This is a genomic window from Haloarchaeobius sp. FL176, from assembly GCF_024609245.1.
GTDB lineage: Archaea > Halobacteriota > Halobacteria > Halobacteriales > Natrialbaceae > Haloarchaeobius.
The window spans coordinates 1-57,671 of record NZ_JANJYH010000016.1 but is presented as its reverse complement, the minus strand read 5'-3'; the positions used below and the strand labels follow the sequence as shown (position 1 = coordinate 57,671).

32 protein-coding genes and 1 pseudogene (1 of these 33 running past the window's edge) are annotated in these 57,671 nt (G+C 56.5%); 15 read left to right on the top strand and 18 right to left on the bottom strand.

The window, feature by feature from the left end; all coding sequences use genetic code 11:
* The 4 genes from NO978_RS18625 to NO978_RS18610 all read left to right on the top strand — a co-directional run.
* Positions 1 to 34, top strand: partial view of a site-specific DNA-methyltransferase gene (locus tag NO978_RS18625; RefSeq protein WP_257301038.1) — the final stretch only. Its footprint begins 1,205 nt before the window's first position; only the last 34 of its 1,239 coding nucleotides appear in the window; the start codon falls outside the window, past its left edge; its stop codon occupies positions 32 to 34.
* 524 nt (positions 35 to 558) lie between these two features.
* Entirely contained in the window at positions 559 to 2,880 is a 2,322-nt protein-coding gene (locus NO978_RS18620; protein ID WP_257301037.1) for a DrmE family protein, read from the top strand.
* 29 nt (positions 2,881 to 2,909) lie between these two features.
* The gene (locus NO978_RS18615) at positions 2,910 to 6,308 is read left to right on the top strand and encodes a DEAD/DEAH box helicase family protein (protein WP_257301036.1); all 3,399 of its coding nucleotides are present in this window, start codon (positions 2,910 to 2,912) and stop codon (positions 6,306 to 6,308) included.
* A gap of 2 nt (positions 6,309 to 6,310) precedes the next feature.
* The gene (locus NO978_RS18610) at positions 6,311 to 8,230 is read left to right on the top strand and encodes a hypothetical protein (protein WP_257301035.1); all 1,920 of its coding nucleotides are present in this window, start codon (positions 6,311 to 6,313) and stop codon (positions 8,228 to 8,230) included.
* 37 nt (positions 8,231 to 8,267) lie between these two features.
* Here NO978_RS18610 and NO978_RS18605 read toward each other — a convergent pair whose 3' ends face one another.
* The 8 genes from NO978_RS18605 to NO978_RS18570 all read right to left on the bottom strand — a co-directional run bounded on the left by NO978_RS18605 (position 8,268) and on the right by NO978_RS18570 (position 25,897).
* Positions 8,268 to 11,768 (bottom strand): ATP-dependent DNA helicase, encoded by a 3,501-nt coding sequence (locus tag NO978_RS18605; protein ID WP_257301034.1) that lies wholly within the window; start codon positions 11,766 to 11,768, stop codon positions 8,268 to 8,270.
* Positions 11,765 to 12,691 (bottom strand): PD-(D/E)XK nuclease family protein, encoded by a 927-nt coding sequence (locus NO978_RS18600; RefSeq protein WP_257301033.1) that lies wholly within the window; start codon positions 12,689 to 12,691, stop codon positions 11,765 to 11,767. Before NO978_RS18600 ends, NO978_RS18605 begins: the two co-directional genes overlap by 4 nt.
* Positions 12,684 to 14,804 carry a hypothetical protein gene (locus tag NO978_RS18595; RefSeq protein WP_257301032.1) on the bottom strand — a complete coding sequence of 707 codons (2,121 nt, stop codon included), beginning with the start codon at positions 14,802 to 14,804 and terminating at the stop codon, positions 12,684 to 12,686. The genes NO978_RS18600 and NO978_RS18595 overlap by 8 nt, the downstream gene beginning before the upstream one ends.
* 103 nt (positions 14,805 to 14,907) lie before the next feature.
* The gene (gene pglZ / locus NO978_RS18590; protein ID WP_257301031.1) at positions 14,908 to 17,016 is read right to left on the bottom strand and encodes a BREX-5 system phosphatase PglZ; all 2,109 of its coding nucleotides are present in this window, start codon (positions 17,014 to 17,016) and stop codon (positions 14,908 to 14,910) included.
* Complete coding sequence (locus tag NO978_RS18585; RefSeq protein ID WP_257301030.1) at positions 17,013 to 20,699, bottom strand: hypothetical protein; 3,687 nt, start codon at positions 20,697 to 20,699, stop codon at positions 17,013 to 17,015. The genes pglZ and NO978_RS18585 overlap by 4 nt, the downstream gene beginning before the upstream one ends.
* Positions 20,692 to 21,330, bottom strand: a complete 639-nt coding sequence (locus tag NO978_RS18580) for a DUF1788 domain-containing protein (protein ID WP_257301029.1) — start codon at positions 21,328 to 21,330, stop codon at positions 20,692 to 20,694. The genes NO978_RS18585 and NO978_RS18580 overlap by 8 nt, the downstream gene beginning before the upstream one ends.
* Positions 21,327 to 25,067 (bottom strand): hypothetical protein, encoded by a 3,741-nt coding sequence (locus NO978_RS18575; RefSeq protein ID WP_257301028.1) that lies wholly within the window; start codon positions 25,065 to 25,067, stop codon positions 21,327 to 21,329. Before NO978_RS18575 ends, NO978_RS18580 begins: the two co-directional genes overlap by 4 nt.
* The gene (locus NO978_RS18570) at positions 25,064 to 25,897 is read right to left on the bottom strand and encodes a DUF1819 family protein (RefSeq protein ID WP_257301027.1); all 834 of its coding nucleotides are present in this window, start codon (positions 25,895 to 25,897) and stop codon (positions 25,064 to 25,066) included. The genes NO978_RS18575 and NO978_RS18570 overlap by 4 nt, the downstream gene beginning before the upstream one ends.
* 124 nt (positions 25,898 to 26,021) lie before the next feature.
* Between NO978_RS18570 and pglX the strand changes: the two genes are divergently transcribed.
* From pglX to NO978_RS18555, 3 genes are all read left to right on the top strand, one after another.
* Positions 26,022 to 30,338, top strand: a complete 4,317-nt coding sequence (gene pglX, locus NO978_RS18565) for a BREX-5 system adenine-specific DNA-methyltransferase PglX (RefSeq protein WP_257301026.1) — start codon at positions 26,022 to 26,024, stop codon at positions 30,336 to 30,338.
* Between the two features lie 3 nt (positions 30,339 to 30,341).
* Positions 30,342 to 33,245 (top strand): DEAD/DEAH box helicase, encoded by a 2,904-nt coding sequence (locus NO978_RS18560; protein WP_257301025.1) that lies wholly within the window; start codon positions 30,342 to 30,344, stop codon positions 33,243 to 33,245.
* Positions 33,246 to 33,707: 462 nt separating this feature from the next.
* Positions 33,708 to 35,993: an ATP-binding protein gene (locus NO978_RS18555; RefSeq protein WP_257301024.1), complete on the top strand. Its 2,286-nt coding sequence runs from the start codon at positions 33,708 to 33,710 to the stop codon at positions 35,991 to 35,993.
* Between the two features lie 568 nt (positions 35,994 to 36,561).
* On the opposite strand, the gene NO978_RS18550 is transcribed toward NO978_RS18555, so the two are convergent.
* Positions 36,562 to 38,670, bottom strand: coding sequence for a VWA domain-containing protein (locus tag NO978_RS18550; protein ID WP_257301023.1), 2,109 nt, complete (start codon positions 38,668 to 38,670; stop codon positions 36,562 to 36,564).
* A 323-nt stretch (positions 38,671 to 38,993) separates the two neighbouring features.
* Here NO978_RS18550 and NO978_RS18545 point away from each other — a divergent pair, with 323 nt between their 5' ends.
* Entirely contained in the window at positions 38,994 to 40,556 is a 1,563-nt protein-coding gene (locus NO978_RS18545) for an ATP-binding protein (RefSeq protein ID WP_257301022.1), read from the top strand.
* A gap of 9 nt (positions 40,557 to 40,565) precedes the next feature.
* On the opposite strand, the gene NO978_RS18540 is transcribed toward NO978_RS18545, so the two are convergent.
* The 7 genes from NO978_RS18540 to NO978_RS18510 form a co-directional block, all read right to left on the bottom strand.
* Positions 40,566 to 41,603: a hypothetical protein gene (locus tag NO978_RS18540; protein ID WP_257301021.1), complete on the bottom strand. Its 1,038-nt coding sequence runs from the start codon at positions 41,601 to 41,603 to the stop codon at positions 40,566 to 40,568.
* Positions 41,603 to 41,947, bottom strand: a complete 345-nt coding sequence (locus NO978_RS18535) for a TM1812 family CRISPR-associated protein (RefSeq protein WP_257301020.1) — start codon at positions 41,945 to 41,947, stop codon at positions 41,603 to 41,605. Before NO978_RS18535 ends, NO978_RS18540 begins: the two co-directional genes overlap by 1 nt.
* A 668-nt stretch (positions 41,948 to 42,615) precedes the next feature.
* Positions 42,616 to 42,960, bottom strand: a complete 345-nt coding sequence (locus NO978_RS18530) for a hypothetical protein (protein WP_257301019.1) — start codon at positions 42,958 to 42,960, stop codon at positions 42,616 to 42,618.
* A gap of 132 nt (positions 42,961 to 43,092) precedes the next feature.
* Complete coding sequence (locus NO978_RS18525; protein WP_257301018.1) at positions 43,093 to 43,575, bottom strand: acyl-CoA dehydrogenase; 483 nt, start codon at positions 43,573 to 43,575, stop codon at positions 43,093 to 43,095.
* Positions 43,572 to 44,567, bottom strand: a complete 996-nt coding sequence (locus NO978_RS18520; protein ID WP_257301017.1) for a ParA family protein — start codon at positions 44,565 to 44,567, stop codon at positions 43,572 to 43,574. Before NO978_RS18520 ends, NO978_RS18525 begins: the two co-directional genes overlap by 4 nt.
* An 894-nt stretch (positions 44,568 to 45,461) precedes the next feature.
* Positions 45,462 to 46,019 carry a hypothetical protein gene (locus tag NO978_RS18515; RefSeq protein WP_010890435.1) on the bottom strand — a complete coding sequence of 186 codons (558 nt, stop codon included), beginning with the start codon at positions 46,017 to 46,019 and terminating at the stop codon, positions 45,462 to 45,464.
* A gap of 11 nt (positions 46,020 to 46,030) precedes the next feature.
* On the bottom strand, positions 46,031 to 46,684 hold the full coding sequence (locus tag NO978_RS18510; protein ID WP_010890434.1) for a helix-turn-helix domain-containing protein: 654 nt from the start codon (positions 46,682 to 46,684) through the stop codon (positions 46,031 to 46,033).
* A gap of 285 nt (positions 46,685 to 46,969) precedes the next feature.
* Between NO978_RS18510 and fni the strand changes: the two genes are divergently transcribed.
* From fni to NO978_RS18475, 7 genes and pseudogenes are all read left to right on the top strand, one after another.
* Complete coding sequence (fni, locus tag NO978_RS18505; RefSeq protein ID WP_010904022.1) at positions 46,970 to 48,052, top strand: type 2 isopentenyl-diphosphate Delta-isomerase; 1,083 nt, start codon at positions 46,970 to 46,972, stop codon at positions 48,050 to 48,052.
* Positions 48,053 to 48,568: 516 nt separating this feature from the next.
* Positions 48,569 to 50,242, top strand: a complete 1,674-nt coding sequence (locus NO978_RS18500; RefSeq protein ID WP_257301016.1) for a transposase — start codon at positions 48,569 to 48,571, stop codon at positions 50,240 to 50,242.
* Positions 50,243 to 50,767: 525 nt separating this feature from the next.
* A complete protein-coding gene (locus NO978_RS18495; RefSeq protein ID WP_257301015.1) occupies positions 50,768 to 51,307 on the top strand; it encodes a hypothetical protein in 540 nt (179 codons plus the stop codon).
* 100 nt (positions 51,308 to 51,407) lie between these two features.
* On the top strand, positions 51,408 to 52,103 hold the full coding sequence (locus NO978_RS18490) for a nucleotidyltransferase domain-containing protein (RefSeq protein ID WP_257301014.1): 696 nt from the start codon (positions 51,408 to 51,410) through the stop codon (positions 52,101 to 52,103).
* A complete protein-coding gene (locus NO978_RS18485; protein WP_257301013.1) occupies positions 52,096 to 52,605 on the top strand; it encodes a DNA-binding protein in 510 nt (169 codons plus the stop codon). The genes NO978_RS18490 and NO978_RS18485 overlap by 8 nt, the downstream gene beginning before the upstream one ends.
* 25 nt (positions 52,606 to 52,630) lie before the next feature.
* On the top strand, positions 52,631 to 53,881 hold the full coding sequence (locus NO978_RS18480; RefSeq protein ID WP_257301045.1) for a site-specific integrase: 1,251 nt from the start codon (positions 52,631 to 52,633) through the stop codon (positions 53,879 to 53,881).
* An 88-nt stretch (positions 53,882 to 53,969) separates the two neighbouring features.
* A pseudogene (locus NO978_RS18475) lies at positions 53,970 to 54,365 on the top strand (bifunctional oligoribonuclease/PAP phosphatase NrnA); the annotation flags it as partial.
* Positions 54,366 to 54,540: 175 nt separating this feature from the next.
* Here the strand turns inward: NO978_RS18475 and NO978_RS18470 are convergent.
* Together NO978_RS18470 and NO978_RS18465 are read right to left on the bottom strand one after the other, a co-directional pair.
* Positions 54,541 to 55,710, bottom strand: coding sequence for an ISH3 family transposase (locus tag NO978_RS18470; protein ID WP_257301011.1), 1,170 nt, complete (start codon positions 55,708 to 55,710; stop codon positions 54,541 to 54,543).
* 231 nt (positions 55,711 to 55,941) lie between these two features.
* Positions 55,942 to 57,414 (bottom strand): PGF-CTERM sorting domain-containing protein, encoded by a 1,473-nt coding sequence (locus tag NO978_RS18465; protein WP_257301010.1) that lies wholly within the window; start codon positions 57,412 to 57,414, stop codon positions 55,942 to 55,944.
* Positions 57,415 to 57,671 lie beyond the last annotated feature (257 nt).

Sequence of the window (57,671 nt, the reverse complement as noted above, 5' to 3'; positions counted from 1 at the left end):
CGACGACGTCACTGAGGATGCAGATAGTGAGTGAATCATCTATCAGCGATATTCGGGAGCTGATGAAGTAGCCGTGGTTGATTGACCACGTTTGGGCGGTACTATCCTCACAGCTGAAGCCGCTGGATTTCTCTGAGAAGACTGGTGCTAGGTACACGGCTTAAGCCAAACCTCCTTATCCCCAGTACGTGGAATCACGTGTTCCTCGTTTGGAATTGTTGAGTGAAAACGGGGTGTCTGCCAATGGGACATCACGATCGGCCACAGCATTCGTATAGTCTGATTGTATTAGTATCGACACTAGCATCTCGATACTATCAGGAGATGTCACACTCACCCTGTCATTGGGTCCCCATTCAATGTGGAAAACATATATGAGTCCGCTGATCGGCTATCGAAAGCATCCACCAAAATCAACGCCTGGGCTATTGTCCCTGCACAAAAGTATATGTAGTAACATCTTCTTGGAAACGTTTGGGAAAGGTTTAATCTATCAAGATACATTTATCCATCAACACAAACACTGTTTGTTGATTAATTTAGATTAATAAGATAACAATGACAATTGACTCCATCGCGGAACACGCGCAGAGTTGCCTTGACCGGCGATACCTCGATAGGTGGTTCCCAGCGAACATCACAACTGCTGATGGAGCATTCTCATTCGGTCAAACCGAGCTCGCCGTAGTTGAGGAGTCGCTTCGGAAGATTGAACTCGGGCATTCACTGTTAATTCATGACCCGATTCCTTCCAACCGCGTCCCCCTGGCCGTTTGCCTCGCGTACGTCCGGACCCAAGACCCCAGATTCCCCACTGATGGAATCATTGGCGGGAACAAATCACTCCTCTGTTTTCCCGCCCTTCATCATGGCTACGTGTCTCAACTCGACGAATTCCGACGTGATTCCATCGGAGACAGTCCTCGATTAATTTCCAGAGAGCCGATCGACCGGCTTTCCCAAATCGACCAAGAGGCGGATATTTACACCGCGAAAAATAGTTTTGAAATCGATACGGAACATCCCGGAGACTCTGTTGGTGCGGTCTTCGTCGATCTCCGGAAACCCGAATGGGGCTCCTTCGGACGCCGCTTCGATGAAATCATGGCCCTTTACGAGGCCACCAGCTGCCCGTTTATCTTCTATACAGATGAGATGACGGCCGAAGCAGAGGCGATCGACGAAAAATGGTTGACGGTTCAGATCACGAACGAACTACTCACGACAGCTGAACCGGACACTATCCCGGAGAACCCCAGCTTGACCACCCGTTTTGAACACCTCATCAACACTTCCGATGTAGTCGTTGAGCAGAGAACCATCGGCTATCCCGAACTCTATCAGATCGTCTCGGATCTGAGTGCAATGCAAAACGACATCCAGTCGATGCATCATGTACAAGGAGTGCTCAAAATGGAAGTCGGGTGGTTATTCAATCTCCTCACCCGCCTCCCAGTTAAGCCTGAATACTGGGATAGCGTCGTTGCCGATAATTACTACCAACAGGGCGTCCGCGAGCTATTAGAGAACCTCCGCGGCAAAGCCCAGCGCTTGGATGGTCGGGCGGCGGATGTGCTGATCAATTACTGTGAAGCAGCAGATGCTCTCCACGGACGGCTCAACAGGAGCCATCCACTTCAAGAGCATCTCTTTGAGCTGATCACCACCGGAGAGAGCAGTCAGGGGGGACCGCGAATCGTCGTCGTCCGAAACGACTTCGAACACAAAGCGATACTTCAAGCAATTACGCTGGAGGACCGCAAACTTGCGGATTCGGTCTCAATTAAGACCGTTGATGAGGTTGAGCCAACGCCGAACGGGGAAATCATCGTTGCCAGGCCGCTTGATGCGGATTCATATCTCTATGACTTTCCGACTGCTGAACGGATTGTATTCCTGCAGTTCGAGCCGTGGGCACCGATCGTAGAAGAACGACTTGCAGAGGGGATGGCTAACATCGGGGCGACAATCTCAACCCAGGACATCGGCCAGGTTGGTGGTCGATCCAAGCCACAGGAAGCGTCACCGGCTCGATCGGCAGCTCAGTCCCCACAGCAGTCCGGGTCCGTGGCTCAATCGGCATCTCAATCCCCACCGTCAGAGTCCGCGGAATCAATCGTGGACACGTACGAGCGCCCGGATAACTTAACCGATGTCGACCCAACTGAGGCCTTACGACAGGACTTCGAAGGTGGTGATTCATCTGGTATGTCCTCCACCTCTTCGACGTCGGACGGTCAGACTCGGGAGCCGGGCCTCGAAGTCGAGCTTTCGAATGGTGAGACGCGCAAACTTTCCTCACAAAGCCGTGTGAGTGTGCTTAAGGGGAACGGGGATATCGCACGAAAACGTTCCGAAGATCTCACTGCTGGTGAGACACTCCTCTTGCTGGATTCGGCCGCTGACGACATTTACGATTTGTTCGTCGAGTCTGCCCACGACCAGGAACAACTCCGGAAAGCCGAATCGGTTGTGGAGCGATGGCGAACGATCCTCGATGATGCACTGTCAGCGGACATGAGCCAGGACGAATTACTGTCCGAGCTGCAGGAACGCGGCTCTGATATCAGCGACGTTTCTACGGTCTCCAATTGGCGGACTGGGGATACGATTGGGCCACGAGACCCTGAGGATGTCAGACGTGTTCTTGCAGTGTGTGACCCCGAGATGGAACCAACAGCTGAAGCAACTGCTGGAGCGATGAAACGGATTCGGACAGAGCATCAGAAGATCGGACGGCAGGCTCGGGAAGCAATCGAGGCCCAAATGAGCAGTAGCATCGCTGGCGACCTCACGACTGATCTGCCAGCTGGGGTGGATCAGGCTTCGGAGAACGTTCAGAAGGCAACAATTGAAGCGGTTAAATCCATATCAGAATGAACAAAACACACCAAATCGGGCAGCATCTGATGGCGGAGACGATCAAGCGAGCACGGGGACGAGCATCTCCGTATTGCGTAGGTGACCTGCCAAGCGACAAGTACTACGTCGCAAACCTCTCCCCGGAGTTTGGGAGCGCTGATCGTGAGGAGTTCGATGCGAAAACCCGCCCAAGCAGCATCAGCCTCGAATGTAAGCCCGACTCCACGTCAAGTGTGTCGGTTGTCGTTGAGTTCGAGTTCTATGTTCCGAGTTTTCCCACCTATACAGAGTACCAAGAGATTCAGGAGAAACGGGTCAAAGCCGCAAAGCTCAGTGCCGCGGATAGGACCGAAACCTCCTCCGATTGGGCGGACATTCCTCTCGAGGAAATCGACCGTGACATTTTGTACACATTCGATGAGCCGTTCTTCCGGCGTGGATTCGTTTCACTCGAAGCTGACCTCGCGTTGGACGACCTCTCTGGTCAGGCTGAATCGATTACGAACCGAATCTCAGAAGCACTCTACGAGAACGTTGCTGAGCTGGGTGAAAACCATCGACTCACGACGGACTCTGTCGAAACTGGAGAGTATACCGCTGCTGAACTCGCGGACCTTCCGGAATCCGAGTTCCAAGAGTTCAACCAGTCAGAATCGACATTATCCCCGGAGGAATTGGAGTGGGATGTCCAGTTTAGCGCCGAGCTGTCGGACGATGAACTAGAACTCACTCTCTCGAATCACCCGCCTTCTCCGGGGGCTGAGGAGCCGAATGATGGCCCGGGTGAGCGGTACATATTCAATCCAAAAATCAATGTCACTGGCGAATTAGCACCCTACGAGTTCGATCTCATTCCTGAAGACTATCGATACGACCAGACAATGTGGGCGAAAGGACGGAATTGCTCCACTACGGTCGAAGAGGGTTCGAACCCACGCACGATCAAGACGACTGCAGTCCCGACTGCTCCAGTTTACGAATTCGAATTCAACACCTCCTATAACACCGATTTCGCGGAACTCAGTACTGGTGATACGATCGATATTCTCCGTGAGATCGCTGCTGGAATGAGTGACTATCATGACGCATGGACTGGTCCACGACGGACTGAAATCGCAGCTGAACTCGGTTTGAGCGAAGCGGAATTAGCTGAATTCGATGCCGATGCCGAGGACTTCATCACAGAACTCGAGCGCTTCGAACATGGAATCACCGTGCTGGAAGAGGTCCCCGAAGCCCTGCGTGCGTTCAAACTGATGAACGAAGTCAATAGCCGGCAGCATGACTTCCCTGGCTGGCGACTTTTCCAGTTGGTATTCATTGTCAGTAACCTCTCTGCGATCGTTCGCCGCGAACGGTCGGACTTGGAAACCGAGTATGATGATGATGCTGACGTCCTGTGGTTCCCGACGGGTGGTGGGAAAACTGAGGCGTATATTGGGCTCATCATATTCAATCTGTTCTACGACCGGCTCCGCGGCAAAAGTCAGGGAGTAACTGCTTGGATTCGCTTCCCACTTCGGTTACTCAGCCGCCAACAGAAGAGCCGATTCCTTGAAAGCCTCCTTCACGCTGAGCAGCTGCGACGGAGCGATTCGGACCGAGGGCTAGAGGGTGTTGGTGACCCGTTCTCTCTGGGGTTCTTCGCCGGTAGCAACGACACTCCCAACGCAATCGGGACTGACAGGGATACATTCCGTGAGATGTTCCAAGAGAGCCAGGAGCAACTGGAAGCACGCTGTCAAGTCATCGATGTCTGCCCGCTCTGTGAGAGTGATATCACCGTTGAGTACGATGTTGACGCTAACAGCGTTTTCCACACCTGTACGGCTGATGAGTGTCTGGGCAGGCTGCCTCTGTATGTTGTTGACCGGGACATCTATCGATATGTTCCGTCGGTTCTCCTCGGCTCTCTGGATAAGATCGCAATCACTGGACAGCAGCCCCGATTTGCGAACCTTCTCGGGAACTATACAACCAAATGTCCTGATCATGGGTACGGCTACTCTGGACGGTGCTCAGAATACCAGCTCTGTGACCGGGACGATCATGAGTTAGAATCGGTTGACCCGAGTGATGTCTACGATCCGGTTCCCACATTACACTTGGTGGACGAAATCCACCTCCTCAACGAGGAGCTCGGAACGTTTGCTGCTCATTACGAGACTCTCTATCAGACTCTCTGTGAGAAGATTCATGGGGAACAGCCGAAAGTGCTCGCGTCAACTGCCACCATCTCGGAATACGAGCGGCAGATCGAGCATCTCTTCCAGAAGGGAGCAACCCGATTCCCGACTGATGGCCCCACTCGAGGCGAGACGTTCTATGGCGAACTGACTGAGACCGTCGAACGAGAATACTTCGGGTTCAGGCCAGCGAACCGATCGCACCTCTATACTGTCGTTGACACAATCATGGACTACCACCAGCTGATTCAGGATGCATATGACACACCAGCTGCGGAGCTGGCCGACGATGCTGGTCTTGATGAACTCTCTGAGGATGAAAAGGCCGAAATTCTTGATCTCTATGAGACCAGCGTGGTCTATTTCACAAACAAACGACGAAAGGACCGCTACCGTGAGAACATCGCAAAATACGCTGCCCGCGAGATGATTCTCGACGGCTACGAGCATCCGATTCGCGAACGGCAGCTGACCGCCGACACTGAGAATCCAGAATTACTAGCGCAACTGGAGGAGCCTGGTGATGCACCGTTCGATGAGCGGATCGACACGGTCCCATCAACCAGCTTCATCGGCCACGGGATTGACGTGGACCGGTTCAACATGATGCTGTTTTTCGGATATCCCCGGCGGACGTTCCAGTATATCCAGGCAAGCAGCCGTGTGGGCAGACAATCCGGTGTTGTTGGGTTCGTGTTGGACATTTTCGATCCGTTGAGGGAGCGTGACGATCATCGGTACCGCTATTTCGAGAAACTCCACGAATACCTTGACCGGACTGTGGAACCGATCCCGATTGACAGGTGGGCCAAATTCGGTATCGACCGGACCTTCACCGGTGTCCTCCAGTCGCTGCTCATCCAGTACTACCGGCCGAAGATGCATCGTCAGTACGAACTCGCGCTCAATGACAAAGACCCAGAACCGGCGAACGTCCAGAAGGCAACTCACCTCTACGAGCTTATGACCAACGACGACTATCCAGAGCTCACCAAGGACACGCTTCAGTCGCTCGTCGAGCGCGCCTATCGACTTGACAATGACTACTACACGAATCCGTACTTCTACCAGGAAGTCCAACGGAAAATCAACCAGGTGTGGCAATACTGGATCGAGGAGCTACCCAGTATGTCGTACCCCCAATATCCTGGGGGAAGCGAGCCTATGATTAGCCTTCGAGACATTGGCGAGCAGGGTACGATCACTGCACAGTACAACAATCAGAATCTGGTCGATGCCCTGACCACGGAGCGTGAGTGACGATGCCAATGGAACGTCGGAAATCCAAGTTCCTCTTCGATTACCTGCCGGGGAATACCTTCAACCACGCTGAAAGCGACTTGAGCGGCTTGGTATCTCGAATTCACGAGGACCGGGATGAGGCCGGTCGTTCGAAAGCCTCCGAATTGCCCGACGCGTACATCCTGAAACGAATTAGTCGCCATGCTGCGGCCTGGCCGAACTGGGCCGACCTTTCCCTGTCGGCCGATGATGCCTCGATTGTCACTCCCGGTGCAGCTAACTTTGAGGTATTCCCACGAACGTTCGAATGTGGGCGATGTGGGACAGTCACCCAGCTCCGCTGGGAAGAGGCGAAAGACTTCCCTCGGGATGACGCCGTAACGTGTGGCCGCTGCAGCGCTCAACTTCGTGACCATCATCAAATGCAGTTTGTTTCGGTCTGCCATTGTGGGCAGATTCAGGAGATCTACGTTCCAGAGCACTGCGGTGCCGGGATGGCTCTTCGAAACCCAGGAACTGGGTTCGATAACGCATACTGGCGATGTACCGGAGCAAATTGTGAGGCGACGGTCGGTTTCCGACCAAGTGCCAAGTGCTTCAACCCTGACTGCGACTATGGCCAACAGGCGCGGAAAATGCTCCCACATTCGGCTTCGCAGACCTTTTATCCGCAAACGGAGCGGCTGATCAACGTCCGGAAAGATCTGGACACGCTTCTGAGCAATGATCAGTATCAGATCCAGATCGTCAGTGATTATCTCTTAGAACGATCTGGAAATACTGGTCCAAGTGAACAGGAGAAGCTCAGCAAGGCAATGGAACTGCTGGAGAATAATGAGGTGGATGGGCGTGACGAAGCACTTGAGCTAGCGGAAGAACGGTTAACCGTAGATATTCAGGCCCATCGCGATGAGACGAAGCATTTCCTGACCGAGCAACTGAGCGATGTCAATCAGATTCGATTGAGTGAGGAACTCTTCGAGTATCTCTCTGTAGTGAACCCTGAGTACGATGAGGGTGACCGGATCAGCTCATACACATTTGCGGATCTAGCCGAAGACGCTCAGGACACGCATCTGGAACCCGAGACAGTCGACCGATACTGTCGTTTACGGGACAAACTCAACTTGGAGGAGGTTCGCCTCATCAAGAACTTCCCGATTACGACGGTGTCATACGGGTATTCGCGGATCAAGCCATCGCCAACCGGACTTGAGAGGCAGCCATCCACGGAAGGCGGGACGAACGATTCGTCCGATCAGCCAGCGGAGACGGATGGAGGGACGACGCCTGTTGATGAGGATGGTGACCCGCCGGCGTTGTTGAATCTGTTCTCCAGCGGGCAGTGGGGCGACACCGAGGTCTTTGCACGGACGAACGATGCTGAAGCGGTAATGTTGACGTTGGATAAAGAAACCGTGGTGGAATGGCTTCGTGAGAACGATGTTATCGATGAGCCAGATATAGACGACTTGGACCGATGGTTCTTGGCGAATGTGGGGCACCCGTCTCGTTTTGAGGCTATCGACCCAGCTGGAGACCCCGTTTCACGGGCGGCCTACTCGCTCTTGCATAGCTTCTCCCACAGCGTCATTCAGTCCATTGGGAAACTGTCCGGATATGGGCGCGATAGCCTCGTCGAGCACCTCCTCCCACGGACGATGTCGGTTATCATCTACAAGCGTTCGGACACCGATTTCAACCTCGGATCGATATTCACGCTGTTCGAGGAACGCTTCCCTGACGTCATTGACCAACTTGACGAAACCGATTATTGTACGTACGACACTGTCTGCCGTCGGGATCATAATTGTGCGTGCGAAGATTGCCTCTTCGTATCGAGTGTCACCTGCCAGAATTCAAACCAGAACCTGAGCCGATCGGTCTACTTTGGTGGTCCATTCGATGGACCCGATATTGTCGGTTTCAATGGAATGTAGGGAGGTCAGCGCTGTGAGCGGTATGTTCTTCTGGCCGTCACTCTGAGTGGAGACTACTGCACGGCAGATCGTTGTGCGGGCACCACTGACAGTGGTCCCCTGCGGTATACTCACTATACGAGCTGGCTGCTGCTTTCGAAAGCCCCTCCTTGATTCGCTCTTGGGCTTCCTCGATCCGCGTGTCATCATAGGTTCGTAGGTCCACCTCGGGTCCAAGATCGCTTACGTACACGTACCCTGCGGTGGTAACTGGTTCATCGAACAACTCCTCACAGGCCAGGATGTAAAGTGGGAGCTGGCGGTTCTCGGTACCTTTCTTCGAGCCAGTCGCTTTGTAATCGAGAACCACTAACTCGCCGTCAGGACGCCGAGCAAGTAGGTCGATTTCACCGATGACATAGGAGCCCTCGATATCGATTCCGAAGGAATGTTCGGCACTCAGGAGATCCCATTCCGGGACTGGCGTTTCGAAGAAACGGTCGATGCACGCAGTCGCACCCGCCAGCGCATGCTTGAGACCCCGCTCAACTGCGACTTGCTCGCAGACTTCCTGCCACTCATCACGCCCGGTGCGATTTTGATTGATTGCCTCCTCAGCGGTTTCATGGAACAGAACCCCGATCTCGCGGTTTGACGCCCCCGAGGAGTCATACCCCGCTTGCTTTGATTTCGCTGAGGTCTCGGACGTGGTTGGAGTGAACTGGGACGGGAGTTCGTAAGCATAGACGACATGGTCAAGATAGTGTTTGCGTGTACAATCATCGACGGTGCCGAGTGAGGTGTAGCTGTGGCGGCGGCGAATCGACGGTGCAGGAATTGGCGAAAATGCATCAACAGCTATACCAACAGAGGCGGGTTCCACGTCTGGAAGCGACCCGTCGATCAGGCTGTCGGCACGCTCAAGCACCGTTGTGATTGCGTCTTCATATCCGAGCTCATCTCCATCGTATGTCGCAACTGTCTCACCACGAGGGGAGGCTTCATCAGTAACCATCTCAGTCCAGTCCAGAGCGGTAGAGGGGAGACTGTCCTGGATCTCCGTCCAGATCGGGAATGACGCTGCTGTGAGATCCCATTGAATCCCATCAGCAAGCCACTCCTGGGCATACTCAAGCGTAACACCATCGTCGCGTACCGAGCTCTCATCCCCCTGTCCACAGAGGACAAGGTGCTCTTCAGCCCGGGTGATGCCAACATGGAGGAGACGGCGTGCTTCCTGCTGATCGCGTTTGAGTTGGTCCCGCTGCCAGAACTGATCCGTATTGAGGGACTCAACTAATTCAGAGTACTCTCTGGTCCGTGGTGCCCATTCGTCAGCGGTCAAATTCGGGAGGAATACCACGGGGAAATCCAGCCCCTTCGCTTTGTGGATCGTCATAATCGAGACTGCATCGTCTGCAGACTCTGCTTGTTCTGTTGGCCCGGAATCGGTCGTTTCGGCGATCGACTCGTGACGCTCGAGGTACTCGATGAAGTCTGCTGTAATCGGGGGCTGAGATGCTGGTTCGTCGTAACCAGTTATCAGATCTTCCAAGCCCTGTAATTCACGACGTTCCCGTCGCGTTAGGAACCACTCGATATTGGTGGTACTCAACAATTCATGATACAACTGTTCGACCGAAAGGAGATGTCGACGTGCTACTAAGTGGTCAAAGTGGGACTGAGCAGTCCTCACTCGCTCTGGCTCGGATAATTCAGCCGGGTCAATGGACTGGAGCGCATCGATTAGATTATCTTCCGCCTGTGCCAGGTGTCTTAGATCCGTCTCACTGAATCGGTAGCGCATCAACAAGACGCGCCGTACACTGACGTCGTCCGTTGGGTCAGCCAGCGCTCTTAGATATGCGAGCACTGTCTCGACGCCGACCGATTCGGTCGCTAAATCTCCGACCAATTCGAAGGGGATTCCTGCTTCGTTGAATGCATCGATGATGGGACGTGCGTGGCGATTTTTACGGACCAATACTGCGATATCCCCTGGATCATACTCCTCGGCTACTTGTTCGAGCTCGCCACGAAGCATCCCTCCAACCGTTGTCGTAATCTGTGCGGCCTGGAACGCATCCGTATCTGAGTAGTCGCTGTTGTCTGGGACGGTGGTATCGATGTAGGCTACGCCAGATGTACTCTCTGCCTTGTCGCCAAACGCGGTCAATTCCTTCTCACTTCCGCGTCCTTCGAGGGATTGAATCGCGTTATTCGCCAAATCCAAAATCGGTTGCCTCGACCGGAAGTTAAGTTCCAACTCCATATCCTGTAACTCGGAGCCATACGTCGCATCCAGCTTCCGACCGATATTTTCGCTGTCTGCACCGCGCCACTCGTAGATCGCTTGGTCATCATCTCCCACGATGAAGAGGCGGTTCTGCTCGGCGAGAGTGGTAACGAGGTCGAACTGAATCGAGTCGGTATCCTGGAACTCATCGCAGAAGATATAGTCCCACTGTCCAGCGATTTCCGCAGCGATGTCCTCATCCTCGAGCAGGGAGACTGTATTGTTAATCAGATCATCGAAGTCGACTAACTGGTTTGCCTCCCGCTGCTGTTCGTACGCTCGGTATCCATGCACAAAGTCTGCGGCCTTTTTGCAGTCGCTGAGATACGACCTGAGCCGATCAAGGAGTGTGAATGGAAACTTCGGAATACCTGTCGGGAAGTCACTTTTCCGCGTCATCTCCCGTCCCTCACTCCCGTAGGCACTGAACAGTACTCCCGGTAATCGTGCAGCAGCCTGTTTGGAGCCGACGGTGACCTCTTCGGGTCTCGACCGAATTCGTGACTGGCAGGTCTCGATCGTCTCGATCAGGTGTTGTAGATATCTACTGATATCGTTCTCCAGCGGAGAGGACCCCAGACTCTGTTGTTCGAGCTGCAGTTCCATCTTGAACGTCTCGAGATCGTCACAGAACGACTCAATACTGCTCTCGCTTACTGACTGCCGCCGAATGTGCTTTCGCGCAGCGGTCTCAATCCGATCCGACATCTCGTCCAGTCCAACCAGCACGTCCGGAGCAGGGAGGTATGCTTCCAATTCTTGCGGGTGGACGCCCTCCTGTTTCATCGAGCTAATGAAGTTCAAGAGTACCTCCGCCGGTGTTTTTCGATATGTTCCGTCTGGGCTCACAAACTGGTAAGGGACCTCCGCGATCGCTTCTTCTGCCACAGACAGCTTGTCGGCGTCATCAGCGATCGTAAATCCAGATGGGAGATCGGCATAGTAGGGGTATTCCTGAAGGATGGAGTGGCAGATCGAATGATACGTGTACGCCTCGATGTCGTATCCCTGGGACCCGATCAACGCGTTGAGTTTGGAACGCATTGAGTCCGCAGCTTTATTTGTGAACGTCAACGCGAGTACATTCCCTGGCGCAGTCTGTTCGGTTTTGAGCAGTCGCTCAATTTTCCGAACCATCGTGAAGGTCTTCCCTGTCCCAGCCCCGGCTAAGACCCGCATCGGATACTCATCCGTTGAAATAATTGGGCCTTGGTTTCCTTTCGGCTCCTCCGTAACGTCGTCGTCCTCTTCGAAGAGGCTCATGAAAACTTCACCTCCTCAGCGATGTAGTCGCCGCAGGCGCTTTGATAATCACAGTCGCCGCACGCTTCCTCCTGGATAAGCTCCCACCGGTCTCCGGTTGGATCAAACGCCCCAGATTGAATACCGGTGGTACTTTCATCGATGAGGGTCCGGAAGGCCGACGTATTTTCCCGATACAGGTCTGTCATTTCCCACGCTTTCCCTCTGACATCAACGCTATAGCCCGTCTTAGTCGGGGTTCGTTCTTTAGATGCAATCAGACCGTAGAACATGAAACGAATCTCGTCGCCGGGTGAGTACAGCTCGTGCTGGGTGAGCCCTTCCCAATACATCCCGAGCTGAAGCCATTTCTTGAGCCGAGAGGGGTAGTGATTCGTCCCATTGAGTTGCTTTTCGAGGTCTGACCCGTTCTTATTGGGGAACCGACGCCCGCTATAGCTGGCTTTGTAGTCGATTATAAGGAGGCCATCGCGAGTCTCGACGATGTTGTCTGCATAGCCATGCATCGCCCCCAGTTCGTCGTCAGTCCATTCGAGATGCACTTCGGTCCCGACCGACCGTCGAAGATGAGCAAGTCCCTCACCGTCGGTCTCAGCCTCGAGATAGTCATCGATTGCCGCGGCCGAGATCCGTCGATCGAATTCATACGCAGCTGGTGACGGGTAGGTATCGGAATCCGTCTTTCTCTGCCAACATTCGGTGAAGTTCTCGCGAGCAAGGGATTGGACCGTTTCCGGGTCGGTATCTGTATCCACTTCCGTCGCCGTCAACTGGAGTGCTGTGTCGAGCACGTCGCCACGATTGAAATACCGTTCCAGGTCTGTTCTCTCACCCCCGTCGAGGTCGTGAATATACTTGAATTCAAACTGCCGTGGGCAGTTCAGGTAGGTCTGCAACCGGGACGGCGATACACGATCAGTCACGGCGAACCCTCCCCTGGCGGAAGTCGATGCGGGCTTCCAACGCTGCTTGCACCGTTTTGGCCTCCGGATGGTCTAATACCGATTCGATAGCTGCCAACTCACGTTCAAAGCGGTTGAGATCGACCGTCTCTCCTCCGACGCCAGCTCGTCGAACGGCGTCCAGCGTATCATCCACGTGTTCAACCACGACCTCACTTGCGCCGCCGTGACTCGTTTGTTCCGATTCGCCGTCTATCGTGAGTGGTGTAATCATCTCGAAATTCTCCACCAGCTCGGAAAGGAACCGAGAAGGCTGATTGTACGTTCCAAGCGCGTCGGCACTCTCCTGGGGAACACCAAAATACAGCCGTTCGGCGGCTGAAGCGATTCCAATCCCGAGCAAGCGCCGGCTCACTTGCGTAAAGTACGCATGGAAGGGCTTCTCGTGGGTCTCACTCGCCGGCTGGAACGTCTCTGTAATGTCTGTTACAGATTGAGAAGTCAGTAGTGGATACCCCTTTTCTTCCTCAAGACGCTTTGTCGGCAGGAGGGCAGTGAGATCTGGTGTGGATGGGTACTCTGAATCGGTGACATTCAACAGAAACACCGCCTTGTAGTTCTCGTGTTTCTGCCCATAGATTGTCCCAACCGGAACTCCCCCCTCGTGAGTCTCCGGCTCAATCGAATCGAGTCGGGACGAACTGTATTTGAACGCCCGTTCGAGTGCCGTTAGGAACCCTATCCATGACCCGTCAAGGTCTGGTTCTTCCTCGAGGAACTCGGCCAAACCAACGACCTCTCGGACACGCCGAAATTGGTCCCGGGCATCGAGTTCAGTCCAGTTTTCCGCAATCCGTTCTTTCAGATGAGTTGCAGCCAGCCAGTGCCAAAGGCCATCAATTGCAGTAGATGAAGCTTCTACTCCCGCAATGGGGTCCTCGGTTCCTCCCTCGACGGAAAGTATTCGCTCTCGGCTCGCGTCCTGGTCACTGTCTGAAAGGGCAGCACACGTCTTCGCCACGTCGTATAGTTCCCGGACTGCTGGGTCGTTTCCAAGCTGGGAGACTGCGACTGTAGTTGTTGGGATGCCATGCCGTCTCAGAAGCCGCAGTGTCTCTTCCACCGGTCCGCCCGAATCTTGAAACATGACAGCGATGTCTGTGTATGTATAGTCAGGGCGACGAACCAAGCGCTCGATTTCATTGGCCACCTGCGTCAGTTGTTCCCGGAAGGTCGCAGCCTCAATGACCTCGACTGATCCATTCGGACTGTGATTTTCGGGCTTGCTCCCGGTCACCAAGTATTCACCGACAGCTTCCGGAGCACTCACCGACTCCCGTTGTAATTCGTGAACGGCTGTGTCGAGTCCGGCAGCCAGTGATTCGATGCCCCCTGCTTCTCGCCAGCTGCTAAGAATACGGCTTTGCCGTGCGGCGATGGCAACGATTGGGGCGTCAGCAGCCTCACTGATCGCTTGGAGGAACTGTCGCTCTGTCGTTGCGAACTCTTCGTAATCAGCGACAAGGAGGACGTTCCATTGATCGACACGCCGTGGAATAGACTTCTCAGTGCGAGCCTTTTCGAGTGCCGCTGTTGCAGTCGGGAGAAGCGATGGTCTGTCCACAAAGCCTCTGTCAGCGAGATGGGATTGAAAATCTCGTCCAACGGTCGCGATTTCAGCTAAAACGGGAGAGGTGTAGTCGCTCGGTGAGAGTGCGTTCCGTGACTCCATTTCGATCAGAATCTCACCCACGTCCTGCTGGAACGAATCCTGTTGTGCAGCACGTGCGAGGTACTCGGTGTCCCACTCCTGCTCAGAAAGGAACGCAGCCAGCAATTCAATCCGCTCGTTATCAGACAGCGTTCGGACGCCTGGCTGAATTGTTGGGAGGACTTCTGCGGCGAAGTCGGTGAGCGACGTGGTTGTTGGCCGCGCGACCTCAGATAGCGTCTTCGCTATCTCATCGCTGAGCCGTTCCTCATTACACAATCGAGTGAGACACAGAATATCCTCTGTCCCATACTCACTCAGGAGTGTTTGGTAGTGTTGAGCGACAAGTTCCGATCGGTCTGGGCTGCGAAAGGGATAGATATGGAGATCCCCATGAAGGGATTGTCCAGCTGAATCTCCCATGATAGCTTGAATGCTGCTCGCCGACACTATAATGATACCGTCGAAGGATATCGAATCCTTCGGGCCGGATGGAGATCGATTTATCAATTTGCAAGCGTTTGTTTCACTTCTGAATCTCTAGGAACGAGAGCATACACTCCTGGGGAAGCAACCCACCGTGGTAGTAGCGATCGCCGCTGTAGCCCTGCTTGCTGAAGTGCTGGCGCGGGTATACGAGAACCTGAAGGCCCGTATCGAGGTAGTCGATTCCGGGTGTACTAGCGGAGACGTGTACACCGTTGCTCAGACCACTCAGATCATCTCCAGCCACACGCCGATACTTGACTTCGCTGTCCGGTGTATCTGACGGGACCGCTTCCGTCGTTGTTCCCTCGGGCAAGAGGACGAACCCGTGATCGGTGACGACGTAGATTCGGTCCCAACTCTCCTCGTCGAGCTTCTGGCGAATCATCGAGGCAAGCTCGGAAACGTAGTCGTGGAAATGGTGCACCATTTCGCCGATCTCGCCTTCCCCGACTTCGTCAATTTCCTTGTCGTAGTAGGCGATCTGGTGTTGGCCCCATCCGGACTCCCGGTCGTCGGGAACGGCCCAGCCTTCGTCGTCGAGGAAGCTGATCCGTTGTCCCTTGTTCGACAGCAAGCGATCCCCTTGGAAGGGCGTCAGCGTCCCATTGTGCATCCTGACCGAAAACCGGAAGGACCGCCCCGGCGTGAGCGCAGCCATCCCGAACTTGGTCTCCGAGGGGAACGTTGAGAGCCGTGTCTCACGCGTGACGTCGAAGGAATCGTTGAGTGCTTCGGCAAGTTGCTGTGCGAGGTCGAACCGTAGCGCGTCGATCAACAGGATGGCAACGGTACCGGCCTTTTTGAACTCGTCTTCGTGATCGTTCCACCATTCATGGGCTGGTGCCTTATCGAGGAGTGGGCTGTTGACCTGCATCGCCGCCTCGACGTCTCCTGCAAGTGTCTCGAGGTACTCTCGGTACCGGCTCGTAAGCATCTCGTCCCGAATATCGGGCAACGTCCCGGTTGCTGGATGGTCGGCAGGGACATCCGTCTCGGGTGTTCCAGTGAGCTGGAGATGCAGCACCTCATTGTCGATCTGCCAACTCCCGTCGTCGGGATCGGCATAGGCTGTGAAGGGGTCGGTTTGTCCATCCCGTGCCTCCCAAGCGTCGAACTGCTGTTGGAGTCGAGCGAGGTGCTCACACTGGACCCAGAGATCACGCCAGCCGGTCTGTTCAGGGTAGACTGTCAGTGCGGACTGCCTGATCTGTGCATGCTCGATACAGGTGGCGAGCTCCCCCGCCTCGAACAGCTCGTACCATGCCTCCCACAGCGCGTCATCGAGCGCTCGATCGACCGGACAGTCCGCATACTCCCACACGTCCTCGAGGTTGCGAATCACGTCGCCCCAGAACTCCACCCCCAGATATGTCTCGGCGCGGGCTCTGGTCCCGCCCATGTTGAGCAGCGTCGTCAGAGGGCTGTGACTGGACTCGCCATAGCCATCGGGGAACAGCGATCCATCGACGCCACTTTCATGCAGCGACTGGGCGACAGCCCAGCGGCGAACGGTCTCGGTGATTTCCTCGGGACCGGCGTCGTCCGCAATCGGAATCTCGTCATCGAGCTTCTTGCGGATGTCTGCGACCGTCTCTGTGTCTCGGCTGATCTCCGGCCATCCCTCTCGTAACAGGTGGTCGATGATTTTGCCGTCGCCGCGGGTGAGGATCTCCTCTCTGAGGCTGCGATACTGGGGAATCCCGGGCGTCTCGAATTCGGCTTTGATAATGCCTGCAATTTGGTCCCTGGTGGCAGCATCGTTCATTTCGACGTCGAAGATGTCCCAAGGGTTGACCTCATAGAGATCGGCAGTGAGCTCTTCGATGCTACAGGAGACCTCCCCACCGGTCTCACGGATGTCCCGGAACCAGTCCCGACCGGCTTTGGCTTCGCCGATGTACCACACGATCGGCCGGTCGGTCTCACGTTCTTCTGCGATCGCGTCGGTTCGAAGTGAAAGCGGAAAGCCCTCGGCGGCGCGGAAGCCGATCCCCAGATTGCTCGCGGCCTGCTGGACGGTCTCTTCGAGATGTCCACCGTCGTCCCACCACACCACCCGAACATCTGCGGTGTGGCTCTCGGGGAAGGTTTGCTGAAGTCGCTGTTCTGCTTCGTCAGTTAGGGAATGTCGAGGCTGGGGGATCATTGGTCATCCTCCGTGTCGATGACGACGATGGTCCCATCGTCGTAGGTCGAGAGCTGCTGCCAGAGTCCGTCATCATCCTTCTTTTTCCCACCGCCATTGTCACCCTCGAGGATGGCTCGTCCCTGCTTGAGGAGCTGTGCTGCGCGGTCGGGATCCGGAATCGTCGCCCCACTCACCGCCTTGGTGATTTGTTGGGCCACAAATCCGCTGGGACTGTCAGGGAGCTTCGTCGAGAGCTGCCGAAGCTGTTCGTAGAGTGACTCGCCGTCAGTGATTGGCCGGAGGAGTGTTCGCCCGTTCGCGAGCGTGTCAGCGTCAGTTCGCATCGCTTTTTCGGCGAAGGCCTCCTCTGCGAGGGGCTCGTCGGCGTCGTTCGCGTCATCGATAGTGGCTTGCAGCGTGTCAAGCTGGACCTTCGGGTAGGTCTCGACGACTCGCTCGATATCCGAAGTGAGGGCCGCACTCTGTAGGCTGACGGTCAGCTCAGCGCGGAGTGTTTCGAGATCATCTGTTGTTGTTGGCTCGCCGGTCAGGTCTTGAGACAGCTCCTGGAGGGTCTCAACTCGGAACTTCTGTGCCTCTGTGAGCTGTGACTCCAGGGTATCGACCCTCGGGATCTGATATCCCTGAGTGGTGGTGCTTACCTTCCCCGTGATCGCCGCTGTCGGATAGTGGTCCTTGAGCCACTCGTCGACCGCGGTGATCTGGTCCCAGAGTGGCTCCTCGTCGTCGCTTGCCGGAATGAACAGCGGAGCGGCGTCGGCATAGCGATGGGCTTGATCGACGACCTGCTCGTTCGTTAGGAGATTTGCGTCTAGCTCTTCGCCGGAGAAAGCTGGCTTGAGTGCGTCATTCAGCGTTGCAAGCGAGAGTTGCGTGTTGAACTTCAGATCTACTTGAGAGACGACCGTGTTGAACTCCTCTGCATGCTTCGTAGCCCAGGCTTCGATTCCCTCTAGCAGTTCCTGCGTATCGTCGGTTTCGGGCTCTTCGCCGACAAGAGCGGCATAGACGTCATTCAGGTCCTCCGGCGGGGGCGAGGGGTCGAACACGACGATCGCGTCCTCGAACTGGGTAATACTGGTGATGGTGCTGGCGATCGTCCGGGTGTCCGTCACTCGATCGCCATCACTTCGAATGGCGATTCGGTTGTCGGCGACGAGGACGAACAGGAGTGTCTGCAGTGCCTCGAGGGGCGTGCCGAGGAACTCCCCACCCCGGCTGTTGATCGTCCCCAGAATCCGCGCTCCACTGACTCGTTCATCGCCGTCAAATCGGTCCAGTTCCAGGAACTCCATCGCCCAGCCATCACTGATTGTCCCTGGAAGTTTGTTGACACCGAGGCGGTCGGCATCATCGTCGCTGAGGGGCCACGCTCCACCGTCCTGGAAGAAGTCGATGAGTGCTTCCAGGTCCTCAACCTGCAGGGTGTGATCGATATTTTTCCGGCTCGGGAATTTTTCGATGACAGCGTCTGTGACTGCTGTATCGAGGTCCTGTAGGTATGTCCCATAGGATGCTTCCCGCTGTGGCAGGTATACCGCCGCCTCGTTAAGCCGACCACGCAGATCATCTTCGATCTCTTCTTGCATCGACTGCTGTCGGAGTCGATGGTCCGGACTCGGGTCCGCCATCCCGCTCAACACCTGCTGCATACCAATCAATTCCCGAATCTGCTCCCGAGTGGTTTCCGTGATGTTGACGGTGACCAACACGTCTTCACGGCCAGCTGGCCCGCTGTGGGCCTCCTGCCACTGTGTGCGCTGGTCACTGATCGTCTCCTCGTCATGCACCAGCACCCGAATCACGATGGTGTCGTACTCTTCTGTGACTGAGTCCGGAATCGATCGGTCGATTGCATAACGGACAGTGTAGTTGATTCCATCCAGATCGCCGAATGTTCCCATTTTGGTCCCTTCGTGGGACGGCAATCGCGTCGGGTCGGCCTCCCGGATGAACTCCCGGATGTTGTTCTGGACCTGATGTTCCGGGAGTTCGGTCGCTTCTTGCTGGACTTGTTGCCAGAACTGGATTTCCCCTTCGGAAAGAATGGTGTAGGTCGGCTCTGCAGTCTCCGTGCTCTTTCTGATCAGATTCTTTTCGACCATCGCCTCAAGGTGACTCTCGACGGTGTCGCGCTGCACTTGGATATCCGTCCCGACATCATCAACTAAGAGCCGTGCTAGGTTGTCCGCTGTGCGGGGGACGGTCTCGACCTGACTGAGCAAGAACAGCGCCTTTGCCGTCTGGGCGGTCTCTGCATCGAATGTGTTTGCAACGCGACTGATGAGGTCCGACGCCCAGCCGGAGATTAGCTCGGTGTCAGCGTCGATGATGTCGAAGAGCTCGTTCCAGGGGACGACCACACCGGGGGTTCGGCTCGCCCAGCCGTGGTTGACGAACAGCGAGCGAACGCGGGCAAGCAGGGCTCGCCCCTGGATATACTCTCGGTCGGTGTTTCGCTCACCCTCGATAAGCCCTTGCATCGAGTCCCGAAGTAGCCAGAGATCCAGATCGCGGAACGGGTATGCCTCGACCGGATCGTTGTGTTCGGGTGGGCTGGCCTCGTCGTGCAGGGTCGGGTCGAGCGCCGTGGCGTCCTCAAGCAGATCCGACTGGATATAGTCGGCGCCGTCTTCGGATTTTTGGAGCCACCGTTTCCGGACAATGGTTTCGGTGTCGGCGCCTTCGAGTTTCACCTCTTGGGCGTACCACGCCTCATCGTCGGCGTCGCCGAAGAATCGCTGCTGCATGTCCCGCATTGGCCATTGGCCGGTTCCCAAGATCGGCGGATTGAGCCCCTCGATGAGGGCGGTAATCGTATCGACGACTTCTTCATAGCGTCGTTGCTGGTCGCCGACGTAGATCGCGATTTCGTCGAGCCCGATTAGGAACTCGTAGGTATCGCCGTCCTGCTCGAGATGGCGCTTGGTGCGATGGAGGCGTTCGACGAGATCGTCAGGGCCAAACGCCGTCGGATCGATTGCTGTCTCTGCGGCCTCGATAAGGTCATCAACGGCCGCTGCAGAATCAAGACCGGCCGCGGCCGCCCCTCCGAGCTGGGGGATTGCCTGTTGAAGCCACGGCCGCAGGGAGGCCGGCCGGTCGACGACGTCGGTTAGCTGCAGCTCCTCGTGTTCAAAAGTCGAGAGCTGCTCCCAGAGGTCATGCTCGATATCGAGTTGCCAGCAGAATTCGAGCAACCAGGGGAGGTCGGTGTGATAGCCACGACGACGACCGAGTTCTTCATACAGGATCAGCGGGAGTTTCGTGTCGTCCCGATCTCGGTCGAGCAGGTTCAGGAACAGGGGCTGGAGATGGTCGATATGAGAGTCAGTGATCGCATCCCGGAACTCCTTGAACCCTGTCGTGGTGTTTGCCAGATCGTGAGCGGAGGACTCCAGGCCTTCGATCTCGCCGGTCGCGACGCCGATGAGTTTCAGAAGGTGGGACTTCCCGGAGCCGAAGGTCGCATGGACGTATCGGAACCGGTGATCGACGCCCTCGTTTGCGACGATTGCGGCGGTTTCTCTGAGAACTCGCTTTGCACTCTCAGTTTCGTAGAACTCGTCGATGTCTTTCTCGATCTGGTCGGTCTTGTCGACCTTCTGAATTGGCTCGAGCTCGCGAGTTGGCTGGCGGTCCGGCGGAAACAGGTCGGCAAGTGTGTCGAATTCAGACATCAGTCATATACCCCGCAGTCACTTTTTGTCCGATCCGGTGGGCCGGGTAGTAGTGGCGTGCACGTTCATTGAAGAAACTTAGTCGACCGCCGGTTACTGAGCCCGGGAAGGGAATGCCGACGGTTGTGTTGACGTTTTTCCGATCGAGTTCATCAAGCAACTCGGAGGCCCGGGTAAACGGATAGAGGCTCCCGAGATTCAGGAGCACCAACACCGACGAGCGGTCGTTGTCAACGTGCCCGCTCTGGATGTACTCTGCGATGAGCCCCTCGACCAGCTCCGTCGAAAGATTCCCTTCAAGGGTGTCTTCGACGGCGGCTGTCTCGACGCGATCCAACGGTCCGAGGTCGATGCTGGTCCCGAAGGCCGTTGTCTCTGGCAAAAGTGCATCGAGCCGGACGCTCGTCACAGTCACTGCGGTGTCGTTGGTGTCGGTGACATCCTCCCAGTCGGCGAGATTGCCCTCGGGCGTACTCGCCCACGTTTCGAGACGCTTGGTAACCCGGTGTTCGATCTCCGGCTCGAGAGGGACCATGACGAAGGGGTTCCGGATTCCCCGCCGCTCCCCGCGAGCGAAGTCGACAAGTTCGTCGGTGAACTCGATGAGCGGGTTGCCGGTCGTGTGACTCATCGAACGATCACCCCCTCATCGACGTCAAAGAGCTCCAACTCTTCACTCTCGAGCGACTCGATTTGTGCGCGAAGCTCCTCGGCATCATCGTAGAGGACCCCAACCCCGCTCACCTCCTCCGGCGTTTTCTCGCCGAGGAGCCGGTCGACCCTCGAGAACTGCTCCCGGCGTTTGTCGACTGTTCCCGTTGAGAGGGCTGTCCAGTCGAGGTTCCTATCGAGATTACCCAAGATCGTCATCAGCGTGCTCCTATCCCGGGAGCCTGGCTCGCGGTCGGTCAGGCCCTCAAGCGTCGTCGTGATCTGCTCGACGGTATTGCGGAACGTCCGGAGCGGGTCGAGATATTCGGACATGAATCTGTCTTTGACCATGGTGAGTTCCGTGGGATTGCCCAGCCATGCAAGGCTCTCCAAGTCTCCCTGCAGTGACTCGATGGCCGTCTTTGCTTGCTGATCGCCCCATGCTTCTTCGAGGGTCTCGAGGGCTTGACTCCGTGCTTCAAGCTCGCCGACGAAGGTGGTCCAGCCATCATCGGTCCACCAGTCCGTTTGGGTCGTCGCTTCGACTTGCTCACTGAGGTTCTGGAGCTGCTTATCGACGTCTTGGCCGAGCCAGTTGACCTCCCGCAGTTCCGGTCGGGTGAGCCCTTCGAGCTGGAGGAGGAACGGGAGTCGTTCCTCCCACTGTGTCTCGGCCATGGACATGGTTTCAGCATCGGCCTCCGTCGCTTCGACCATCTCTTTGAGTTCTTCAGTGTCGACAGTTGTGGCTCGCTCCTGTCGGTCTGCGGCGGCCTCTTCGATTCCCTCGGCCTCCGTAGCAAGTCGCTGGACAAGCGTTTTGAGGCCCGCAGTCTCGAACGTTGTGTCTGCTTTGACGCCGGCGTTGCTTGCAAGGCTACTGGCTCGGGTTTCGAGGGTTTCGAGCTGGTCGACGAAGTTGATGTACCCCTGATTCTCGCTTTCAGTTGGCTCGATGATGTCGTGCTCGACGAAGACGTCTTTAGTGCGTTTCCCCGTCGGAACCGTCGAGAGGGTGAGAGTGGTGTGTCTGCGCGGCGTCAGCAGGGCGTCGAGCTCGACCGGTTCCTCCTCGACGGTCGTGACTCTGAACACGCCCGCTCGGCAGAGCCCCCAGACGACTGCGAGCATCGCCGGTGATGGGTTCCGACCGCTGGGTGTCTCAACGCCGAACAGCGGCTCCTCGTCGATCGATCGCTCCAGCAGCGTGGCGACATCAACGCCCTCTCCGCTCTCTTGGATCTGGGTACCGACGAGCCGTCGGACCTCGAACGCGATATCACTGAAGGTAGCGAAATCATTCGTCGACTGTTCCGGAACGCCGATGGTTTCGGCCCAACTCGGGAGGGATTCGTCGTCGCCGAGCTGACGGAGTTCATCCAGATGTGAGTCGGTGATCCGGGCGAGTTCGGGGTGGAAGTAATCCGGATAAGTCTCGGTGACGTACTCCGACACCGCACTGTCGAAGGTGGTGAGGTCGTCGGCTTGGACTGTGAACTTCCCCTTCGAGAGGGCCGAACGCAGTTTCTCCGTGACGCGGTTGGCTGCGTCGCTCCGGTCCCGAACGACCGATTCCGGCGGATTGCTTTTTCGAGTAGCTTTCTCAAGGGCCCACCACTCCGTCAGCTGTGATCGGAGTTCCTCGATGCCCTCCGTGTCAAGCAGCCAGTAGAGTTTGTCCTGGGCGATTCGATCCGTGTCGACGTCCGGTCGTAGCCCGCGGACGACGACGTCTACGTCGAAGACGGTGTCCTCACTCTCACTATAGCCGGTTTCTAGACTTGTTTCGTCGATCTGGAACGCATAGCCGACCGGGTAGGCAGTGTCGTCGCCGTCGGTTCCCCATTCATAGCTCGTTGGTAGGTCGAGCTCGGCGACGATATCTCCCCAGAGACGACGGTCCAGCGTCTCGATAATCTCGTCCCACGCGGGTTCGGTTTCGAACTCGTGGGCTTCGGAGATGAGTCGCTGCTCCTCTCGATCGGTGAGCCGGAGGTCGCCACCGTCCGTGCTGGTGTCGGGCCGAATGTACTTCTCGAGGTTCCCCTCCAAGGAGGACCGCACCCGTGTTTGAACGTTCGAGCGAATCTCCCCCTCGAGGTCGTCAATGACCGTAGTCGCGATGTTTGAGTCGGTCATTGGGATCATCTCCGGGACGTAGGACAGCAGCAGGACGGCTTTCGCGACCTTCAGGTCGAAGGCCGTCGTCTCAGGGTCATTCTCGATGTCGCCGATGACGGCTGTCTTGTCCGGGATGATGTCTTGGAGTTCGTACTGGACGAGGTCGTAGAAATCGACTAGACTGATGATCGGCATTTCGCCATCCTTCTCTGTCCACTCGGCACGGAGGCCTGCAACGAGTGACAGCACCGCCCGCGCCGTCCCCGAGAAAATGGACTTCGTAGCGTCGGGAAGCTGGTTCCGGAGGTTCGAGAGGATTTCCATGAACAGCGCTGGCTGGTAGGGAAGTAGCGGATAGTAGTCGCTGAACTCCTGGTCATCGATTGCATCAAGGGGCGGCGCCGTGTTCTGTTCCACCTCCCGATAGGTGAGCATTATATTCGGATCGACCCGTGCTGTGAGGGCGTTGTTTTCGATCCACTGTCGGCCCTGATCGGATTTTGCGAGCAGGCGCTGTTGGACGATTTCGCCGGCGTGGCGGCTCGGCAGTTCGTACTGTTGTGGGAACCGATCTTTGAGAATCCCGAAGTCGAGCTGTTTGACGGCAAGCCCGGGCTGGACGTCTTCGATTTCCGATTGGGCGGTGACGACCGAAATGATGTTGCCTTCGCCGACGTCCTTGATCCCCTCTGCCAGCGCGTTCAGTTCGGAAAGGCGCTGATAGTTCCCGCCGATGAACAGGGTCACCTCGTCCATCAGGAGGGCGATCTTTACCGGACGGTCGTACTTTGCTTCGAGCTCCTGTCGATACGACTCAATTTTTTCGACGGCGAGTTCTTGGCCGATCTTCTTGTTCTGGATGTCCTCCAGATTATCGACCATCCCGGTCGCTCGCTCGGTCAGCTCCGGGAGGACGATGTCCGAGAGGATTCGGTACTGCCGGACGTCTTTCCAGTCGTAGGTCGGATTCGGCACACCCTCGTCAGCAAGAATTTCGTTGATGAGTTGCTCTTTCTGCTCCCAGACCTCGCGAGTGTCGAACAGCCCGCCGGTGCGCTTGAACTCCTCTTCGAAGAAGGCCACGTCCAGTCGGTCGGCAAACCCGCGCTGGTTGTAGACCTCCTGGAGGACGATCTCACTAAAACTCTGTTCGCGAACCCCCTGGTACTGCAGCAAGTTGATCGATATCGGGACAATGACGGTCTCCTCATGGAGTGTGTACCATTGCTCGCCCAGCTCCGGCTCGTCGTCGTTGTCGTCGAAGCGCTGCCAGACCGCCTGACTATCGGCGGCTTCTACCTGTGGCGTGTCGAGTAGGAGGTCCAGTGCGGTCAAGAGGTGACTCTTCCCACTGCCGTAGTAGCCATAGAGCCAGTGGTTCCGCTCGTCGGCGTCGGGCGTCTCATCGTGGAAATGGCTGAACAGCTCCTCCAGGAAGGTGACGGTCGACTCCGTGAGGTGATACTCGTCGAGATAGCGCTGGTAGAGTATTTCGCGCTTGTCGGCTTCGGCCCCTACCTCCAGGTCTCGGTCGATTCGAATCGATTCCTCGAACTGCGGGTCAGGGTCGTCAAACAGGTGCTCGTCGTCGATCATGCTGTTGTGTCGAATTCGGCGTAGAAGTCATCGACCGGCTCGTACCACAGTCGCCCATGAGACTCGTGCATGCTCCAACGGGTTGAGTTAGCGAGCCGGTCGGTCTGGGGGCTCCAGAACGGTTCCGGTTGGAAGAGGTAGCGCCACCCCAGCGGATTCTTCAACCACTCATCGTCCAGCTGTTGCCACGACCAATAGGCCGCTGTCTCTAGTGGGACGTCGCCGATGTTTGGGACATCTCCGTCAGCTCCTTGCTTTGACTGGATCACGCCGATCGACCGCAGGGCGCTCCGGAAGTTCGTCCCCCAGCGGTCTTTCGTTGACTCAGAGAAATCCAATGGCGAGCCATCTGTGTGGCGGAACTCATCGAGGAACTCGATGAGCTGATCGTTCGAGAAATCCAAGTTACTGACGCTCTTCCGCTGAAGTTGCTGGAGGTACTCATGCAGGACATAACGAACGACTGCGTCCTCGGCGACGAGGTAGCAGAACAGCACCTGGTGTTGGTCCCGTTCTTTCCGGCATGCATCCAGGATAGCCGGGAGATGGCTGAGTGGCGGAAGCCCGCCGCCGGCTTCCTGCAATCGAGGCTTGATCGCATTGTATGCGCGGCGCGAGCCTTCGACGGTGAGGCGGCCCGCCTTTCGCTGTTCGAGCCACTCCTCATTTGTCGTCGTCCAGTCTCCACATTCGTTATAGAGCTCGACGATCGCGCGAGTCTGTTCCAGATCTAGACTTGCAGCGACGAGCCCGATGTGGGTTTCGTCCGGACTGAACTGACCGTTCAGGGAGTTGATCTCGAAATCCCCCGACGGCCGACCGTCTGGCATACTCGGTATGGGGAGAGGTGCCCACTTAGATGTTCTTGTCGTGATTCATTTTGAAAATTGATGATCGGCCGCCCTTTGGGCATCCGAAGGTTCATGTTGCCCGGGAAAAGGATTGGATACAATTGTGTCTGGGTCCGATTCAGCGCCACGGAAAGCCCAACTCGACAAAGCGGAACGTGAGCATCTGGAAGATGTGGTTACTGATATTCGAGAGCTCGTCGAGCGAGAAATCGAGTATGAGCTCGAACATCAGTACGAGTTAACGTCGCGAGAGGGCGGTGGGGGACTTTCCGATGAGGAACAGGCTGTGCGGGAAGAGTTGGTGGCGGCAATCGAACACGAGGATCCGGGCGAGAAATCATGGCAGTGGTGCTACGAACAGTACGTGAACGGAGTGGGGTATACGTTCATCAATCGGCTCGCGGCGTTGCGCTGTATGGAAGTTCGCGGGTTCATACAACAGCCCGTCACCCAGATTGGGGAGTCAGGACTGACACCGGCTGCTGAACAGGTGCTCGGCGAACGCTTCGACGTTGGACCGGATGAGGCACTCATCGCCGCATTCGAGGATGCTTGTGAGCGGTTTGACGACGAAATCGAGCTCCTCTTCGACACGAACTCTCCGTATACTGTGTTCGATATCAACCCGGACTTGTTCGAGGAAGCAACTGAGAAGCTGGATGAGGTTCCGGAGGCCGTCTGGCGCGCCGATGATGTGCTCGGGTGGGTGTATGAGTACTACAACCTCAATCTGCTCGATGATCTACGACGCAAAGGCGATCGAGAAGGGCTTGAACCCGAAGACGTGCCACCGGCGAACCAGTTCTACACCCCTCACTGGGTCGTCCGGATGCTCACAGACAACTCCCTCGGCAAGCTCTATCTCGAACACACGGGCGAACTACAGGATGTCGTCGACGACCAGGAGTCGTTCGCCCCCGAGGAGCGCAAGAACCGCCCACTATCGCCTGACGAGTCGCCCGACATCGCCGACTTCTGTACCTACCTCGTTCCGAGTGAGGAGGCGGGCGAGCCGACCGATTTCGACCACCCCCGGGAACTGCAAGTCATCGACCCGGCATGTGGCAGCGGCCACTTCCTCCTCTACGCCTTCGACGTACTCGAACGCATCTGGCGCGCCGAAACGGACCTCCCCACCGAGCAGATCCCCAGAAAGATTCTGCAGCACAACCTCTACGGCGTCGACCTGGACATGCGGGCCTGCCAGCTCGCGGCGTTCAATCTCTACCTCAAGGGTCGCACCCGGGCCGAAGCCGAGGGCGCCGATGGCTTCGACATGCCGGAGGTGGGAATCGTCTGTGCTGACGCATCGATCGCGGAGATCGACGGCGTCGAGGCGGTGTTCGACGAGGTCGCCGGCGACGATCCCGAGGTCCAGCAAGCGCTTGAACGCATCCTCGACGCCTTCGAGGAGGTTCACGGTCTCGGTAGCTTGCTCGACGTGCGCGGCACCCTCGGCGACCTGTTCGAGGACGACGCCGACATCGGCGGCACACAGCTGACCCTCGGCGACGACCCTCGCGAGAGCCATACGCTCTCCCAAGTGCTTCACAGTCTCCGTGAGGCAGTGGAGGAGCACCGCGAGTCGGACTCGTTTTTGGCTCAAGACCTGCGGAGCTTCGTGCGGCTGCTGGACATCCTGGCCCAAGATTACGACGTGGCCCTGATGAATCCGCCGTATGGATCGCGGGGACGGATGCCGAGTAGAGTTCAGGAATATGTCGAAGATCACTACCGTTATACTGCAGAATTTTATATCAATTTCTTCGAGGTCTGTGACCGTCTTTCAAAGCGAAGGGGTCGGATCGGTATGCTGGTTCCGAGGACATTCATGTTTAAAGGTAGATTCACCGACTTCCGGACTGATTTCATAGGTGACGCCGGTAGCTTCGACTTCCTCTCTGAATTCGGGATCGGAATTTTGGACAATGCTACAGTCCGTACTGTTGGTACGGTAGTCCGGTCAAATGTGGATCAGAAGCCCAAAGGTACATTCCTACGACTACACGATGTTGAAGCTGGTCAGAAAGAGCCAGTTTTTGGCGAAATCCTCTCGGGAAGCACGGACGATGTGACTCGGTTATTTCAGATTGGCATGGATGAATTTCAGCAGATACCGAGACATCCGATCTGTTATTCCATACCAAAGGAAGTCCGCGATCTCAACGATACCGAACTCAAACTGGACGCAAAACAGGCAGGGGTTGAGGGTATGTCGGCTAGCAAAGCAGTCCCTGGTCTGCTGACCGCAAATGACGAACGGTTTGCGAGATTTTACTGGGAAGTGAGTGGAGACGACCTATTTGAGCCTCTCTCAAAGGGTGGCGAGAGTGCTTGGGTAATGCCCCAAATAAAGGAGACTGTGGAGTGGGGAGAGGATGGTACAGTTATGAAACGCTCCAGTCCTGCAGTTAGAACTCCAAACGAGGAACTCTACGGAGAGGAAGGGCTCACGTGGACTTACATAAAAGAGACTGGGAGAAGGTTCGGCTACTACGCAGGTGGATTGTTCAATAATGCTGGGTTTATGATGTTCCCGAAGGGGGAGCGATCTCCGTGGAACATGATGGCTGTTCTGAATTCGGATCTATACCATAATCTGTTCCTTTCCCAAACGCCAGACAGACATTGGAACGCTGGTGAATTGGGCGCTGTTCCCTGGCTTTCGGAATTAGATGATGTGGAACAGCTGAATGAACTGGCGAAGGATCAATATCAGCTAGTAGTGCAAGAGCGATTCCATGATCCAGTTAGCCCCTATTATATTGGTTCAGAGATTCTACCCTCTGATATAGAGTTCTTTTATGACCACCCTCATACAGAATATGCAAAAGATGAGTTCAATCTAACTGACTATGAGTCGATAGACCAAGAAACAGCGATTCCTGAAGCGGCGCGAACTCAAGAGGTTCGGCGTCTCAACCATCAAAGACAACTTGAAGAGCTATCTGACGGAATAAATGATCTGATTTACTCAGAACTCGGGATATCAGAGGGAGCGCAGGAAGATGTCTTAAAAGAGGTTTTCCTTCGAACCTCTGAATCCCCCGAGGATCGCAAAATTCCGGACCCCGAATCCGTCCCTGAGATACCTGAGAATATCGACAAGCAGGTCAAAGACCTTGTCCACCACTTTGCGATGGAGGCCGTCCGGGAGGAAGACGACGGCATAATCCCTCTCCACGGCGTCGACGACCAGCCGAATATGCTGGACCGCATCGTCGAGCGCTTCGAGGATGCCTACGGTGAGCACGCCGAGGATCGACTGGTCGAGGTTGACGAAATTCTCGGGGCCGAGTCCGCCGCCGAGGAAGCCTACCCCAACCTCCGCCGGTGGATTGCTGAGGACCTGTTCGAATACCACGTAAGCCGGATGGAGAACACGCCTATCGTCTGGAAGCTCACGACCGACCGCCTCGTCGCCGACGTGGCTGAGACCGGCTTCGCGTGTTTCGTCGATTACCACCAACTCGACTCTGACCTGTTCGACCGCCTGACCACACAGTATCTCGACCCGCGGAAAGTCGAGCTCCGAAACCGGCAGTCGACAGCGAATCAACGTCGCAACAACGAGGCCCTATCCCCCACTGAACATTCGGAAGCTGCAGAGACGTTCGAGCAGATGACGAACATGCTCGACCAGATCGCCGAGCTCGAGAGCGTGCTGCAGGACCTGGGCAGCGTCACCGAACGCGAGTTCAGCCAGGAGCGACGCGAGCAAGTCGAAGCACTCGCGCCGAAGGTGGCGGCGTTCAGAATGGAGACGAAGAAACGTTTGGACGCCCTCACTGAGCTCCGAGAGGAGAAGGGACAGAATTGGTTCCAGGATACGTTCTCGGATGGGTTCTGGGAGAAGGTCCAAGAGTGGGACGATGAGTGGCTCGATGCCTTAGACGAGCTCGAACATGCGTGTGAGGCCTACGCTAAGCCTAACGATGAGCCGGTGGAGGCCCATCTCGCGGATCTGTTCGACTACTTCAACTGGCGTCTCAAGGGCTCCGACCACTACTCCAGTTCGGGAATCCTGTTCATGACCTACTACTTCGAGCGTGAAGGGAGTGAGCTGCTCGACGAGAATGGTGATCCGTATGAGCACCTGTCTGATGACGAGAAACTGCTCGCCGAGCTCGCAACGGGACTCAACGATACGTCGGTGCTGGATGAGGAATACATCGCGGAGGTGTGGGACGGCGAGGAGGAGCCACCTGCACTGGCGGAGTACAAAACGTTGGCCGACGAAATCGACGACCGCTGTCAAGCTGTGAATCGGGAAATCCCCTCCGATTGGGCCGACCGAGCACTGTCGGAGATCACGACTGCGGGGTACCAGCCAAACCCCAAACACGGCGTGGCGATAAACATCACGCCGCTCGCTGAACAGAACATCGTCCCGAAGACCGTCGACGACGATGTCCTCTAAACGATGTACGAGCCAGGAGACCGCGTCCAGATAAACGACCAACCGGCGGAGGTGATCCGCACCGACAGCGTTGGCGATATCGACTATCTCCGCGCCTACATTGAGGGTGTCGGACCGAAGACGGTCTCCATCGCCGACGTCGACATCACGCCGATTGACAGCCAGCTGGATGGCCTCCCACAGGATGTCGAGCAGTTCCATGCGAGCCACGAGGCCGTTGACGCCGATCGCTTTGACCTCCGGATGGAGGCGCTGAACCTGACTATCGCACACGAACAGGGCCAACTGCTCTCGATTTCGAATTCGCTGGTCCGGCTGGAACCGTACCAGCTTGCCTGTGTGAATCAGGTGATGGAGTCACTCCGACAGCGGGCCCTCATCGCCGACGACGTCGGGCTCGGCAAGACCATCGAGGCGGGGCTCATCCTCAAGGAGCTCCAAGCGCGGAACCGCGCCGAGTGCGTGCTGTTCGTCGTGCCTGCCCACCTGCAGAAGAAGTGGGTCCGTGATATGGACCGCTTTTTCGGCATCGACCTGACCGTTGCCGACCGAGCCTGGGTCGAGGGTGAGCGACGCCGGCTGGGCGACGCCGCCAACATCTGGGACCAAGACGACATCCAGCTCATCACGAGCATGGCGTTCCTCCGGCAGGACGAGTTCCAGCCCGCTCTAGAGGAGGCGTTCTGGGACGTCGTCATCATCGACGAGGCACACAAAGCCGCCAAGCGTGGCGACAGTCCATCGGTGACCTCCCAGATGGCCGAACGAGTGGCACACAACTCCGAGTCGGCCCTCCTGCTGAGTGCGACGCCACATGACGGCAAGGGTGAGGGCTTTCGCTCACTCATCAGCTTTCTCGACCCGCTACTCGTCGCCGAGGATCAAGAACTGAGTCGAGAGACCGTCGAGCAGGTGATGATCCGCCGCGGGAAACAGACCATCTACGACGACAACGGCGAGCGGATCTTTCCCAACCGGGAGGTGAAAACGATGCAGGTGTCAATGACGCCCGCCGAGGAGCAGCTCTACGACGGTGTGACCGAGTACGTCCAGGAGGTGTACAACCGCTCGGAGCAGCTCAACGAACCCGCTGTGGGGTTCGCGATGGCACTGATGCAGAAGCGGCTGGTCTCTAGCGTGGGGGCGATTCGGGAGACGCTGCGGCGACGCCTCCAAGGATTGTTGGAGGAAGGCGGTGCCGACAGAGACCTCTCGGAGGAGGCAGAGGCCTATCTCGACGGACAGGACTTAGAGGAGGCCGACCAGCAGGCTGCCGAGCAGGAGCTGGAGACACTGACCGTCGTCAGAGGCGACGACGCACTCCGGACGGAGATCGAGATGCTGCAGGACCTGGTGAGTCAGGCTGAATCCATCCCCGTCGACACGAAGGCCCAGCAGGTCAAGCGCTACATCCGGCAACTGCTCGAGGAGAACCCCAACGAGAAGCTGCTGCTCTTTACAGAGTACCGAGATACCCTTGATTACCTCCTGGACGAGGTGTCCGACCAACCCTGGGCCGACGAAATCCTCGTCATCCACGGTGACGTGGACAAGGACGATCGACAACAGATCGAGGACCAGTTCAACCATGGGGAACCCCGGTTGCTGTTTGCGACTGATGCAGCCAGCGAGGGAATCGACCTCCAGCACAGTTGCCACATCATGGTGAATTACGAGCTTCCCTGGAACCCCAACCGGTTGGAACAGCGGATCGGCCGGATTCACCGCTATGGTCAGGACAAAGAGGTGAAAGTTTGGAACTTCCAGTTCGAGGGGACGCGGGAGGGCGAGATTTTCGAGCTCCTACAGGAGAAAGTCGAGAATATCCGCTCACAGGTCGGGTCGACCGCCGACGTGCTGGGAATGCTCGACGACATCAACATTGATGACCTGATCATGCGCTCGGTGCAGAACGAGGAGCCGCCCGGAGCGACGGCTGCGGAGTTGGAGGAACTCATGGAGGAGCGTGAGCAGACGCTGCTTGAGTGGTACGATCGCAGCCTCATCGATCCAAGCACGTTCGACGCTGAGAGCCGACAGCGGATTCAGAACGTCATCGATGAGTCGGCGGATGTCTTCGGAACGGAGGCCGATATTCGGGCGTTCGTCGACCGTGGACTGGAAACGTTCGGCGGACGCCTCGACAAGCGCGGGAGTCAGCTGTACGACGTGCATGTGCCGGCGTTGGTCTCAGAGACCGGTTCCGAGACGCAGCGTGGGCCGATCACCTTCTCTCGTGAATATGCGATGGACCACGAGGGCATCGAGTATATCTCGCCCGATGATTCACTCGTAACACGGTTGCGTGAGCAGTTGTTGGCTAGCGAGGATGGATTAGTCGGGCTGAAGCTACTGCCGTTCGTTGAGAGTGCAGGGATAACGTTCGTCTTCAGGGTCGGATTCGAGGACGGGACGGGTGAGACGATTCAGGAAGAGCTCGTTCCGGTGTTTGTCGATCTCGGTAGTCAGAGCCCACGCCGACCTCTCGGTGAGCGGGTGCTTGAGGCCGATACAATCACGGCAAACCCCGATACTGGGACGGTTCGGGCGCTGTTAGAGAGCCGGGGCGAACTCGAGTCGGCTGCTGAGCGGTATGTGGCTAACGTATTGACGACAGTCAAATCCGAGATTAAGACCGATCGTGAAGCCGAGGTCGCACAGGAACGGGAGAACTTGGATGCTTATGCTCAGGCGGAGCGCGAGCGTATCGAGGCGTTCATTCAGGAGTACCAGCAGCAAGCTGCCGCGGGGCAAGACATGGAGATCTCGATTCGCGGACAGCGCCGCCGCTTAGAGCAGTTGGACGAACGCATCGAAGACCGGAAAGCCGAGCTCGAGCGGCGCCGACAGGTCATCTCACTTGCACCTGAAGTCGAGGGCTATTGTTTGACGCTGCCGATAGAGTGAGGTTGCTCTCCTGGTCCAATTCCGACTGGGGCACACTACTCAGGATGGGTTCAACGAACGGGAACGCTTACTGGTTGGGCCGAGCTCCGTCCTGTTATTGTGGCGTCGTTTCGTGAGGCGCTTGCCAAGCAGCGACTTTAGTACTGGCTGGAGGAGTAGAAGGGGTTCACAGTCGATGGGGAGGTCACTATCGGCACAGGAGAGAAAGCTGGTGTGACGGTACAGTTCATGGAGCCCAAATGTTAGGAGTTGGTGGTAACACTCCATCACCTACTGACGGGTGGTTCGTATCGTGAGCTCCCAGGGGGAGTTGTTCCCGACACAGGATAATGAAAACCCTGTTGAGGGAGTGGATTTGAGTATTGAGAACTGAAAAATTGTTCCGCCTTTCTCTTCATTCTTATCTGCCCACCGCTCTCCCTGCCAAATGATTTATACGCAACTGAGGCCTCCTGCTAGGTAATGCCGTCAGTCGATTTACCATTGATGACTAAAGTGTTTGCTGAGCGATACTCCTCTTCTCTTGCTTCATTTGAGGAACGACCACAGACAGTTGACGTACTTGCGGAGACTGGACAAGACGTCGATATCGAAGCACTCGCTGAGCAGTTCAAGCAGTTCGATGCATTACGGACGAGCAATGGGGTTCGGCTTCCACTACACAAACCGGATTCAGCTGAGCTCACAGGAGAGTTCGTCCGGTATACAGAAGAACGTCGTCGAACAATAGTTGAGTACTACTGGTCCACCGTTGAACGAGAGAATTTCCAATCAGTTCGACAAGCAGGTAAGAGTACGATCGGTTGGCGATTGCGCTACTGGACAGACGCTTATGATGTACCAACTGCGCCGAGTTACATGCCGAACGGAGGTAAACAAGACAGCCAGTCAGTACTCGAACTCGTCCCTGAGCACCTGACTGCAAACCATTGGGGCGATTCGACGCGGGAAAAGTTCTTCACACATCTCTCTGAGTTTGTGAAATCCGAGAAGCAGCGTGATCGAAGCGAGAGTATCGAAAAGTACCATTCGTTCGACCAGAACGCATACCAAGTCAGAGAAGGCGGAGTGCATGATGCTGTCCCAGTGTATGAGGACAACGGGTCGGACCCGACACGGTGGCACGTTACCGTTCCTACTGAGGACGAAGACGATACTGAGTTGGCGTACATTTGCGCTGAAACGAATTTGTGGGAGGGCACGGATATTATGATTGACACACCACCATGGGCTCACTCACCAGCTGGCCTGCCTGCCCCGGGGGAGATTGTTGATTCCGATACGCGTGACCTCACCTTTACCATCTCCAAGCAAACCGAAGACTCAATCGCCGCGAGAGATTCTCTGAGGAATATTTTCAATCACGACGAATTCGTCATCGGTCTATACCCGATCTTCAATGCGGTTCCGTACGATCGAGAGCTTGACTGTATAGAGCGTGTCCAGCAAAAATCCGCAAAATCCGGGCCGATAGCAGGAAATAGTGGCGTGTCATTCTCCCCGGCACGTGGTCTTGGTGCCGTGTTTCCAGATCTGAACGATTCACAACGCTACGCCGCCTATCACGGACTTTGCGCGGATGACATCACGCTGATTCACGGGCCACCGGGCACCGGCAAAACCCGAACGTTAGTCACACTAATCAGAGAGCTCGTCGACCGAGGGAACCGCATCCTCGCCTGTGCCCACTCCAATCAAGCCACGGATAACCTCCTCGTGGGTACTAGCTCAACAAATGAACCCGAGGACGGTTCACTCCACGAAGCTGCTCTCGAAGATGAGCTAACGATTGCCCGAGCAGGTACGGGTAGTGGAAACCGTGTCGTGCAGCAAAACTACGTATCACGATATCCAGAGCAAGCCGATGTCGTCGGCGCGACGATGTCCGGTGCAGCCGAATTCGACACGAACGAGTTTGACGTCGCTGTCGTTGATGAAGCCTCGCAGGCCTCAGTTCCTGCGACGTTCGCACCGTGGCTCGCCGCGGAACGTATGGTGCTTGCTGGTGATCACAAGCAATTACCCCCGTATGCAAGCGACGAAATGCGGGACCGGGATTTAGAGGTCAGTCTGTACGAACATCTTGTGAATCGGTACGGGCAAGACGCTACGCAGTTACTCGACACGCAGTACCGAATGCACGAAGATATCGCTGAATTTCCAAGCGCCGCGTTCTATGAGGGACAGGTTAAGACCGTCGAGCGGCCGGATGATCCGTACACTCTGTGGGAACTCCCACCCATCACCGCACACCATGTCTCCGGTGATGAAATACAACGATACGGCACTTCCTACGCAAACGATGCAGAAGCAGACATTATCGCCCAACATGTTCGCGATCTTCGTGAGCGCGGAACCCCCAGTAAACACATCGGGATTATTACGGGCTATACGGGACAAATACAAACTATTCGTAACAAACTCAATGAACTCCCCGTCACCACCGACAAAATCGAGGTTGATACTGTCGATTCCTTCCAGGGCGGCGAACGGACCGTCATTCTCATGTCCTTCGTCAGATCAAACGGCTATGGGAACTCGGGATTCCTCTCCCTGCCAGACGTTGGTCCCCGCCGCCTCAACGTCGCACTTACTCGCGCTAAAAAACGTCTTGTTCTCGTTGGGAATTGGGACACACTCATCTCACCTGAATCAAACCGCGACGATTGCAGCGACGTGTACGTTGACCTCCGGAGCTGGCTTGTCGAGAACGACTGCTTCGAGAACACCGATGAGCTCAGTGATTGACTGCTCCGAAACACGAAACCGCTAAGCATTCAGAGATCACGGTGTTGAGTCTGGATTTATTAGTCAACAACAAGAGGACCGTGTTTAGACGGTCGAAATAAAACGATAGACGGGCTCTATCCGAATTCGGGATGATCGATACGCCGTATAACTATTTCGAGGATGACCTGAGAGGCCCGGTTTGAAGAAACCTCCGTCTATTCGCCGGTGACCTGGAGTCCATTCGGGCGGTCAAGCATTCGATTCGAATCGCCTCAAACACAGTAGAAGGCGTGAAGTCCTCGAATTTTGGCGTCTAAACAAGGCCCATCAAGAGCTAATCACAGACTGAATTTCCCCGCCGATTTCGGTGACGAAGACCCTGCCGTCATTATGCCTCTACTCGGTCGCCTTGTGCAATAACACGACTGGCTTACCACTTCCCCGACGGGGCCAATGGGAGAATTAGTTGATTCCTATAAATAGGAAATGGGTGACGAGAGGGACGGCCAGACAGAACCACGGCCCTGCTCAGCCGATTGCGCGCCAGAATTCGCGTCCGTGGTTAGTCGATGGACTTGGCCAGAGACTACTCGGTCACTTCGAAGGGTCGCTCAGGTTGCTTCTGACAGAGGGTTTCGAGCAGGTTGAGTTCCTGCTGGAGCGTGCTATCGTCGAGGGCATCCATCTCCTCGTGGAGATAGTCACGCAGTGAACTGAACCGCTCCGCATACGCAGCCGGAACGACCAGCGGAATCGACTCACGCTCGTGCTTGCTTCGCTGGTCCGGTAGCAACCAGTCGTCGACCCCCGAGGACCCGTTCGCACGCTCGTGGACATCCCCGGTCCAGTCGCGCAGTTCTCCAGCGTACCGAGCCAGCGCGATCGCCTTTCTGATCCCAGTGTGGTCGTACTCACCGGGCTCTGTTGGAAGTTCGACCGTGACGGTTTCATCGTGTTCCGAGCCGTCGCGTTCGGTCCAGGAAGCGACGAGCTCCATCTCTGGTTCGGCTCCGACCTGTTCGACCTCGACCAGAACGACACCGCCGCGGGCCTCACCATCCTCCTTTGCGGAGGGGAATAGCGTTTCCACCTGCATGAGCTGCCCCGACGATTTGTCTGCAGACGGTGACCCGTGGACAGCCGCTATCTCGTGGCCCTCCCCCACGAGTTCCAGTTCGAGGTCGTAGACGAGTGGCGTCACCATGTAACCGAACTCGTCGCCGAGACGCTGCTCGAACTCTTCCCCAGACTGGACGAAGTAGTGATTGGCCCCCCTGATGCCGGACAGCGTGTCAGCGAACTCCGCGTTCGCGCCGATCCCCATCCCGACGAACGTCGTGTGTATCCCGGTGGTTGTAGCGTCCTCGAAGAGTTGAGTCAGTGAAGACTCGTCGGTGGTGCCGGTGTTCGGCATCATGTCGGTCATGAAGACGACACGTCGCTCGACATCCTCCTCGTACCCCGGTTCTCCGGTCTCTGCGTCCTCGACGAGCATGTCGACGGCTGCTTCGAATCCATCCGCGAGATTCGTACTTCCCCCGGCCGCGATGTCGCGGATGTGTCCTCGGATTGCGTCCATGTCTGTCGAGCCGACGTCGCGGAGTGGTTTCGCGACGTGCGCTCGATGGTTGTACAGCACGACACCGAGTCGGTCGTCGTCCCGAAGTCGTTCCGTCAGCGCACACAACGCCTCCGTTGCCGCTTCGAGTTTGGTCTCGGAGCCACTCTCTGTTTCGCGCTCCCGACCGTGTTCATCGTAGTAGTACGAGTCGAACTGGCTGTTCATCGACCCCGAGACGTCGAGCACCGTGACGATGTCGAGCTGCGGTCGCTGGAAGTCCTCGAGTGCGAGCGTCGAATCCAGACCCACGGAGAGGAACTGGTCGGTCTCTCCCGTGAGTGGATTCTCTCTCGCCGCTGCAGCGTATCGCGGCGCGAAGAGCGCGTCCGATTCGGTCCGTTCCCCCGTTTCGAAGTAGTAGTCGTAGAACAGCCCCTCGGTGCTGATTGACTCCGGCTGTGGCGTGTAGCCGTTCGCGATGTTCTCGCGAAAGTTCTCCACGTCCTTCGCTCCCCCTGTTGCCAGACCGACGGTCTCAGGTGCGGCTCGGCTCGGTGCCGCTGCCGGGCTTTCGTTGGCCACCGAGTCGACTATCTCTCCCTGGTTCTCGTGTAGCTCTCGCGAGTCGAGCGTTCGGCCGCAGTCCGAACACACGTAGTCGGGTGCGGTGACGGCCGACTCGCTCTTCCCACCGACGTTCATCGGCTGCCAGTCGTCCACGACATCCGTTCGTCGTTCCGCACGCGACACGGTGGTCTGTTCGTCGATGATGGCGAAGAGCTGCTCCACCCCCAGTGGCGAGACAGCGTCGGTAATCGCGGTGTCGACCGCGTCAGCGACAACCCCTCGCCGCAGTGGCCCCCCACACGCCGGACAGTCGGGCGTTCCTCTGCTCACCGGTCCGCTCGGAGCGCTTCCGAGGAGGCCGGTGAAGGTGTACTTCCCCCCCGTTCGAAGTCCCCCGAGGAAGCCCTTGTCGGGCGTGACGAAGATCGCGAATCGGCTGCCGGTGTCGTCTTCGACGAGCAGCCGGCAGACACGATTTCCCCCGCTGTCGAGTACTCGTCGTGAGACGAACTCGACAGTGATGTCGATGCGTTCCTCTTCGTTTAGATCTGAGTATGTCGCGTTCATCGGTTCTGGTGCGCTGTCTTCCCCGTACAGCCAGCGGGTGACCGGATTCGACCGTGGAAACCCATCGCGATGATTACCGACATCGCAGTGTTCCTTTCCCGGCCACCACAAGCAACTATGTGTTCCAAGATGTATTAAAAACATCGGTAAGAATCATATCCTAGTCTATTATATCGATGAAAGCGACCTCCTGAAGGTGAATACCCCTGCCGATACGAACTGAGAACCCGCGGTAGCCAGTACTATAGAAGTCAAATAATCTCTCCACCGGTTCAAATACTCCCGAAAAACCCATTGTGGTGGGCTCTGATACTCAGACAACGATGTCAGTTGACGCGCGAAATTCCCTGGTTCAATCCCTCCACGATCACAACCCGTGGTGGGAACAGGGTACTGCCGCATTCACACTCCCTGCGCGGCAGAAGAGTGACTTCTATCATCTCGCCCGTCCGGACCGTTCCGGGAGCCAGTTTGAAGACCAGCCCCTCCTTGGTTTGGTCGGGCGACGCGGGGCAGGGAAGACGACGCTCTGCAAACAGTTCATCCATCACCGAATCGAAGCCGGTGCCGAGCCAGAACGGTTTCTCTATCTCCCATTTGACGCGGACCCGCTGTATCAACTCCAGTCCGACGAACAACTCCGACGTGCAGTCCGGTATTACGAGAGCCGCATCCTGGGGCGACTCGATTCACCCGAGCCACATTTCATCTTCCTTGACGATGTCCACCAGATCGAACACCCGGGGAAACCGACGATCGACGGCTGGGGAGCCCCAGTCGTCGATATCCTCGACGATGCAGCAGACCGGTACGTTATCGTCACAGCGAGTGCCGAGGTCCAAGTCGAACGTGAACTCGAGAGTGCCGGCTTCCCGGAGAACCAGTACGACACGCAGCCCATCCTCCCTGAGAAATTCCGTGACTACCTTTTCACCCTCTATTCCGACCTCGAGGAGTCTGAACGCCGTGTAAGTCCGACTTCGATACGCTCCGGAGAAAAGAGCCTCCCAGCAGCCCTCGAGAGTGGCGAGACAGGACCGCTTCTCGGTGAACTTCGAGGGAAGTACGAGAAGATCGAGGATGTCGAACCCCGTATCCAGTCGAAGGTTGTGGATTACCTCGCGATGGGTGGCACGATCAGCTACGAGTACGACGGAGTCATCGATTCTGCGTCCAACCTCACGACGACTGATTACACACGCCTACGTGAGGAAGTGCGCGATGCGCTCTACCAGGAAGTCCCTGGGTTCGAATCCATCAAGACGATCGCCGACCTCGAACGTCTCTGCGCACTTGCCGCCCACAATCGTGGCTCGGATCCAATCCGGTATCAGGAGCTCGTCGAGCTATTCGATGTCGACCGGCGAACCATCGCCGACAGTTATCTTCCCGCGCTCGCAGACCTGTATCTCTTGACTGGTGTCACTGAGTACGACAACGCCCGCCCGCGGTCAGTCCGGTTGTACCTTCGAGATACTGGCCTCGTGACTGCACTCGCCGATGGGAACGCCGATCGCGTGCTGAGTGATTTCGACCGGGAAGCTGACCTGGCCCGTGTCGCCGGTTTCGACCACAGTATGCGGTTCGCCTATGGCGTCAATGCCGCACAGGAATCCGAGCGCGACCCATCCGTCCAGTTCTGGCGTGGGAGACAGGGTGAGGTCGATTTCGTCCTCGATATCGATGACACACCAGTGCCTGTTGTCCTCGCGTATCGACCGCCTATCGACGACTCCCTCGACGTGATTACCGAGTTCCTCGACGAATACGATGTTCCGGTGGGATTCCTCTTGACGGGCGATACCGTCTCGACTGAGGAGCCGATCACGCTTCGCGAGAATCGCGTGATCCAGCTCCCCTACTGGTTCTATCTGCTGCTCTGTTGAATTCTGGACTTAGTCTGTCGCATCGAGAATCCGCAGATCCCGCGTCAGTCTGGGTTCTATCTTGGGGCTGCGACAGTCCATGTCGAGCTGTTCGTGTTGCCAGTGACGACCATCTTTGCCGTTCCAGACACCGTATACTGTGACCTTCGGGAGCTTGATGACGCCGAACAGCACTGCAAGGTAGTACAGCAGTTCACAGGCGTCGGTCCAGGTCCCGGTCGCCTTCCGTGGCATGTCGAGTGGGAAGTCTACGTGCTGGGCAGGGACTCCAGCGTCGGTCGCCCGATCGATGAAGCCCCGGTCATTGCTCAGAAGCACCGCAGTCTTGCGACTTTCTTTGTTAAAAGCCTCGTACGCCTCGACGATAGCCTGATCCCCAGTGTCGGATTCGACAATATCGACCGACCGGTTTGTCCGAAGACGTCGATACTCGTACAGTCCCATGAATCCCTCCCGGTTGCTCCCAGCCGGCTGATTGTCTAGTCGTCCGAATTCTTCGCCGAAGGCGGCGGTGAGTTCGTGTGTGTTGTACTGCTTGTAGTGCCAGTCAAGTTCTTCCTTCACACCCGTGGCCAGCGCGTAGCCGTTCGTCGGCGCACGACCCTTCTCGTCGGATTCGCCGGTGTCGCTGTCAACATCCAGAATCTCGGGGAGTCGCCAGGGCATGACGTTCGTGTCCAATCCAAGTACGACAGGTCCATGCCCAGCCTCAAGATCGGAGTACCCATGCCGGTCGAAGAACGCGTCAATCTCGTCCCTGTTGTCGAGCTCGACGAGAGAACTCGCGACTGCGGCCCGGGTATACGTCTCGGCGTCTGGGAGATCATCGTGCGCCGCTTCCCCGTACTTTGCGGGGATCCCCTCTCGGTTCTCTTGGTAGGTGAACGACCCCTGTGTGAATCTGACGGTCACCTGTCCATCCGTCTCAAGTTCGATACGGGCCAACTCTCCGATGTCACTGGCTGGGTGCTCGACCGGAATCGAGTCGACGCCCTCATCGTACAACGCATTCAGCAGGACGGTCAATCGCCGTCGGCTGACCTCCATTACAGCACCTCGGTAAAGTCGATCAGGTCGGTCGCTGTTCGCGGAATCTCGGGATAGAACTGTCCGTAGTAGCCCCCAGCCTTCCGATGGAAGTAGTAGACGTGGTCCGCACCGAACTGGATACCCGCCTGGAAAGCGATTGCGGACATGAACTTCCGCCCTGGCGTGACGTCGATCGCTACCTCATCGTCGTCTGCTGATTGCTCCACTTGTGTTCGGTAGTAGTCCACAATACTTGTAAAATCAGTCTCGTGCGACAATTCGTGAACCGTCGTTTCAGCACCTCCACCGTACGATGTGACTACTTCAGTCATTAGCTCCGTAGATTCTTCAACGTACTCCATGACTGGCGGATTTGATAAGATGTGAATTTTGTCGGGAACGAACCCTCGGTCACAGGCTGCAGTCATTGGGTTTAGTATCCCGGGGATTGTCGGCGTTCCGCAAGTGACCCAGTATCGACTCATACCTGCTGGTCATTATACTGATACTAAGTACTGTTGGCACACGGATCGCTTTCCCGTATTTTACCCTTTGGCTGTTTCCCCAAGGCCCGGCGGTTGAATCCGGCCCCTCTTCTCTCCAAGTGTGTTTCAGGCAGAACAATAATTGAGGAAAACCAATATTGTCCAAATATGCCCGCGAGCTCAGGTGCATCCCACGGGTTTGCTACATTCGCATCGTTAATCATCGGAACCATTCTTTCGAAGTTCGTATGGGACTTTCTTCCTCCACTGGGCGAATTCGCGCTCTTTACGATCCGGAAAACATAGTCTATTACTGGAGCGTCAATCCCTGTGAACGAACAGTTTGCTGGGAGCCTCGTCGTGATGGTTGTCCTCTCGTTTCTCTGGGGAGTCGTCTATCATATTGGCCGTCATTCGTGATCTGAATCCAGATTAACGACCTTGGCAATGAGTGGGGCTATACTTTGCCAAACTCCGAAGGTGTCATAGAACGAAACTACTGTTTTCGTATAATAGCCGTTCAATCAGTCGCTGAGTAAGCTTCTCTATTTTTGTATATCGAAACCGAGAACTATATCTGGCATTCTATCGGTCCCGCCCTGTGTGTCGAAGTGTCCAGCCGTAAGATCCGGGAGGACAAATATGCGGATTTGGCCGTCGCCGCCGATAATCGTTGAATCATCGGTCTCGTACACTCGGAATTCGTTGGTGTAGGTTTCGCCGGTGTAGGGGTCATAAGTATCGATTCCGAGCCTACCCCCGGATATATCACGGACTTCTTCGGCAGCAGATTGGATCTCCTCGAAGGTGGGACGATCTTTTGATTGAGATAGACGCTCCATCCAGTTCGTATCATTGTCTCTCGCTCGTTCGAACCAACTCCAACTCATACTCGCTTTATACCTCCCAATGATAAATAGGTCTTCGCTCTTTGTGTAATGGAAATTCGGACGCAGCCTGGCATGGCTGGAGGCCAATTATAGCTATAGTACAGCACCAACTAGACTGACCAACGGCGGTCATTACTCAAGCGCGCCGAACCCCTCTTCCTGCATTAGCTCCGCGACTCGCTCCGGGTGTTCAAACGCTGCGAGTAGGGCAAATTCACGAGCATCCGTTTTCGAGATGTCTCCTGTCCCTAGTTGAGCAGCGAGTTCGTTTCGAAACTCGGCTTCTTGATTCGCAACTTTCTGTCGAACGTGGAGCTCCAGGCGCTTGTCACGTTCATCCCCCACGTTGTTCCGCCGGATGAAGTATGGATACTCAGGCTGTTGACCTCCGCTGGCATCGGAGTCTTCAGTAGTTGAATCGCGAGAATTAGTAGGAGGACGTTCCTGTTCTATTGAGGGGGTATCTGCGATTACAGGTGATTCCTGGTCTCTCTGGTCAGCTCCTTCTTCAGCAACTGACTCGACATTCAGCTCTTCCTCGTCTTTTCCTGGCTTCTCGTCGCTCTCATCGCCCCCGAAATCGAGGTTCCCTGAACCGGATTTGAAATTGTTCATGCGGTAGTCGCCTCCGTTCCCTCGTCAGCTTGCAGATCGATGGTCCGCGTCTCGTAATCCTCGATGTTCAACTCAAGCACCGGGTCGACCTCAGCATCGAACGTTTCCGTCGCGATGAACCAGGCGAGTTCGTAGAGACTCTGGAGCGTATCGATTTCTCTATCCCGTACCCGTCGCTGTCCGGGCTCGCTTACCATCCCACCATCTCGTTCGAAGGTCTTCCACCGTTCCTCGACGACCTTGAACGCAGATCCTCTGGCTTCCCACATAGCGTCCATGAGGCTCTCGCGGTTTCCGATCGTGACTGGCGTATCGAAAGCCTCCGTGTTTTCGAACTGTTGCTGGTACTGTTGATGCGCGTTCGTCTGCCCAACACCAGAGGGGACAACGCAAGAGAGCCCAATCTCGATTTCGAGCTGAGTGCTCATGTTCCCGACGAGTTCCTCGAGTCCCTCCAGACTCAGGTTACCCTTGCCTGCAGGCTTGACTGGTGCCACGAGCGTTCTGAGCGCGTATATCGCGTTGTAGAGGAGATCTTCCGCACGTGCGTTCGGGTCGATGAGTACCGCGTCGTACTGCTCCTGCAACTTCTGCTTCTCCCAGAGGAGATCGTAAAGCAGCTCGAAGCGGGGATATTCCTCCCGACTCATGTTTTTCATCCCCGTCTCGTACGAGATTTTCTGCTCCAGATTCGAGGTGAAATCCCCGAGCATATCGTGGCTCGGGATGATGTCGACACCCTCATCCGTCGTCTCTATGAGGTCGTCGAACTCCCCGTCCGGCATGTCGAGGATGTGCTTTACCAGATTGTCCGCCTCTGGGTCGCTCCGTTTCTCACCAGCGTCGAATAGGCTCGTCAGGTTCCCTTCCTGTGGGTCCAGATCTAAAACGAGTGTGTTCTGACCCATCCGTTCCAGCGCGACGGCGAGGTTGGCCGTCATCGTGGTTTTGTAGGTTCCGCCCGATTCTGAGTAGACCACGGCCGTTATCATACGTCACTCGTTTTGGCTGCTGTATCATAAATCTGTGTCAGACAATACAGCAGAATGTCTGTAACAAGTATCTGTAGTAGATGTCTGTATATGATGTTCTGTATGGTTATCTGTCTTGGGTGCCTGACCATACTGCCCAGAATAGTGGTTACGGGCACCTGTCTTGGATATCTATTACAGATATCTGTAACTGGCTTCAGTAGCGGATGGATGTATTGCCGACATCTCCGGTGGGTGGCCCTATCCAGTTATTACAGATGTTTGGTACAGATATCTATGACAGATAGCTGCAGCAGAGAGCCGGTCGTAGTACACGGTACAGCATCTCTGTGTCGAACTGCGTGCTACTCAGAATCAACCAGCAGTAGAAGCTCAAATTAACCTACAGAATAATATTGTTGGTTAAGAGCGTGCCAAATTGTTCTTGGGAAATCCAGCTGGCAATCGGGATGTAGCTCACTCAATCTCGAGGTGACGTAGCGCCAGCTGTGTCCAGGGCTGTCCGTTTTTCTTGCAGAAGAGTGTGGCATACGGACACGGGATGGAATCGGTGTTGGGGTACGTAACTCCGGCTGAGACATGGCCTCTATCCGCGTCTATATCCATGGCAGGCCGTTCGAACACCGTGGTTTCTGTGTCTATGGCCGTTCGCTTTTCTCAGAAATCGACATACGCCCGCGCCGGAACAGAAGATGAGACCGGCCTTCTCAATGCATACGGTTCTCGGACTGGTTTGTGGCTATGGACAAGGTGATCCTTCGACATTTTCGTCGATTTTACTTCTAATCACAGAAAGCCGGGAAGCTACCCATTCCAAGGCGACCAGTACATCGCGCTGACGTTGACATTAAAGTCGTAAACGTGCTAATACTGGTCTAACCGCCAAAATGCTCTCTACTCACTCCACGTGAGCTGGCCAACGGTTGGAAACTCAACCTTCGCTGTTTGGGGTGGGTTGTAGTATCGGGACTTGATATCGTAGTATCCGAATTCCGGAGGGATACGAGCGCACGCCTTTGCCAGATTTTCGTCCGCTGTGTGAGTGATCACACGGATTCGAGCATTCGCATCGAACAATCGAACTGCCAACGCGACCACCGCCGCGTCCTGCCAGTTGTTCGTCTCTGGATACTTGCTCTGCTGGTTGAGAAACTCATCTGCAACGAACCGTGCTTTCTCAACCGGTCCAGCACTACTCTCGAATCCCGCTGTACGATCACCTGGTAGCGGTGTGGCTACCCGAAGCCACCCTTCTTCGATAGCCGTATCGAGGTATGGATTCGTCGGTGAGTCGGCACTCCCGGTATCCGCCAGCTCGTGGTAGACCGCTGCTGGCACCCAAACTTCAGTTCCAGCTTCCTCTACGGCACTCTTGAGCGATTGTAGGTGTGGACTGGGGTGCTTCCCCAAGTTCCGAAACATCACCGTGTCCGCAATGTTCGCAGTATACATCCTCGCTCGGTTCACTTATCGGCGTATTCCTCGAGGAGATCGCCCCCCTCCGCATCGAACTCATCCGGTGTGTACGTCGTCGGGGTCGAATCGTCATCACCGAGGTCGAGAACCGAATAGAGCGCTTCGACGAGATCATACGTAGTTCCAGGAGAGAGATCTGTGAGGCTCGCGATTTGCCGGATTGTGACCTCGCCCTCACTGTGTGCGTTCACGAGATCGTATGCGAGCGCGAACGTGACGATGCCGTAGTCTTCGAGGACTCGTTCGATCGCTGGGTACTCGTTTTTCTGGGCGATTACCTCGATGATTTTGGGAGTGATCGAGACTTCCGTCTCACGGACCGTCAACGTTAGCTCGAACTCCTGAGCGGTGTATACGGCAGTCCCGGTCTCGTCGCCAACCTTGCTGATCAGGCCCGCCTGCTCCAGTTTATGCAAGTAGTCGTACACCGTCTTTTTGGAGACGGTCGTTGTTTCGACGAGTTCGGGACCTGTTGCAGTCTCTGCCTGTCTAATCGATGTATAGAGGTCCGCGAGGGACGGGTTCTCAAGTAATTCTGCGAACGTCGGAATTCCAGTGATGGTTCCTGGAGTGTCCCCCGCGTTTCGCACGTGTTCTGTATCGTAACTCATCTTGTGTAGAGTTACGAAACTGGAAACCATAAATGTTTGCCACGGAACCGGGTCACTGTAGTGTTTACAAACGGGCCCGACCGCAGAGGATAGCTTTGTTACGTGCCTTAATTACACACTACTCTCGCCCACAACGCCCATTAAGTAGAGACGCGAACTTATCACTGGTATCTCTGTCAATTTACGTCGTATAGCAGCGCAATGCTGAATACAGACACATAGCGACCCCTGAATATTATCATTTCAAGAATAGTTAGGATGGGGGAGAGTCGATACAACAGTATTGTTTTCCCATCTCTTGTACAAACCCGACTAATGACGGCGCAGGACTCCACGCAGACTGAAGACCGAAAAGACGACCACCTTCAAATCGTCCAAGAGCGGGACGTCGAAACGACAGGCACGGGCTTCGACGACGTCCACCTCGTCCACAACGCGCTTCCGGAACTCGATTACGACGCGATCGACCCCTCCATCGACTTCCTGGGTCACGACCTCTCTGCCCCAATCTTCATCGAGAGCATGACTGGCGGGCACCACAACACGACGGAGATCAATCGGGCGCTGGCCCGGGCCGCCAGCGAAACCGGTATCGCCATGGGTCTCGGTAGCCAGCGAGCAGGCCTCGAACTCGACGACGAACGCGTCCTCGAATCGTACACCGTCGTCCGCGATGCCGCACCCGATGCGTTCATCTACGGGAACCTCGGCGCTGCACAGCTCCGAGAGTACGACATCGAAATGGTCGAGCAGGCAGTCGAGATGATCGACGCCGACGCGCTCGCGGTCCACCTGAACTTCCTCCAGGAAGCCACCCAACCAGAAGGCGACGTCGATGGCCGGAACTGTGTAGCTGCGATCGAACGAGTGTCCGAGGCACTCTCGGTGCCGATTATCGTCAAGGAAACGGGCAACGGCATCTCCGGGGAGACTGCCCGAGAGCTAACTGCGGCAGGCGTTGACGCTCTCGACGTCGCTGGCAAAGGCGGAACGACGTGGTCCGGGATCGAAGCCTATCGCGCAGCAGCCGCGAACGCGCCGCGACAGAAACAAATCGGCACCCTGTTCCGAGAATGGGGCATTCCAACCGCTGCAAGCACGATCGAGTGTGTTGCCGAACACGACTGCGTCATTGCGAGTGGTGGTGTCCGAACGGGATTGGACGTGGCAAAAGCGATTGCCCTGGGTGCCCGCGCCGGCGGGTTGGCGAAACCATTCCTGAAACCAGCTACAGACGGGCCAGACGCTGTCATCGAACGCGTCGGGGACCTGATCGCCGAGCTGCGAACAGCGATGTTCGTCACCGGCTCGGGGTCGATCGACGAGCTCCAGCAGGTGGAGTACGTGTTGCACGGAAAGACGCGCGAGTACGTGGAACAACGAACCAGTAGCGAGTAGTCCCGGATTCCCCAGTCTCAGCAGGACGGATAGAACAACAGCGGGAAAGAGAGAGCCGACTCCGATATCTGTCCAACCTGTACTTACCGAACTACGCACCACAACGAGGCGGGTTCTCACCAGCGAATTCGTCGTGAAATAACCGTTCAGTAGGTGTGCGAATGTACCGGGTATACGGAAGCAAGAACACCAGAATTTGGTTGTCAGGAACGAAGGTAGTCCCCGAGGAAATTTGAGAGATTGTACACAGTGTAAAGACCGTACCCGATTACGAGGACGGCGACAACAAGGAGAAGTGCCCAGCTCAGGTCCATGTGTCACAGAAGAATTTCTTGTAGAATAAGATTTGTCCCCTGTGACACAACGAATTTTCACTAACCGATATACTGTTCCTCTACATCTAACGATTAGCTGCATCACCCCCTGCTCGCGATTGAGGAATCCAGCAGAGCCACAGAACTCTCTATACTGGTCGGTTGGACGAACTCTTGAGCGTCTCCGGGCTATTCTTCTGTAGTGGTCGCGACTCGCGAGTCTCGGCGCAGCGTCTTTCGACGAATCGCACACCAACATATCGAGTGGCCCGCATATGACTCGACACCGCTGTACGATCGCTCCTCACTCGGTGGGTTAGAATCGGACGTTCGAGTCGTCTCGAGTGTCTGGTTCACGCACCCAAATCATAACTCACTCGAACAGTGCGTCTGCGAACTTCCGCTGGCCTACTTCCGCTTCGAGGCCCACGACTGCTACGGAAGGTCAACACGCTACGAGATGGACACCCTCTTTCGCATGTTCTTGCTGAAAGAACTCCACGGATGGCAGCACGAAACATCTCTCGTCGAGTACCTCGATAGCCACCCCGAACTTTGTGAACGCCTCGAGTTGGAGACGGTGCCCGATCAATCGACATTGTGGCGCGGCTGGAACGAGCGCTTCACGCGCGATTTCCGTGAGACGATCCAGGAAGCGGCTCGAACAATCCTGATCAAAGCGCAGAACGCGGGTGTCGCTGTACCACGCGACCCAGAACGAAACCTCCCGGATCAAGGCGACGACGCAGACGAATCTGTCCCAAACGATCAGGCCATCCTCGACAAGGCTGAGAGGGTCACCGACCACATCAGTCGCGTCGTATACCCCGCGTTCTCGCTCGATCGTGGTGAGGGCTGTGAGATTCCTGAGAACGCCTACTGGGGCTTACAGACCTATCTGGGCCTGCGTGAGAACCTAGCGGCTAACGAGGGCGCTCGCAGTTTCATCCACGAGTCGACGCGTGATCGAACGCCACTCGGGCACGGTCATCGCGACCAGATTCGTGACCTCCCCATCAATCAGATTCGCGAGATGTACCGACAGGCACTCCGTCAGCTCATCAACGAGCTCGCGGGGACAGAGGAGTTCTTTCGAGCTGGAATCGTCGCGATCGACATCACCGAGGACGACCCCTTTACCGGCGACCGTACCGGCCACGAGGACGAGATAATCGGAACGAAGGAGAAGAATGACGAATACGCCTACCAGTGGGCGACAGTCCAGCTGGTCGGCAACGCTGTTCCACTCGTGCTTGATGCCCACCCAGTTCGACGAGGCGAGTCACGCAAGGAGATCGTCAAGGACCTGCTCGACTCCGCTGAGGACCTCGTTCACGTCGATAACGTGCTGATGGATCGGGAGTTCGACAGCCAGCACATTCTAGAGATGATCAGCCAGCGTGGACTGTCCTACGTCGTGCCGAAACGGATGCAAACGAGTGAGAAAGCTCAGGCCAAACGACTCCTCCAACGCGATCAAGACCGGTACGAGACCGACCGCAAGCTCCATCTTGGCAAGAACGAGTGGCACGAGACGACGCTGATCTATCGCCGGAAAGAAGACTCTGAGCACGACGACCATCGACAGTACTCGGTGTTCATGTCCAACCGGGGTGGTGGTTTTCTCAGTGAGTACGGCTACCGGTGGGAGATTGAGAGTGGCTATCGGTCGATCAAACGATTCATGGCTGCGACGACGTCGACGGATTTCGGGCTCCGATTCTTCTACTTCGCGTTTGCGTGTCTGTTGTACTCGATTTGGCGAGCAGTCGATTTACTTGTCCAAGTCGAGTTGACTGGTGAGTACGAACACGCGCCGATTGTGACGGCCGACAATACGCTCACGCTGCTGAAGAAGGAGACTGGAATCGGATAAGGAGGTACTCTGTCGGGGCCAGTGCGGATTTCTGAGTGGCAACGCTGTCAGGAATTTCGAAAATCCACCGATTTAGTTGGGAGTGCGATAGGAAGAGACGATTGAGAGGAGATTCGAAGCCGAACTAGTCACTGATTCGTCCGAGACTGCGCATCACAGCCTCGCTAAACCCCCTGTAGTCTCAACTTCAAATACCCGAGATTTCGTATAGCGTTATGAAGTTTATAACTGCGGATATTGCGGTTAGAGGGCCTCTTGATGCTGAAATATGGAGAATGGCCCATATACTGTTTGGTTGTGATTACACGAATAATCACGACCACTTTGAAGTGCCCCGCCGTCGTCGGTGAAGCACGAATGCTGCAATCGGCTCAGGAAGACGCTTCCCCCAGGGTAGAGCCGCCAAGAACAGGGTTCGAGATTTCTTTGACTCTCCTCAGCCGAGGTCGTGGCTATTGCGAAGGACAAGATCGATATAGAACCAATGATCTCCATATATATCGGACAGTGGGTGAACCATAGTGTATGACTGAAGATGAACCGAAATCCGAGAGCCTCATGGACCGCCAGACCACGGGCGAAGACCGCGTGCGGATGTTCGCCCGCCAACTATCGGAGCCACGGACGGCGAACTGGATCGCGTCGAACGCGGGCTGGTCACACGGTCCGACCAAGCGCGTCCTCGAACGGCTCGTCGACGACGGCATCCTCCACCGTGACGACACCGGGGCCCACACGACATACTTCCCCGATTATCGTCGTCAAGCGATTACAGAGGCCATACGCCTTCGGGACAGCGACCACACCGTCGAAGACCTCACCGAACGGCTCACCGAGATGAACGCTCAAATCCGAGGATGGAAGGACGAGTTCGATGTCGAATCGCCGAACCAGCTTCGCGGAACGGTCGCTGACCAAGTACTCGACGTCACTGAAGAGGACCGTCGCCGAGAGATTGCGCGTGAGTGGGAACAACTCCAGCGGCGAATCGAAATTGTGGGGTTTGCCATCCGGGAGTGGGATTTTCTAGCCCCAGCGACCGAGCATAGTGAGGGCCAGAGTTGACGCATCTCGTTCTCCGCACACCCGTTGCTGGCAGATGTATATTTAGGCTGTTTTCGACTCACGTATAATGTTTATATAGTTGTGGTCCGTGATACGGCACATGAACCGCGAGACGGATAGTACGAATTCGTCTGGGGCAGCTATTTCTCTTTCAATACCCCCTTCAGATCCGACTTTATTCAAACACAAGGCGACGAGCGACGTCCTTCTCTTTTTAACAAATCACCGATTCAGTGACTTCTCACTGCGAGAACTCGCGACACAGATTGGTCACTCACACCAGTCCGTCCGGCGGGCAGTAAACGTTCTCAGCGCGAACGATCTGGTCGTCGAATCGCCCGAAAGCAACCAGCGACTCGTCAAGATCAACAGACAGCGCTTGTCTATCCCAGACGATCCGATCCTCCGGATTCCCCAACCTGAGTATCAGCAACCGGTCAAAGCGGCGGTTACGAAGCTCCGTGAGAACATCAACGACGTCGTGGGCATCATCCTCTATGGGAGTGTAGCTCGGGGCGAGGCTGACCGACGGAGCGATATCGATCTCTGGGTGCTAACCCGGTCTGGGCGGGCGGAAAGCCAACGTGAAGCGAACGCCATTGCCCGTGACCTCGAAGACACGGAGTTCGATGGTGACCGATATGCCTACGATATCGATGTCGAGGCCGTTCAGGCGATCCCGGCGTACACCGAAGACATCCGAGAGATCATCGTTTCGGGGATTCCGGTCTACAAGACGAGTGACTTCCAAACCGTCGAGAACCTCCTCCTGGAGGAAGGAGCCACTGATGAGTAACGGCTCGGACCCGACTGCTGTGCTCACAGCACTCGACCGCGCACAGGATGCCTTCGAGATGGTCGGACGCGGTCGAACGGCGTTCGAGGACGGGATTAGTGCCGATGAGGACTGGAAGACCCAGCTGACGAAAGCGTGCCGCCTACTCGAGGTCGTTGACACGCTTCAGTCACAGGATGGGTACTACACGGCCGTCATCGAGGTCTGTTTCGGCGCAATTGAACGGTCGATCGAGGCGTACGCGCTTGCGATGACGAACGATACGCTTCAGGACTTTCAGGACCACCAGTTCAGCTACGAGCGTGCCCACCAGATCGGGCTGTTTGAGCGGGAGACTGCAGAGGCGATGAAGGACCTCTACAGCGAGAACCGGACAGAGAGTTATTACGGCGGGGGGCGTCCAACCGAAGAGCAGGCGGAAGCAATGACTGATCTCGCCAGCGCTGTTCATCAGTTCGCAGTAAGCCAGATCCGGGAAGGCGGCGTCTGTCTGTGTGACTGACTACGTTTCAACACTTCAAGAGAGTATGGACCGGAATACACCGACGGAACGGGCCCCGAGGACTTCACTTTCCGAGTCGTTCGAGCGCTACCTCCAGGACAAGGGGAAAGGCCGCGGTGGCGACGGCGGGAACTATCGACGGAACGCCGCTCGCGAACTCGAGCGGTTTGCCGAGTGGGCCGCCGGCGACCGCGGCGACGACGAGTGGACCGGGATCGTCCCCGACGACGTCGACAGGGAGCCGACCTTCGACGATCTCGATGAACGCGTCTTCCGGGAGTATGCCCGGCATCTCAGTGGAGATCGGGGGCTCAAACAGAACACGGTACAAACCTATTACCGCTATATCTCTGCGTGGTGTGGCTGGTGCGTTAACGAGGGCTATCTTGAGGCTCATTACGCTCAGCGGGCAAGTGCGATGGCACCCCTCCCTGAAGACGACGGCCGCAAGCCCGGCGACCAGCAGGCCTGGACGTCCGAACAGCGTCACGCCCTCACCCGCCACGTCGACGAACGGGCCCGCGACGCCGTCGAGGCGTACACGACACTCCCGGAGGATACTGGCCCCCTCGACAAGCAGCGAGCACGCTACGCGGCGCTGAAGGCGGCTCGTGACCGGGCTCTGGTGTTCGTCCTCGCCTACACTGCCGTTCGAGTCGGGGAACTCCTCCGGGACCCGAACGACCCGCGCCGGCGCGGCGTTCGCTGGGAGGACCTCTCCCCCGACGACGGGAGTATGGACGTCTACCGGAAGAAACAGCAGTGGGACGCCGCGAGTCTCCCCGAACCGGTAATCTCTCCGCTGCGAAGCTATCGTCAGCTGATGGCCCCACCGACGGAGCGGTGGCCGGTGTTTCCGACGTTCGACCAACGGACGCTCGCGGAGCTCGTCCGGGAAGAGCTCGCCGACCGAGGGGAACGCCCAGAGGCAATTGCTGAGGGGCGTGATGAGTACGCTCGCGACCTCCTGCTGGCGCTCGATGAGGATATCCGGCCGCCGTCAATCACGACGGACGGCGCACGGTCGATTCTCCAACGACTCTCGGAGGCCGCCGAAATCGACATCGCCCATCCGAAACACGATTATCTTGCTCCACACGGTGGTCGACGTGGGATGGGGGAGGTACTTGTTCGAGCGTTCGGGTATACGGTCGCGGCTCGGTACTTAGATAACTCTGAGGAGATGGTGAGAGAGCGGTACTCCCATATTGAAGCCGGGGAGCTAGGGGACGTGGCGACAGAAGCTCTCACTGAGGTTGATGGTGATCTACATTGAGTGCGTACTACTCGCTACGATTGGTCTTTCCAGTCAGAAACTGATTCGGTACACCAGACGCTTGTAGGCCCTCTCACAATAGTGAGGCATGTCTCCGGCACAAGAACTCGAGGAACTCCTCGCTGACGGCGAGGAACTCACCATCGTCTGTCACAACAATCCAGATCCGGACTGCCTCGCGAGCGCCTTTGCCCTAGGCCGGATCGCTATGGCGGCCGGCATCGACGAACATCACATTCTGTACAGCGGTGATATCTCCCATCAGCAGAATCGGGCCTTCGTCAATCTCCTCGATATTGATCTGCAGTCTTTCGAGCCCGGAGCCGTCCAGAATCGCCCCGAGGGGTCACTGCTCGCGTTCGTCGATCACGCAGTTCCGGGTGCGAATAATAGAGTCCCAGAAGGGACTCCGGTCGACATCGTGATCGACCATCATCCGAATGAGGGGATCGAGGCACGGTTTATTGATCACCGCGAACAGGTTCAGTACCTCACAAAGCATCGCCAGTTAGCCTGACCTGAGACACCTGTTCTGTTGGGATGAGTCGTCGCTACTGGTCAAGCAACGCTGATCGAAGAGGGAATTGTCGCTGTCGGCGGCGGTCAGCCGCCGACGCGACAGCGTTGCCACTCGTGAAGGGAGCTTGCTCGATCAGTGACTACCGGTAGAACCGGTCGTCAGGCGGCCGGTTCGCGGGGACGGCCCGACGCACCGCGAGGGCCGTCCACGCAGCCCGCCGAACCATATTCACGAACTCCTTGTACGGCCACCACCAGAGGCGACGCCCGCCTCGGCGAGGCGTCGCCACGTATTCGTAGTGCAGATACCGCCACGTGTTCTGCAACAGCAGGCTCACCACGACGTACAGCAGTCTCACCGTTGCGTCTCGCGTCGTTGTCGTCGCTATCGCTTGCTCGGACAAGCGATAGCTCGACTCGATACCGAAGCGTTTCGAGTAGTGGTATCGAGCGTCGCGTGGACTCTCGATGAACGGCGCGTCAGCGGCGTAGCCGTGACGCGCCACGCCGTGGTCGTCGTACTTCCCGTTCAGGTACGTGCAGTCGATGTAGACGGGAAACTCGACGGTCCAGCTGTGACCGTCGAGTTTCCCTGTCAGATCGTGTTGGACGACGCGACTCCACCCTTCCGAGAGTTCCTGCTGAATCGCTTCACCCCACCGGATGATAGGGACCACGTAGGCGTAGTTGTGCGCTTGGAGCAGCGTCAGGCACTTGCTGTCGTAGAACCCGCGATCGAGGTAGACGGCCTTGACTTCGGTGTCAAGGCCGTCGAGCACTCCAAGAAACTCGGCGAGAACGCTGCTGGCGGTGTCGCCGTCTTCGAGACGGCGCACCGCCAAGGTGTAGCGTTTGTTCCTCACGCGTGCGTAGAGTGTCGCATACGCGTGGAACGCGGTGGTACCTCGCTTCGCTTCCGAGTGGTAGAGAGAGTCTGTGTCGTCTTCGTCACCGTAGTAGGGCCGCAGGTGGAGGTCTGCGCAGACCTCCACCTGCTCGGGGAGTAGTTCGACGATGTCTCGGCGAAGAAGCGTGTTAGCGACTTGTTCGAGCCGTTCGGGCTCGAACTTCGTCCGGAGGTGGTAGAGAACCGTGTTTGCCGATGGCGAGTCTTCGCTGGAGTTGCACAGCGTCGAGATTGAGGTCCCGTCGGCGGTTGCGCCGACGAGGACCTCGTAAATGTCCTTAGCATCGGTTTCAGCGTTGTTGGCAAGGTTCAGAGAGACTTCCTCGTCAAGTCGATTGACGAGGAAGTTAAGGAGCTGGTCTTCGTGGATTTCACTGTCTGCTTGCTGCTGTTTGCTAGGCACATTCGCAGCAAGCAGACGTTCTAACTAACCGGCTTTGTGAGGTACTGGGTCTTGGTTGACGGGGCCGTGTTCTTCACATCCACTCACATCGATGGGGTTGGTGTTCTTGGTGACGTGTCCGCACAGGATAATTAGCCAAAGGTGCTTTCTGACCACTGCTTGTGAGAATATGGGCGAAGTGGTCTCAAACCGCCGACTATGGGTTATGACAATCTGATCGTACGGCGCTAGTCACTGCTCGAGGTCGTCCTCGTTAGCACGTCGGAGGAGATAGACGGCTCCAGTCAGACCTGCCACCACACTTCCGACACCAAAGCCGGGGATGCTCCCACCATCGTCTTCGTCTGACTCACTACCGGTCGGTTCCTCAGTCGTTTGCCCAGCTGTCGGTCCAGCAGGTTGCTGATCTGTGGCGAATACGTACGCTGATCCCGCCTGAAAATCGCTCGGAAACCCGTCCCCGTTAGCCCCGATGACCGTCGTCGTTCCGTCCCCTGATACTCCCAGGGTTATCCCGAAACTATCGGCATTATCGCCGTCGTCAAGCATCAATTTCTCCTGTTGGGACCAATCGCCATCGGAGCCATCGAACACGTACGCCGAGCCTGCATTCTCGCCATTCGGGTTCTCATCAGTAAAGGCTCCCACGATAAGGGTCATGCCATCACTGGAGACTGCCAGCGCTCTGCCGAAGGAATCCTTCGGGTCGCCGTCGTCGGGTGCCAGTTTCGCCTGCTGTGTCCAGTCACCATTGTCTCGGTCGAACACGTACGCTGAGCCCGCGCCCTCCCCGTTCGGGTCCTCGTCTCCGTTTGCTCCGAAGAAAGCGATTGTCCCGTCCCTGGAGATCGCGACCGGGCCGCCGAAGCCATCCCCCTCGTCACCGTCTGGAGCGGTCAGTTTCGTCTGCTGGGCCCATTCGTCACCAGCCGCTTCGAACACGTATGCCGAGCCTTTCGCTTCACCGTTCGGACCGTCGTCGCCGGCGGCCCCGAGGATTGCAGTCATCCCACCGCCAGACAGTGCTACCGACCCGCCGAAATAATCCTCCTCAGCGCCGTCGTCTGATGCCAATTTCGTCTGCTGGGTCCACTCGCCACTGGCCTGTTCGAACACATACGCAGACCCGCCATACTCGCCATTTGGTTCGGTATCACTCGGTGCTCCGATGATGACAGTTGCCCCGTCGTCCGATACCGCTATCGAAGCACCAAAGGCGTCATTCTCGTCACCGTCGTCGGGTGCCAGTTTCGCCTGCTGACTCCACTCCTCACCGGTTGCGTTGTACACATACGCTGACCCAGTGTTGTCGCCGTTCGGACCATCATCCAGATAGGCCCCAATGACCGCAGTCGTTCCGTCCCTCGAAATCGACACTGACCCGCCAAATCTTCCCCCTTCGTTGCCGTCATCGGGTGCCAATTTCGTCTGTTGAGACCACTCCTCACCAGTCCGCTCGAACACGTACGCAGAGCCTCCATCTTCACCGTTCGGACTGTCGTCTCCTGGTGCCCCAATGATCGCGGTTGTCCCATCCCTCGAGACGGCCACCCCGGAGCCGAAGTAATCGCTCTCGTCGCGGTCGTTAGCGACCAGTTCCGCCTGCTGAGACCAATCATCTGCACGACTGGATTTACTGGCTCCGACAGTAGCCGGTGCACCGCTGGATGTGACTGCGTGACTCCTGGATCGTTCGGCAGCCACAGAAGTCCTGCCCCCAATCGTCAGCCCAACCGTTCCACTAATCAACCGCAATACGTCTCTTCGGCTCTGTCGAAAATTGGACCTGTCAACCATATGTTGACGCGCACGTCGGGTCGGTAAATGCTTTCTCCATCCGTCTTTAGTTAAGCCTCACACCTCGGTTGTGTAGCGGTAGCGAGCGTCTCTTGTAAGATTGGTCGTCGCTTGTGGATCTTTTGAGCGTCTTCGATCAGCCGGTCGAGCAGCGGCGGTGGTGA

Bases quoted from the DNA above. Each gene is read 5' to 3' on its own strand.
- NO978_RS18485 (WP_257301013.1), top strand. From the start codon at position 52,096: ATGAGTAACGGCTCGGACCCGACTGCTGTGCTCACAGCACTCGACCGC.
- NO978_RS18615 (WP_257301036.1), top strand. From the start codon at position 2,910: ATGGCGGAGACGATCAAGCGAGCACGGGGACGAGCATCTCCGTATTGC.
- NO978_RS18510 (WP_010890434.1), bottom strand. From the start codon at position 46,684: ATGGTTTCCAGTTTCGTAACTCTACACAAGATGAGTTACGATACAGAA.
- NO978_RS18525 (WP_257301018.1), bottom strand. From the start codon at position 43,575: ATGAACAATTTCAAATCCGGTTCAGGGAACCTCGATTTCGGGGGCGAT.
- pglZ (WP_257301031.1), bottom strand. From the start codon at position 17,016: ATGATCCCCCAGCCTCGACATTCCCTAACTGACGAAGCAGAACAGCGA.
- NO978_RS18535 (WP_257301020.1), bottom strand. From the start codon at position 41,947: ATGGAGTACGTTGAAGAATCTACGGAGCTAATGACTGAAGTAGTCACA.
- NO978_RS18620 (WP_257301037.1), top strand. From the start codon at position 559: ATGACAATTGACTCCATCGCGGAACACGCGCAGAGTTGCCTTGACCGG.
- NO978_RS18530 (WP_257301019.1), bottom strand. From the start codon at position 42,960: ATGAGTTGGAGTTGGTTCGAACGAGCGAGAGACAATGATACGAACTGG.
- NO978_RS18605 (WP_257301034.1), bottom strand. From the start codon at position 11,768: ATGAGCCTCTTCGAAGAGGACGACGACGTTACGGAGGAGCCGAAAGGA.
- NO978_RS18595 (WP_257301032.1), bottom strand. From the start codon at position 14,804: ATGGGAGATTCAGCTGGACAATCCCTTCATGGGGATCTCCATATCTAT.
- NO978_RS18585 (WP_257301030.1), bottom strand. From the start codon at position 20,699: ATGTCTGAATTCGACACACTTGCCGACCTGTTTCCGCCGGACCGCCAG.
- NO978_RS18495 (WP_257301015.1), top strand. From the start codon at position 50,768: ATGACTGAAGATGAACCGAAATCCGAGAGCCTCATGGACCGCCAGACC.
- NO978_RS18545 (WP_257301022.1), top strand. From the start codon at position 38,994: ATGTCAGTTGACGCGCGAAATTCCCTGGTTCAATCCCTCCACGATCAC.
- NO978_RS18480 (WP_257301045.1), top strand. From the start codon at position 52,631: ATGGACCGGAATACACCGACGGAACGGGCCCCGAGGACTTCACTTTCC.
- NO978_RS18515 (WP_010890435.1), bottom strand. From the start codon at position 46,019: ATGTATACTGCGAACATTGCGGACACGGTGATGTTTCGGAACTTGGGG.
- NO978_RS18575 (WP_257301028.1), bottom strand. From the start codon at position 25,067: ATGATCGACGACGAGCACCTGTTTGACGACCCTGACCCGCAGTTCGAG.
- NO978_RS18570 (WP_257301027.1), bottom strand. From the start codon at position 25,897: ATGCCAGACGGTCGGCCGTCGGGGGATTTCGAGATCAACTCCCTGAAC.
- NO978_RS18555 (WP_257301024.1), top strand. From the start codon at position 33,708: ATGCCGTCAGTCGATTTACCATTGATGACTAAAGTGTTTGCTGAGCGA.
- NO978_RS18490 (WP_257301014.1), top strand. From the start codon at position 51,408: ATGAACCGCGAGACGGATAGTACGAATTCGTCTGGGGCAGCTATTTCT.
- NO978_RS18540 (WP_257301021.1), bottom strand. From the start codon at position 41,603: ATGGAGGTCAGCCGACGGCGATTGACCGTCCTGCTGAATGCGTTGTAC.
- NO978_RS18550 (WP_257301023.1), bottom strand. From the start codon at position 38,670: ATGAACGCGACATACTCAGATCTAAACGAAGAGGAACGCATCGACATC.
- NO978_RS18560 (WP_257301025.1), top strand. From the start codon at position 30,342: ATGTACGAGCCAGGAGACCGCGTCCAGATAAACGACCAACCGGCGGAG.
- NO978_RS18580 (WP_257301029.1), bottom strand. From the start codon at position 21,330: ATGAGTCACACGACCGGCAACCCGCTCATCGAGTTCACCGACGAACTT.
- NO978_RS18520 (WP_257301017.1), bottom strand. From the start codon at position 44,567: ATGATAACGGCCGTGGTCTACTCAGAATCGGGCGGAACCTACAAAACC.
- NO978_RS18610 (WP_257301035.1), top strand. From the start codon at position 6,311: ATGCCAATGGAACGTCGGAAATCCAAGTTCCTCTTCGATTACCTGCCG.
- fni (WP_010904022.1), top strand. From the start codon at position 46,970: ATGACGGCGCAGGACTCCACGCAGACTGAAGACCGAAAAGACGACCAC.